Origin of the sequence: Pseudomonas sp. V88_4, from assembly GCF_029967985.1 — a bacterium.
In the GTDB taxonomy this organism is placed as follows: Bacteria; Pseudomonadota; Gammaproteobacteria; order Pseudomonadales; family Pseudomonadaceae; genus Aquipseudomonas; species Aquipseudomonas glycinae.
On the sequence record NZ_JASCAF010000042.1, the window covers coordinates 55,105 to 112,492 of the forward strand.

A 57,388-nucleotide genomic window follows, 5' to 3' on the forward strand; every position below is an offset into this window, starting at 1 on the left:
GTAAGTCCAACCAAGCATTCAACGCACCTCGATCTGGCGTCTAGGCGACACTTCTCCGAATTAGAATGCTCGGAGCATTTTTGTGCTGGGCTTGATGTCTCTTGCCAGTTAGCATTGGCCAGACTTGGCAAAAATTGACTGATGTTGGCTTACCTCAATGATGAGTTCAGAAAGTGAAATCCTTACGCTCGACGAGGTAGCTGACTACCTAAAAGCTGGGAAGCGTACGATCTATCGTCTTGCTCAAAAAGGCGAAATCCCTGCATTCAAATTTGGTGGGACATGGCGCTTCCGCCGACAGGAGCTGGATGTCTGGATCGCTGAGCGGATAAAGGACAACAAGGAAAAGAGTGAATGAATGCTTCTTCCCTGACGCATCAACAGAGCCAATACATTGCGTGGCAACTCTCCCGAAGAGCTGCCAGCGGAAGCGTTGAGTCACTGGCCGGCGCCTTGGTGGACTCACAGGTAGACCTAAATCCACATCAGGTGGAGGCGGCGCTCTTTGCCTGTCGGAATCCATTGTCGCGCGGAGTAATTTTGGCGGATGAGGTAGGTCTAGGCAAAACCATCGAAGCTGGGTTGGTGATTTCTCAGCACTGGGCCGAACGACGTCGACAAATGCTCATCATCACACCGGCCAACCTTCGCAAACAATGGCACCAGGAGCTGCAAGACAAGTTCAATCTCCAAGGTCTGATATTAGAAGCGAAGAGCTTCAATGCTTTGCGCAAACAAGGCGTATCGCAGCCTTTTCTATACGCGAATGGCCCGGTCATTTGTTCCTATCAGTTTGCAAAGAGCAAAGCTGATGAGCTTCGACGAATTCAGTGGGATCTGGTGGTGATGGATGAAGCTCACCGTCTGCGCAACGTGTACAAGCCTGACAATGTCATTGCTCGTACTATCCGCGACGCGCTTGAGCACGTTCATGCGAAGGTGCTGCTCACTGCTACGCCGTTGCAAAACTCATTGTTAGAACTATACGGCTTGGTAAGCATGATTGATGACCGCGTATTTGGCGATCTCGACAGCTTCCGGGCGCAGTTCTCTTCGGTTCGTACAGAGCAGGCAGCCCGGAGTTTGCGGGAGCGCCTAGCGCCAATCTGCAAGCGCACTCTACGTCGGCAGGTACAGCAATACGTACCATACACTGCACGCATTGCCATACTTGAGGAATTCACACCCAGCAAGGAAGAGAAAATGCTCTCCTCGCTGGTTGCCGACTACCTGCGCCGCCCCAACTTAAAAGCCTTACCGGAAGGTCAGCGCCAACTGATCTCCCTCGTTCTTTGGAAGCTTTTGGCTTCCTCAAGCCATGCCATCGCTGGGGCCTTGGAGACCATGGCCAATCGCCTTCAGGGAAAACTGGACGAGACGCCCGAGGCCACGGATCTGGTAGACACTTTGGATGAAGATTACGAGTCGTTGGATGAAACTGCCGAGGAATGGAGCAGCGACGGGTTACGTGATAACTCCGGAGGCGCTACTTCGAGTGAGCGAGCAGAACTTGTTGACGAAGTCGCTGAACTGCGGCGTTTTAAGGATTTGGCGACCAGCATTCGTCAGAACTCCAAGGGACAAGCATTACTGACCGCTTTGGATCGCGCCTTTGCTGAACTAGAGCGCCTGGGCGCTGCGAAGAAAGCTCTCATCTTTACCGAATCTAAGCGAACCCAGGACTACCTGCTTTCTTTGTTATCTGAGACACCCTATGGGGATGGCATTGTGCTATTTAACGGCACAAACAGCGACGCACCTGCCCAAGTCATCTATAAAGATTGGCTTAAGCGACATGCCGACACTGATCGCATCTCCGGCTCCAAGACTGCGGACATCCGTGCTGCTCTGGTGGAGCATTTTAAAGAGCGTGGCAAAGTCATGATTGCCACTGAAGCAGGTGCAGAAGGTATCAACCTTCAATTCTGCTCGTTAGTGATCAATTATGACTTGCCTTGGAATCCACAACGGATCGAACAGCGGATCGGTCGTTGTCACCGTTATGGGCAGAAGCATGACGTGGTCGTGGTCAACTTCGTTGATCGCAGCAACGAGGCAGATGCTAGGGTTTATGAGCTTTTGTCGCAGAAGTTTAAGCTGTTTGAAGGAGTCTTTGGGGCGAGTGATGAAGTACTGGGCGCTATCGGTTCTGGAGTAGATTTCGAACGACGCATCGCTGCGATTTACCAAAGCTGCCGCGAACCAGAGGAAATTCGTGCCAGCTTTAAGGCGCTTCAGAAAGAGCTAGCCAGTGAAATCGATGAGGCAATGGTCAAAACTCGCCAAATTCTTCTAGAAAACTTTGACGAGGAAGTGCAGGAAAAACTACGTGTTCGTAATAATGACAGCATAACTGTTCTGAACAAGTACGAGCGTCTGCTTATGGATCTAAGCAGGACGGAATTGCACGCCCACGCTCGCTTTGATAATGAGGCAGAGATCAACGAGTTTGTCCTACATAGCTTGCCTGAAGATCTGAACCCTACGGCTGTTGTCGAAGGGCACCCAGTATCGCTAGGTCGCTATGAGCTCCCTCGGCGTAGCGGCGATGCACATCTGTATCGTATAAGCCATCCATTAGCGGAATGGGCCATCGAGCGGGCTAAAGCTCGGAATCTACAAGCACCAACGCGCTTGATTTTTGATTACGCCGCGTACGGAAGCAGAATCAGTACTCTGGAAAAATGGCGAGGCCATAGTGGCTGGCTTTCTGTCACATTATTAAATGTCGATGCCTTGGGAGATCAAGAGCAGCACCTTGTGGTCTCAGCCTGCTCCAACTCCGGCGAGCCGTTACCTGAAGATGACCCCGAAAAATTGCTGCGACTACCTGCTCAAGTAACGGACGTCGAAAATCTACATATATCATCCGAGCTGTCTGAGGATTTTCTGACAAGAAAAAGTAATCTTTTGCGTGAGATTAAACAGCGCAATCTTGGTTACTTTGATCAGGAAGTGCAGAAGTTGGATGCATGGGCGGACGATCTCAAGCTTGGTTTGGAGCAGGACATTAAAGAGATTGATCGGGAGATCAAGGAAGTGCGTCGTACTGCTGCAACATCTCCAACGCTCGAAGAAAAGCTGTCGTGGCAGAAAAAACAGCGAGAGTTGGAGGGCAAGCGCAGTAAGCTTCGCAGGGATCTCTTCAATCGGCAGGATGAAGTCGAAGCCCAACGTAACGATCTTATTAGTCAGTTGGAGTTGCAACTCCAGCAGAAAGTAGAAGAGCGCACATTATTTACCATGGAATGGGAGTTGGTTTAATGGCAACGGTTCTCGCTCGACCACTCGAACTTGATCTGCTGTGTGAAAAACTGGATGAAGATTATTCGGCCAGAATCACTGGGACGGGGACATCTCCGGAATCTCTGCGCAGTAACTTTTTGTCAAAGGCCGTTCCGGCATTTGTCCTTCATGAGGGCGCGGGCGCTTCGCTTGATGATGCTGTGGCTGCCAGCATCGATGGCGGATTCGATCATGGTATTGATTCAGTTTTTGTTGCGTCAGATCAGACTATCTGGCTTGTTCAATCCAAGTACAAAGGCAGTGGGGTAGGGGAGCCAGAGCTTGGTGACGTTTCCAAGTTTCGGGATGGAGTCGCCGATTTGCTTCAAGGGCGCTGGACTCGTTTCAACAACGCCCTACGAAGCCGTCAGGCAGATATTACGAGGGCGTTAGACAGCGGCGTCTGCAGAGTAAAGGTTATTTTGGCCTACACTGGCACAGCTGTATCAGACGATCGGCGAGAAATTTTTTCAGATTTAGAACGTGCATTTAATGGAACAAATCCAGGCTTTCTCAAATGTCATGCCTATGGACTTATCACTCTGCATGATCTGCACTTGAATGGCGTTTCATCCCAGCCTATAGAGGCACAGGTTGAATTAAAGGATTATGGTCACTCAGATCGTCCCTATAAGGCCTTCTACGGTCGTATGGATGCAAAGCAACTTGCAGAGCTTTGGGCCTCACATAAAGAACAGCTTGTTGATCGGAATATTCGGCACTTTAAGGGCGCAACTTCTGTAAACGTAGGGTTAAGCGAGACGCTTCGACATGAGGCAGAACACTTCTTTTACTTCAATAATGGCGTTACCTTTCTCTGCCACACAATAAATGAAATACACCCGTTCGACCCAAATCGACACACTGGTAGCTTTCGTGTTCGAGGATTATCGATTATCAACGGCGCACAGACAGTTGGTGCGATAGCTAGAGAACCATTAGCTCATTACGATGTTCATCCCACGTCAGTTATGGCAACATTTATTTGTTTGGAAAACGCGCCTGATGGCTTCGGTGAGCGCGTCACTCAGTCACGTAACAGACAGAATGCCGTTGATTTAGAAGATTTCGCGGCACTCGATGATAGGCAGGCGATGTGGCAGCATACTTTGAAAATGGCTGAGATAACCTATTTGGTTAAGCAGGGTGTGGACGACCCGTCCCTTTCGGCAACATGCTTCAGCGTACGTGAGCTCGCACCATTCCTAGCGTGCACTGTAACTACAAGTGACTGGCAAGATTATGTGGTGGCTGCTAAGTCCGACAGAAAGAAGTTATTTGGACGGGAGGGTTTGGTTCCAGTTACAGATCCTCTGCGAAACGCCTACGAGAAATTATTTCCTGATTCGCTAACAGCACGAAAAATGTGGCGAATTGCTCAGATTGGTCGGTCGGTTATTGAGAAGGTGCGAGCTCGGGCCAGCGCTGAAAGTGATCCTAGGGATCTACCGGCTGGCACGCTTCGGGCGAAAGAAATTCTTACACACGGTAGCTGGATTATTTTGCATGTCATTTTTATCCGACATCAGTTACCGAATGGGCCGACTTTAGACTTGACTGATGTTGAACTAACAGAAGTTTCTCGTGATATCGATCTGATTTCAGAGCACCTGATTAATGTTGTTCAATCAGGTCAATGGAATAAGCAGGCGCGCAGCGTGTTCGAGAACAAAACTGATTGCATTGAGGTGAAGCGTCGATTGATGGCCTCCCTCGCACAGCAACGAAATTAGGAACAATGCAATGAGCAAGAACAAACTCGAACTTACATGGGTGGGTAAGGAGAAACGACCAAAACTGGAGCCGCGTATACTCTTGGCGGATACCGAAAAGTCGTATCACGCTGACTCGCGTGTGAGCGAACAAGATATATTTGATAATCGGTTGATTTTCGGGGACAACCTCTTGGCGCTGAAAGCGCTAGAGCAAGAATTTACCGGTAAAGTAAAGTGTATTTTTATTGACCCGCCATACAATACCGGTAGCGCGTTTGCTCAATATGACGATGGGCTTGAGCATTCGATCTGGTTAGGGTTGATGCGGGATCGCTTGGAAATCATCAAAAAATTGCTATCGGAAGATGGCTCGTTGTGGATCACAATCGACGATAACGAGGCTCATTACCTGAAAATTGTTTGTGATGAGATTTTTGGTCGTGCTAACTATTTAACTAGTATGGTATGGGAGAAAGACAAAGGGCGACGCAGCGACACTACATTTTCGGTGTCGCACGATTATGTGCTCGTATATGCGCGTGACAGTAACCGTTGGGCAAAGGTGCGAAATCTTCTTGAGAGAACATCTGATCAAGAAAAACGTTACAAGAACATTGATGATGATCCTAGAGGGCCTTGGTTGCAGGGGGACAACGGAACAGCAAAAAGTGCAAGTGAGGGATCTAGATTCGAAGTCACTCTTCCGTCGGGACGTATTGTAACGCCGCCTCCGGGGCGGGGCTGGGCTTTTTCACGTGAGACGCTGGCCATTGCTCGAAGTGAGGGGCGTGCTTACTTCGGCGCAAAAGGCGATGGCATGCCGATTATTAAGCGGTATCTCTCGGATGTTCAGGGTGGTGTGGTACCTAGAACCTGGTGGTCTGCCGATGATGTTGGCCACAATCAAGAGGCGAAGAGAGACCACTTGAATAAGTTGCTTTCGGGAGTGGAGCCCTTTGCGACTCCAAAACCGGAGAGGCTTCTGCAGCATATTTTACACATCGCAACTAACCCAGGTGACCTTGTACTCGACTCCTTCGCCGGCTCCGGTACTACCGGCGCAGTCGCACACAAGATGGGCAGACGCTGGATCATGGTTGAGCTAGGTGAACACTGCCATACGCATATCGTCCCGCGCCTGAAGAAGGTAATCGATGGTGAAGACATCGGTGGTATCACGGAGGCAGTTGATTGGAAGGGGGGGGGTGGGTTTCGCTATTACCGCCTTGCACCCAGCCTGATCGTAGAAGATCGCTGGGGTAACCCTGTAATCAACCCCGATTATGACGCGGCCCAACTTGCGGAGGCCTTGTGCAAGCTCGAGGGCTTCATATACGCCCCATCGGAAGCACATTGGTGGCAGCATGGCCGTTCCAGCGAGCGCGATTTCATATGCGTAACTACGCAGAGTCTTTCCGCTGATCAATTGCAGGTTCTGTCGGACGAGGTGGGCGCCGAGCAAAGTTTGTTGGTGTGCTGTTCAGCCTTTCACGGCATCACAGGAAGTGCAGCCGCTTCGCGCTGGCCGAATCTGACACTCAAAAGAATTCCAAAGATGGTTTTAGCTCGTTGTGAGTGGGGCCATGACGACTACAGCCTGAATGTTGCCAATTTGCCTTTGGCTGAGCCGGTTCCAGTTCAACCTTCGTCCCCTGCGCGAGGGCGCAAAGGGATGCTCGACACGGTTACCGACGATTTGTTCGGTAGTGCATCGATGGATGAAGTGCCATGATCCGGGGCTACTCCCTGTTCGAACTGAGCACGAACTTCCCGGCGCCCATCCATCTACGATTGCAAAATGAAATTATGAGGATGGCGCAGAGGCAACTCTGCGATTTTTTACGCATAAAGGATCGGGACTTCCTGGTGCATGCGGCAAGGGTTTCGGCCGAAGTTCAAGGAAGGGCACTCACATGCATTTTAACTTCGTAGCCAAGATCGCTCAGCCGGTGACGTGGATTGAAACTAGCAGGAAGCGGCCTGCACATTCGAAAAAAGGAAAAGACGTATGAATGCGCGCGTTCAGAATCATGTCACTGGCCGCCTTTCGTTGCGACCGCCGCAGGCAGAGTCCCTAGCGCGGTTGGTGACTGCGATTAATGCTGCTCCGGAAATACTGGATAAGGACAGCGCTCGCGAAGTGGGGGTCGCTGCCATTCTCTCGACGCTTAAGGCCGAGTTTGAAACGCTTGAAGATTTCGAGCGCGATTTCCCATCCCTATGCTTCGCACTCGCTACTGGCGTAGGTAAGACCAGGTTGATGGGTGCGTTCATTGCGTACTTACACTTGGCACATGGCATCAGCAATTTCTTCGTGCTGGCTCCGAACCTGACTATCTATAACAAGCTGATCACCGACTTTACGCCGAACACATCCAAGTACGTGTTCAAGGGAATTGGCGAATTTGCCATCAATGCACCAAGGGTCATCACCGGGGACAACTACGATCAGCAGAACGTCGCTGCTGGGGAACTGTTTGGTGAGGTGCGCATTAATATTTTCAACATTTCGAAGATCAATTCAGAGGTGCGTGGTGGTAAGGAACCACGTATCAAACGTATGCGTGAGGTACTAGGAGAGAGCTACTTCAACCACTTGGCTAACCTTCCCGATCTGGTACTGCTGATGGATGAATCGCACCGCTACCGAGCTCAGTCTGGCATGCGTGCTATCAATGAACTGAACCCATTGTTTGGTCTAGAGGTCACCGCGACACCATTCGTAGAAACTCCCAAGGGGCCGGTGCCCTTCAAAAATGTTGTGATGGACTACCCTTTGGCTCGTGCCATGGCCGATGGTTTCGTCAAAGAGCCGGCGGTGGTCACACAGCGTAACTTCAAAGCCAGCAACCACAGTGTTGAAGAGATCGAGAAGATTAAGCTGGAAGACGGGGTGCGTCTGCACGAGGCCACTAAGGTGGAATTGTTGACCTACGCCCGAGAAAGCGGCGCGAAAATGGTCAAGCCCTTTATCCTTGTGATCGCCCGCGACACCACGCATGCAGGGCAGTTGAAGATATTGATCGAATCGGCAGCGTTCTTTGAGGCCCGTTATCAGGGCAAGGTGATCCAAGTCGACTCCAGCCGTACCGGAGTTGAAGAGGAAAAGATGATCGAAGCGTTGCTGAATGTGGAAAGCCCGGATGAGCCAACCGAGATTGTCATCCACGTCAACATGCTCAAGGAAGGTTGGGACGTCACTAACCTTTATACCATCGTGCCCTTACGCGCGGCCAATGCACGTACGCTGATCGAACAGTCCATTGGACGTGGTTTGCGCCTACCCTATGGCAAGCGCACTGGAGTGGCAGCGGTTGATCGATTGAACATCGTAGCCCACGATAAATTCCAAGAAATTATCGACGACGCTAATCGCGGTGATTCGCCAATTCGGCTCAAGCAGTTAATTCTAGAGGCTCCGGGCAATGAAGAGCGACGAATAAGTGTTCAGGTAGTGCCCAATATCTTGGCGCGATTAGGCCTTCAAGATGAGCACGCACGGAACATACCGGCGGCGTTGGTTGATGTGGATGCTGGAGTTGAGGTCGGCGGCGCGCAGGCCGCAGAACAGATTGCCCCAGCCTTCAACACCGAGGCCGAGCTCAAGGCTGCACAGACCGTTCGCGAGGTTATCGCTACTTACGAGTTAAAGCGCGAGCTAGCACCAACGAGCGCAGCATTGCTAACACCAGAAATGCAGCAGACCATCCTGGCTGAAGTTGAGTACCGCCTGAAGCCGCTGCAAGGGCAATTGCTTCAAGGCATAGATGATCAGTCTCCAGAGCTCGATCTAACTGCGATAGTGGCAAAAACCACCGAAATATTGGTGCAGCAAAGTATCGATATTCCGCGTATTTCAGTCGTACCAACGGGTGAGGTCACTACAGGATTTAATCCGTTTCGTCTGGGTGAGCTGCCTAATTTCCAGCCGGGTCAACGCGAGATCGTAGGCCAGACACTACGCACTAACGAGCAGTTCACTCTGAGTCGCGAAAGTGGTCTGCGGGAGAAACGGTTCGAGGATTACATCGTCAAGCGGTTGATTGACTTCGATGATATCGATTATTTTACTCAGGCCGATTTGCTTTACGACCTTGCCGGCCAAGCAGTCGAGCACTATCGGCAGCAGAGCTATTCGGAAAGTGAGTTGCATGAGATCTTCGATACCTATGGCAAGGAGCTCGCGCGCCTGATCCGCGCCCAGATGATGGAGCACTTTTGGGAGCGGGCTGGGGGTTATGAAGTCCATGTTAGCCGTGGTTTTACCGAGCTAAAACCTTGTAACTACACCGCTGCAGTAGGTCAAACAGCTCATAATGTACGTGAGACGGTGACGGAGCTAAGTCGCATCAAGCAGATGTTGTTCGGCGGTTTCAGTCGCTGCCTCTACCCTTTACAGAAGTTTGATTCAGATACTGAAAGACGTTTTTCCTTACTACTAGAGCGAGATGCTCTGAAATGGTTCAAGCCAGCCAAAGGGCAGTTCCAGATTTACTACAAACTGGGCATAGAACAGCCGGAGTACATTCCTGACTTCGTGGCTGAACTGATAGACAAGATTCTAGTGGTCGAGACCAAAGCGCGTGTGGATCTGACGTCTGCAGAAGTCTTGGCAAAGAGTGCGGCTGCCTCTCGCTGGTGTCGACATGCCAGTGAGCATGCTGAGGGCATAGGGGGCAAGCCTTGGCATTACTTGCTGGTTCCGCACGACGATGTGAGCGAAGACAAGCGACTGTCCGATTATTTACAGTTTGAGGTCAAAGATAACGGGCAGAGCTTAAGTTAATAGTTACCCTTACTGCACCTATCGGAATCCGTAGCCTCCGAAGCAGCTTTGGCTACTTGCTCATAGGTGTGGATCACTGGAGCAGTTCCAGAACTGCGCGACGGCCTATGGGCGTATGCTGCATTAGAACGCTAAAAAACCACCTCGTTCGGTGGTTTTTTTAGCCCCTAGAAATCTGGAGGGCACCTGGCTTTCGCTCACTGTCGGGCAATCCAAGGGATTTTTGGGTGCAGAGGTGCTGTTTTGAAAAAATACGTCACCACAGCGATCAAGAGATGCGCGCAGGAGTTCATTCAGCAGAAAACTCTCGTAGCAGACCACCGAGTCCGCTGATATGGTGTACATGTATACAGCGAACTTACCGAATCGTGCTGCTTATCTCTGCTCCATGGGGCCGGCCAGAATGCGTGACTGCCCTTTGAGCGAAGGTATTCTATAAGACAGCGACCAATCTCGCCTGTTCGGATATCAAGTGCGCCAGCCAGGAACGCCAACGAGGAGGCTGTAGGAAAGGAAATGGCAGAAACACAGATCGAGTGGACTGACTCCACCTGGAATCCGGTGGCAGGCTGCTCAATCATCAGCGCGGGCTGCAAAAACTGCTACGCCATGGAAATGGCGAGACGTCTCGAATCGATGGGCATGGCCAAGTACACCGGTCTGACGCGTAAGAAAAATAAGCGCGTGGTTTGGAATGGGAAGATCATCGAAGATCGAGAATCGCTCTCCATTCCCTATCGGTGGAGAAAGCCACGTAAGGTGTTCGTTAACTCGATGAGCGACTTGTTCCATGAGCAGGTAAGTGACAGCTTCATCCAGGATGTCTGGAAGGTGATGCGTGATACGCCCCATCACAACTATCAGATTTTGACGAAGCGACCTGAGCGGATGAAGCAGATCCTGCAGGAGATCATTCGGGAAGTCCTACCAAACGTCTGGCTTGGTACATCCATAGAAAACAGCGATACAGCGGCCAGGGCGGAGTATCTCAAAGAAACGCCTGCTCATATCCGATTCATTTCATTCGAGCCTTTGATTGGCCCTGTTGGGGCTATCGACCTTTCCGGTATAGATTGGGCAATCGTGGGTGGCGAGAGTGGGAACAGGGCTCGTCCCGTAAAAGAGGGTTGGATAGACGAGATTTACACCCAGTGTCTTGAAAGTGGCACGGCGTTCTTTTTCAAACAATGGGGAACGTGGGGTGAGGATAATATTCGCCGATCCAAGAAGGCGAATGGCCGCGAGTATAGAGGCAAGACATGGGACGAAATGCCTATCAATATCATAGGCGCGTCACCTCAGTAGAAATACAGCGAACCGTGATAGGGATATTGGAATGGCAGTTAAGCAGTACGAGTGGGAGGACGGCGCTGTTCTGTCTGATCACTCCAGGAAGAAGCATCAAATCCTTCGAGAGTATTTCTTTCAGTACGTCATTACTCGCTGCCAGCTTCCTAAAAGGGAGCGTTTTCGCCTTGCTGTAGTCGACGGTTTTGCTGGCGGTGGACGATATAAATGCGGTTCGCCGGGCTCACCTATCATTTTTATCGAGGAGCTGAACCGCGCGACTAGGGCGATCAACGTACATCGTGCAATGCAAAACCTCGCGCCAATTCATATTGAATGCTTTCTGATCTTGAACGATTTCGAACAGCCGGTGCTCGATTTGCTCAAACAGCATGTGACACCTGTATTGATAGAGCAAGTTGAACCAAACGATTACCTAACCGTCCATATCGAGTACCTCAACACCACCTTCGAATATGCGTACCCGAAAATAAAAGAGCTATTGCAACGGGGTAAACTTAGAAACGTAATTTTCAATCTAGATCAGTATGGTCATAGCCACGTGACTAGGGACACGCTACTCGACATCATGAGCTCAAACACCTCGACCGAAGTGTTCTACACCTTCATGATTTCGTCCCTACTGACTTACCTACAGAAAGACAATGCGAAGGCTTTAGAAAGCCAACTGGCTTATTTGTCGTTGAGTAAGTTCGATCTGGATGCCCTGTCCGAACAGATGAACAAGCGGGTTTGGCTCGGAACCGCCGAGCACATCGTGTTCTCTGCCTTCCAAAAGTGCGCCCATTTTGTCAGCCCGTTTTCTATCAACAACCCAGGCGGTTGGCGCTATTGGCTCATTCACCTTTCAAACTCCTACCGAGCTCGCCAGGTGTATAACAATGTTCTGCATGAGAACAGCCAGTCGCAGGCGCACTACGGTCGCTCTGGCCTGAACATGCTTGCCCATGACCCTCAGGAGGAAGGCACGCTGTACCTCTTTGACACCTCGGCACGAGAGGAAGCTAAAGGCCAGCTGCATGACGATATCCCGCGTGTCGTTTCCGAGTTCGGCGACGCATTGAGCATGGGGGACTTCTACAGCCGGATCTACAACCATACGCCGGCACATAGCGACGACATCCACTTGGCAATGATCGAGAACCCGGACATTGAAGTAATCACCAAGGCGGGTTGGCCTCGCCGAAAAGCAACAAAGATCGATGTGTCTGACACGATAAAACTCAAAAGCCAAACGAGCTTTTTCTCCATATTTCAGGGGAAAAAATAGGATTGCTACGAAAGGGGTTGGCGCTCATCACTCGCAAGAGCAAGCAAAGGCCCTGCAGTTTGGGGCCGTAGGTGTCCGGTCGGCGTCGCAAAGGTTATTTACAGCTAAGCATCCGGCAAACACGCTTTCCTGAGCCACTGCTTATCCCTTCAAAGTTTAAAACCAGTGCACCCGCCGTCACCATAACTATGCTTGTGAGGTCGGTCAGTATCCTACCCCTAATGCCGACCTTTCTGGTGGAGGTCGCTATGACCCCTAAAGCCCAGCAGAAATCTAACGCTCGGCGAGGTCGTCCAAGGATCGAAACGCAGCGAACTATCTATCAAATCAAACTGTCGGGATGGGATTTCACCTGGTCGCTCAGCCTAGCTTTGCCCAACAATTTGAGGATTAACGAAGGTCATTATCACGAACATATGATTTTAACTTTGAGGGGCGACGTGCTTTACCCCGAGAGATTTAAATATCCACAGGTCGAGTGCCAGCTTTACGCAGATCCCCGATTAATGCAGGACATCGCTCCTCCAAAAGGGATAGGGTCTATGTCCGCTAGCGGGACGCGGTTGGTTGCGTATATAGCAGTGCCGCGCGAGCGGATTGACGCTTTGGTTGGTACAGCCAACCGACTACTTTCCTTAGAATTAAACGCCACCCCTTTGCATTACCGACGAGCGCTCGTTATGTCGATTCATTTGGGTACAGAGCCAGAGCCGGATTGGTGACCTGCTGCCTGTTTAACGAGGCTACCTCTATGCTGGGACGCAGTGGCGCAGAAACCTGCAGCGATACCAGATCCTTGCGACGGCTTGAGGCATACACTGCAGAAGAAAGCCCAAAGCACCTATTCCGGTGGTTTTTTCCCGCAAAATTTGGAAGGCGAAGGCTTGAGCTCTCAGCATTGAGGTCGCAGTGAGTGGACTCTGGTTTGTGGCTTTCAAGCGTCCGGCTCGAATTGAATTATTTGAAATTAGGGGTGGGGAATAATTATAGCTGTCCTATAATTTCGATAATTGTTCGTTTTTTGAGCGGGTGCTGCTAAGGCCCGATCCAATCCAGAGAAAAGCTGATTACTCATATTCGGCCCCTTAAGTGAACCCGAGGCATTGGGAGCCCACCGGTAGGCGCTGGCCGCTTTCTATAGATAGCTGTTTTGCATTCTGCGATGCAGTGGCGGCTACCGTTCGTCTGGATTTAGGCGCGGCTTCGACGATCCTGCTGAAAGGGTAGCGTAATTGATTTTTGTAAAGTTTAGAGGGCGGTTTGAGCCATAAATTAACAAAAATTCTTACGATAATGTTGCTTGTTTATGCGTGGTTACACATTTATTGTCAATAGAATAAAGGGGTTCACTCACTCACACGCTAGAACAATTGGCTTTCTGGTGTTCATAACCATTCTGATTCGCTGCTGTATCCGCGCTAAATAAAAAAGGCCCGTCGCTGAACACGACGGGCCTTTTTCATGTGCGCAGGTTGTCAGTCAAGAATCAGATGCGGCAGGAACCGGCTCGAATCCTTGGTGATCAGGCTGTTGTCTTCGCGCACACCAATCCCGGCCGCCTGATCACCGATTACCCATGAACCGATCAACGTGTAGCTGTCGTCGAACTTCGGCAAAGGGGCAAATTCCTGCAGGATGAAGGGCGCATCGGTGTAGGGCCCATCCTCTTTGACGATCATGCCTTCAGCGGTCTGCAACTCGACGTTCGCGCCTTCCCGTGAGAAGTACGGTTTGCGTACCCAACCCTTGGGCACCGCGCTGCCCGGATTCGGGTCAAGGTGCGCGGCCAGCAGATTCGGGTGGCCCTTGTGCAACTCCCATAGAAGGGGCAGGGCACCCTTGTTGGAAAGAATCGACTTCCACGCCGGTTCGAAAAACTGGGTATCGCACTCGGCAATTGCCGCGCCGAACGGCTCGTGGAAGATGAATTCCCAGGCGTGCAGTTTGAACAGGTGCGGGATCCAGCGATCCTCGAGATCCACGAAGCGACCGTCAGCGCTCAGGCCGATGTCTTCGATGTCGATGTGCCGCGATTCGATGCCGACCTTTTCTGCGATCAGCCGCAGGTAATCCGTGGTGCCCTTGTCTTCGACCGAGTCTTTCATCGAGGCGAAGTAAAACGGCCGCGTGAGTTTCAGTTGGGCGAAGGCTTCGTGCAGTCGGGTGTCGATGCTATTGAACTGGTCGGCATGGCGCGGCAGCATCCCGCGCTCGATGCACTGCTCCAGCCAGCCCCACTGAAACGCCGCCGCTTCGTAAAGACTGGTGGGCGTGTCGTAGTTGAGCTCGAGCAGCTTCGCCGGGCCATTGCCGCTGTAGGAGAAGTCCATGCGTCCGTACAGATGCGGATGACCTTCCAGCCAGGACGTTCGGATCATGTCGTAGTACGACGCCGGAATGCTCAGGCGATCCAGCAGTTCTTCGCTGTGCACGACGCGGTCGACCAGGTCCATGCACATCTCGTGCAGCTCGGTGGTCGGATCCTCCAGATCGTTTTCGATCTGCGCCAGCGTGAACTGGTAGTAGGCGCGCTCGTCCCAGTACGGTTCGTCGTCGATGGTGTGAAACAGAAAGCCGAGGCTTTCGGCGGTCTGCTTCCAGTCGTGGCGCTCGGCGCAGTGGATCTTCTTCATGGTCAGCTGCTCGAACGGCCCCAGCCGCCCCAACCACTGCGTGCGCTGGACTGGCTGCCGAAGCCGCCACGGGAGGTGGACGCAGCGACGTTGACCGGTTTGCGGTAATCGCTGTCGTAGTCCCGCTGGTTGCGGCTCGGTGCCGACTCGATCCGGCGGTTCAGCGTCGAAGTGTCGTAGGTCTGGCGGGTATTGCGCTCACGATAAACCGGCCGCGAATCACTCGCGCGGTTGTTGCTCATGGCATTGCCGATCAGCCATCCGGTGAGCCAGCCGTTGCCTGCACCGCTGGACGAGTGCGAAGTGCTGGTCTGATTGCTTTGTACGGCGGCCGCGTCGCCGGCGGGCATCTGGGCATTGGCGATTGCATCGAGGTTTTGCGCCGGCTCACCGTCCTGCGGCACCTTGAAGCCGCCAAGCTTCGGTACGAAACGGCCGGCGGAATTTTTCTGACACCAGTCAGCGGCAAAATCCGCGTCGCAGGCAGCCTTGTCGTCGTAGGCCGGGGAGATCCGGCGGTGTTCGGCCAAGGCCGCGACGTAGGCATTCGAGCAGACATCCGGCGCCACTTCGGCGTCGACGCATTGTTCGACGCTCTGGAAGTTGCGTTGCTGTTCCTGGGCGGCCACTTCACCAGAAATCGCCAGGGCCACCGAAGCGGCCAGCGACAGTTGAACGTACTTGCTTCGTTTCATCTCAGGCTTCCTGCCGATCAGTAGGACGGGGTCATGCACGCGGCGTTGAGCATGCCGACGCTGATCGCCACCGCCGCCACATAGATGCCCGCGGCGATTTCACCGTTGGCGATGCGCTGGGACGTGCCCTTGAGCACCAGCCCGGTCGCCAGGAATGCCAGCAATTGCACCGCGGCCGCGATCACCGCCCAGAGGACGAAGTCGAGGACGTTGATCGAATGAGCGATCACGTTGCTGGCCGGAATCGCAAAGCCGATGATTGCGCCGGACAGGGCAATGGCGGCGGCGACATTGCCGGAACGGATCAGCTCGAATTCCTTGTGCGGCGTGACGCGGGTGTAGACGAACTGAAACAGCATGAACAGCAGCACGGCGCCGATCAGGTAGGCGACGAAACCGACCAGCGCGGCTTTGTTCAGGGAAATGGACAACGCTTCCAGCATGGAAAACTTCCTTTTAGATGGTGCTCAAATCGGTGGTGTACAGCGAGATGCCCAGCGAGGTGCTCAGGCTGACGGTGCCTTCTTCGTCCTGTTCGACGGAGAACAGCAAGAGTTCGCGGCGATCGGTCAGGCCGGTGTCCCTGGCGTAGAGCATCGAGTGATGGTTGATGGTGTAAGACTCGTCCGGGTTGATCACCTGTTCGGTCAGCGGCACCAGTTCGGTCTGGCCGCGCTCGGTGCCCCACTCACGGGTGTATTCGACGCCTTCGTGGCGATAGGTCGGCAGGCCGATCAGGCTGTTCGGGCCGGCCAGACGCTGCAATTCGGCGTCACTGTTGACCGTCACATAGCTAACGTAGTTGAACAGCGTCACCGACTCGATCTGGTCATCACCGGTGACATGGATCTGTACCCAGAATTCTTCGTCGTTCAGATAGTAGCGATGCAGTTTGTTCGACTGGCCGAGATCGATCCAGCCAGCGCTCCAGATGGCCTGGGCGTCGGGAACCCGCACTGACGTGCTGCCGTCGAGCAACAGGCCGAGGGTCGTGTCGAAGCGGATCGCCTTGCCTTGCGCCAGTCCGAGCGGGCCGCCGGCAGACTCGGACGCCGGCGCGGCCGACTGCCAGTTGCTGGTGCCGAGCAAATCTTTGAACCATCCCATGGGTACATTCCTTGAAGCGGGTATCGATATTCGTTGGCAAAACGCCGCTAGTGTACCGGGCCGCGCGGCGAACGAGCAGGCAAAAAAGAAGGGCACCCGGTGCCCTTCTTTTTTCTCGCCGCCGTTACTGGGCGGACTTCTGCTTCAGACGCTCGAGGATGGCGTTGGCGCTGCCTTCGTTCGGCGTGATGCCGGCTTCGCGCAGCTTGCGATCCAGGTCGTTGCCGGTCGACGCATCGGCCAGCTCGTCGGCAGCGCTCAGCTCGGCAGCGCGTTGCTGCTGCTTGGCTTGCAGACGGTTCAGAGTACCGACAGCGGTTTCCAGCTTGCCGTTGGCGCCACCGCTGGCGATCGAGGCGCTGACCTGCGCTTTCTGCACGCTCTCACGGGCCTTGGCCATGTCCACTTGCTGGCGCAGGCTCTTGATCCGCGCTTCGGCCTTGTTGATGTCCTTGCGCATGTTGTCGGCGTAGGTGCCGAATTCGTCGCTCTGCTTTTTCTCGACGCCCAGGTCGTTGGTCAGGGTCGAAATCGCTTCGGCCACTTCCAGCGCCAGGTCTTCACGGCCGGCGTTCAGGGCGGAAACGGCCTTGGCTTCCAGGTCTCTGATCTTGGCTTCGTACTCGCTCACGCGGTCAGCGGAGAGTTTGTGCTTGGCCATGATGGTGACCAGTTCGCGACGGGCGTTGGACAGCGCGCTGTCGGCGTCACGGATTTCCTGATCGAGGATGCGCAGGGCCTGTTGATCGGCGATCGCTTCGCCGACTTCGTTGGCGCCGCCGCGCAGCGCGGTGAACAACTTGCTCCAGATGGACTGAGTCATTGGATATTCCCTGTTGATTACTTGAAGAAGTGTTCGAAGGCTTCGCTGGCGCGCTGCACGTTGTCGACCAGGGTTTTCACCTCGGTGACCACGTTGGTCAGGCTCGAGTCGGCACTCAGTGCACCGAACATGTTGTAGACGGTCTGGCCGTTGGGCATGGTCTCGATGCCGATCGACGACAGCGGGAACATTTCCCGGCTGCGCAGCACGGCGTCGTTGAAGGCGCGCACGTCGGTGATCGAATCGATGTCCACCAGCACGGTGTCGACGATGATCTGCTGACCGGCGAGGGCGATGTGAATCGGCAGACCGCCGAATTCGTTCATTTCCAGCTTGAGGCTGGGTTCGGAGCTCTGGATCAGAGACAGTGTGATCTCTTGCGAAGCCACCTCGTCCAGCGCCTTGAAAGCGTTGTAGAGGCTATCGATGTTCCAGTTGTTGCCTGCGCTCATGTAATTCTCCGACATGAAAGAGCCAGCCAGAATCGGTTGGCGTAGCTGTTGCTCCATTTGCTTGAGCAAGCTTCGGTTTTCCGGAAGCACCCAAGTTTCGTGTTTCACATAACCGGCGGCAGCCAGGCCCGCGCGCATCTGCTTCATGTAGAAGCTCGACGGTTTTTTCGCGGACGGTGTCGAGCGCACTCCCTTTGGGCTCTCTGACTTGGTGACAGGGGAGCGGCTTTTCATGGCGATGACTCCGTTATGAACATCTCACGCGTGAGCCACACTACAACCAAATCAAAGTGCCATCAATGGCTCACGCGTGAGATTTTCATGACCTACAAAAAAAGCGCCCGCAACGAGGCGGGCGCAGGTGTTTCCAGTTGTATCAGAGCAGGGCTCAGCGGCTGGCGTCGAGGAATTCGTCAGTTGATACCACGTTGGCGTAAGCAAAACCCAGCGAAGACATGAACGCGGCGTGCACGTGGGCGGCCGGAACGGTCAGGCCGTTGAATTCCAGATCGCGGGTGGCGCAGGCATCGTGGATGACCGTGACGGTATAACCCAGATCGGCCGCCGCGCGAGTAACGCCATCGATGCACATATGGCTCATGCTGCCCACCACCACCAGTTCCTTGATGCCCTGTTCGTCGAGGATCGATTGCAGCTCGGTTTCGCGGAACGAGTTGACGAAGTGCTTGAGCACCACCGGCTCGTCGGCGCGGTTGAGCACTTTCGGATGCAGTTTCGCGCCCTCGGAGCCCGGAGTGAAAAACGGCGCCTCGGGCGAGGTGAATTCGTGGCGGATGTGCACCACCGAATCGCCGGCCTCGCGGAAGGCCGCGATCAACCGGGCGGCGTTGTCGGCGGCGGCGTCGGCACCGACCAGCGGCCATTTGCCTTGGGGGAAGTAGTCGTTCTGGATATCGACTACGATGAGCGCTTGCTTGGCCATGGGTGTGTCCTCGAAGTGTGAGTGGGTGTGGGTTCAGTATTGGCGCCGGCCACGTCTTCGAGGATTGGCCGCACCGACAATACACAGGGGAAAACTGACAATGGGTGCAGAAAGGACCGTCGCGGAACTGGGCGTGCTGATGTATCCCGGCGCGCAACTGGCGGCGGTGCATGGCCTGACCGACCTGTTCGGGGTCGCCAACCGGATCGCCGCCGAACACCAGGCCACACAGCTGCCGCTGCTGCGGATCAGCCACTGGCAGGTCGATGACGACCACCCGCCCGTGCGGGTTTACGACAGTCATCCCGGTGCCGACAACGGTTTGCTGGCGGTGTTGATCCCGCCGTCCATTGCCGGTTTTTCCGCGGCACAGATGCCGGCCGGGCTGCTGCCCTGGCTGCGTGAACACCATGCGCGTGGCGCGACGCTTGGCGGTGTGTGTGTCGGCTCGTGGCTGCTGGCGGAGAGCGGGTTGCTCGATGGTCGCAGCGCTACCACGCACTGGACCTCGGCCAAGGCCTTCGCCGAGTGTTACCCGAAGATCAGGCTCAAGGCCGACACGCCGATTGTCGACGACGGTGACCTGATTACCACGGCGGGGCTGATGGCCTGGTCAGAGCTTGGTTTGCGACTGGTGGACCGCTTGCTCGGGCCGAGCATCGCCAGCAGCACGGCGCGGTTTCTGGTGGTGGAGCACAGCGACAGCGCCAGTGCGTGCGGGAGTAATTTTGCGCCGATCCTCAACCACGGAGACGGTGCGATTCTTCAGGTTCAGCATTGGTTGCAGGGCACCGGGGCGACTGACGTCTCGCTGACGGCGATGGCTGAACGCGCGGGCCTGGAGGAGCGCACATTTCTGCGCCGGTTCCGCGCGGCGACCGGCCTGAAACCCACTGAATACTGCCAGCACCTGCGGGTCGGCAAGGCGCGAGAGATGCTGGAATTCACCAATGGCACCATCGACCACATTGCGTGGACGGTGGGCTATCAGGACCCAGGCGCCTTTCGCGCGATATTCAAGAAAATCACCGGGTTGGCGCCGAGTGAATACCGGACGCGATTTGGGGTAAGTCCGCCTTCAGCTGCGGCGAAGTAATACGACTGCGTCGTGCAAAATGCCGGAGCCGGCGGGTCGGTCGTGCAGATTGAAACAGGCGCGGTGCCAGCACGGTTTTTTCAAGTGGCTGATTTTCAGCGTGTTTCACGCCAGCGCCGGTTGGCCTGATCTCTGCACCCTCTGACCTACATTCACCCAGCCGTTGGAAGGGGGACGCATGACCCCGACATCCCGCAGAAAACTGGTCGTCGCCCACTCGGTTCGACCCGGCGCGCCACAACATGAAGTGCAGACCAACAAAGCCCTCGCGCGATGGCTGGCGCAGATCCTCGGCCTCAAGTTCGGCGGCAGTTACGACGCCGAAAAGCATCGCGGCCGGGATATTTATCTGCTGCCGACCCAGACCCTCGTCGGCGCGACGGCCCGCGAACTGGGTGTGAGCGGCCCGAATGATCTGTGGGGCGGTTTCGTCGAGCACGATTTCATTTGTACCAAAGCTATCAGCCACGGTTTGCGCAGCCATCAGGCCCAAGCGCCGCAAGGCTGGTCGCCATTGTTTTCGGAGCGGGTGCGCACCGTGGTGCTGGATGGGCTCAGCGTCTTTGCGCTGGAGGATGCACGGCCCGCCGCCGAACATCTGTTGTTCAGCGGGCCGATCCGGATCAAGCCGATCCACGCTTGTGCCGGGCGTGGTCAAGAAGTGATCAAGAGCCTCGATGCATTCGACGAAATCCTCGCCCGACCCGAGGCCGGAGAACTGTTCAGCGATGGCGTGGTGCTGGAGCAGGACTTGAGTCAGGTAATCACCCACAGCGTGGGCCAGTCGTTCATCGGCGACCGGGTGCTGAGTTACTGCGGTGATCAATACTTGACCAAGGACGCCCACGGCGAAGAGGTGTACGGCGGTTCGAACCTGCTGGTGGTGCAGGGCAGTTACGAGGATCTGCTGGCGCTGGAGCTGCCCGACGACGTGCGTCTGGCGATCCAGCAGGCGCAGGTGTTCGACCGGGCGGCGGACGAAGCTTATCCGCGTTTCTATGCCTCGCGGCGCAATTACGACATCGCTCAGGGCCTGGACAGCGAAGGCCGGCCGCGCAGTGGCGTGCTCGAACAATCCTGGCGCATGGGCGGCGCCAGCAGCGCGGAAGTGGCGGCGCTGCAAAGTTTCGTCAACGACCCCTCGATGCGCGCGATCCGCGTGTCGTCGGTGGAAACCTATACCGATCAGGCCCTGCCGGCGGATGCCATCGAGGTGTATCGCGGGCCGGCCGAGAACAGCGACTTTCTCCTCAAATACGTAATGGTCAAATCCTATGACGGCTAGAAGCGAAAGCATTCAAATCGACATTGATGATGAACAGATGAGCGGGACGTTCCTCAGTCCCAAATCGAAAGTCCCCGGCGTGTTGTTCGTGCACGGCTGGGGCGGCAGTCAGGAGCGCGATCTGGAGCGGGCCAAAGGCATCGCCGGCCTGGGTTGCGTGTGCCTGACGTTCGACCTGCGCGGGCACACCGGCGGCACCGGCATTCCGCTGAGCCGGGTCACCCGCGAAGACAACCTGCGTGACTTGCTGGCGGCTTACGACCGGTTGCTCGCCCATCCGGCGCTGGACACCTCGGCCATTGCGGTAGTGGGCACCAGCTATGGCGGTTATCTCGCTTCGATTCTGACCTCGCTGCGCCCGGTGCGCTGGCTGGCGCTGCGGGTGCCGGCGCTGTACCGCGACGAGCAATGGCACACGCCAAAACGCGATCTGGACAAGGCCGACCTGCGCGATTATCGCGGCACGCTGGTGCGCGCCGACAGCAACCGCGCCTTGCACGCCTGCTCGCAATTTACTGGCGACGTGCTGCTGGTGCAGTCGGAAACCGATGACTACGTGCCCCACGCGACGATCATGAGTTACCGCGCCGCATGCCAGCAGACCCATTCGCTGACCCACCGCATCATCGACGGCGCCGACCATGCCCTGAGCGATCCGACCTCGCAGCAGGCCTACACCTCGATCCTGGTCGACTGGATCACCGAGATGGTGGTGGGCGAGCGGTTGAGCATCATTCAGTCGCGCTGATCAGATTTGGGTTTCTTCTCGATCCGCAACGCCTTGGCCTTGGCTTCCACCACCAGGTACATCAGCACGGTGATCAGCAGCGGCAGCAGGAAGTAAATTGCTCGATAGGCCAGCAATCCTGCCACCAGACTTCCGCGCGAAGCCTCGTGTTGCAGCAGCGCCACGAACACCGCTTCCAGCACGCCGAGCCCGGCGGGAATGTGGGTGATGACCCCGGCAATCGCGCTGATCAGCAAGACACCGAGCACCAGCGGGTAGTCGAGCTTGCTCGGCAGCAAGGTGAAAATCACCGCTGCCATGAGCGACCAGTTCAATGCCCCGAGCAGCAATTGCAGGACCGCCATGCGCAGCGACGGCAGGTTGATTTCTACCCCGCGAATCGACCACTCGCGCCGCCGGGAAAACTGGCAGGCGACCAGATAGCCGACACTGACCAACAGCAGCAACACGCCAATGCCCTGTAACGCACCGCTGCTGATTTTCCAGCCCGGTGGCATCCGCACCAGCCCGCTGGCGAACACCACGCCGGCGATGGTCATGTAGCCGAACCAGTTGGTCGCCAGGCTCAGGCCGAGGATTTTGGCGATGTTGCTTTTGCTCACCCCGAGCCGCGAATACAACCGATAACGCATGGCGATCCCGCCGACCCACGCGCTCAAATTGAGGTTGAACGCATAGCTGATGACGCCCACCGGCAGGATCTGTTTCCAAGTCAGATCCTGACGAATGTAGGTGCGGCCGATCAGGTCGAAACTGGCGTACACCAGAAAGCTCAGCAGGGTCAGGCTGGAGGCAATGATCAGCGTGCGCACCTTGAAGTCGGCGAGGGTTTGCAGCACCTCGGCCCATTCGATGCGGCTGGCGAACATCGTCAGCAGGACGATCAACGCGAGGAAAAACAGCAGGGTCAGCGGACGTTTCCAGCGGGACCAGCGGGACTGGATCGCGGGTGCCGGATGCACCGCCGCGTGGGCTTCGGACTGGCTCATGAAGGATCGCTCCCGGCGGCATGGGAAAAGGGTTTGAGCCGAGGCTTGTGCGCCGGCAGCCAGCCGGCCATGGCCGGGAAATGCCGCAGGAAGTGAAACACCAGAAAGCCCACGGTCATGTGCCAGATCCGCCCGCGCGGCGACTTCGCGGCGTCCATCGCCTTGCAGTGGTTGTGGCTGAGGTCTTCGAGGCGCTCGAACAAATGGCGATTGAAGGCGCGGTCGCGGATCAGCACGTTGGCTTCCAGGTTCAGCGACAGGCTCAGCGGGTCGAGATTGCTCGAGCCGACGGTGCTCCATTCCTCGTCCACCAGCGCAACCTTGCCGTGCAGCGGCCGTTCGCAATATTCGTGAATCTGCACCCCGGCCTTGAGCAGGTAGTCGTAGGTCATGCGCGCGGCGAGTTTGGCCACCAGCATGTCCGGCTGCCCCTGCAGAATCAGCCGCACCTCGACCCCGCGCCGGGCGGCGTTGCGGATCTCGCGCAGCAGGCGATAGCCGGGGAAAAAGTAAGCGTTGGCGATCACTACCCGCCGTTGGGCGCGACGCAGTACCTGCAAATAGATGTCTTCGATATCGGTGGGGTGCCGGTCGTTGTCGCGGAACACCAGGCGCACCTGACCGTCGTGATCATCGAACGCCATCTCGGCGCGACGCTGCCGGCGCCGTTGCCACCAGAACCTTGCGCGTCCCGGACGGCCGCTTTGCAGCAGGGCGAAATGATGGATGTCGGTCACCGCCGGGCCCTGAATCTCCACCGAGTAATCCTGCTTCGCTTCCGGGCCGAAATCGGCCAGGTGATCGCCGGAGAAATTGATCCCGCCGATGAACGCGATCAATCCGTCGACCACCACGATCTTGCGATGCAGACGGCGGAACCAGTTGGTGCGAATGCCCAGGCGTTTGGGGGCCGGATCGAAGATTTGCAAATGCACGCCCGCTTCACTTAGCGCGGCGAGATAGCCGGTGCTCAATTCGCCGCAACCGAAGCCGTCGAAGCTGACGGTGGTGCGCACCCCACGCCGTGCGGCGTCGATCAGAATCTCCTGTAATTCCTTGCCGACCTTGTCTTCGAAGACGATGAAGGTCTCCAGCAGGATTTCGCTTTTCGCCGCGCGCATCGCTTCGAACACCCGGGGGAAATATTCCTCGCCGTTTTCCAGCAGCTCGATCCGGTTGTTGCCCTGCCAGCGATACTCGACATCAACGGTGCCGGGCTCGCGCACGGGCGGGGTGATGCTGACGGGCTCCACGGCGGATTTCTCCAACGGTGCACTGCTCATAGTTCAATCTCCACCGATAGCGGTGCGTGGTCGGAAAGGTGTGACCAGGGACGGTTCGCCAGCACTTTTGGCTGACTGGCCTTGAGGTTGCGGACATAAATCCGGTCCAGGCGCAGCAGCGGCATGCGCGCCGGAAAGCTGCGCGCCGGTTTGCCGTGATGCGCCACAAACACTTCGCGCAAGCCACAGGGCTCAAGCAATGCATCGGCGCGCTGGCGCCAGTCGTTGAAATCGCCGGCGACGATCACCGGCGCATCCTCGGGCAGTTCGGCCAGGCGCTTTTTCAGCAGAGCCAACTGAGCGTTGCGATGGCTTTCGCGCAGGCCCAGATGGACGCAGATCGCATGCACTTCACGGTCGTCTCCCGGCAGGCGCAGCACGCAATGCAACAGGCCGCGGTTTTCATGGCCGCTGATCGAAACGTCGAGGTTGTCATGGCGCACGATCTGGAATTTCGACAACACCGCATTGCCGTGATCGCCGTCCGGATACACCGCGTTGCGCCCGTAGGCGAACTGCGGCCAGAGGCTGTCCGCGAGAAACTCGTACTGCGGCATCGTCGGCCAGTTTTCGTAGCGTTTGGGATGGTGCTCGTGGGTGCCGTGGACTTCCTGCAGGAACACCACATCGGCGGACACGCTGCGCACCGCTTCGCGCAGTTCCGGCAGGATGAAGCGCCGGTTCAGCGCGGTGAAACCCTTGTGGGTGTTGACCGTCAACACGGTGAAACGGCGCTCGGTGGTGATGACCGTGGACTGCTCGTCGGTGAAGCCGAGCGGCTCGGGAATGCTCATGCGAGTACCCCTTCGGCGGCCGGTTCGCCGGGTACGGTTTCGAGGTTTTTATCCAGATCGAAGCGCTGCAACAGGCTGCGGGCATCGAACGGCGCGCGAACCTTGATGTCGTTGTCGAAGTAGCAGTAAACCTCGCGGGATTTGCGGGCCCGAGGTTTCAGGCGCGGCGCGATCAAATGGGCATCGCGCGGTTGCCGGCCATGGTGCCAGGCGTCGATCCGTTCGGCCCAGCGTTGCAGCGCTGCACGGGTGTAACCGCTGGCGTAGAGCTCTTCGGCACCGTGCAGGCGCAGGTAGACGAAATCGCTGGTGAGGTCTTCGCGGTACGGCCATTTCCCGGCGGTGTCGGCGATCACCAGCGCAGTGTTGTAGCGTTTGAGCAAGCGCACAAAGTCGGGGTCGATGAAACTGTCGTTGCGGATTTCCACGGCATGGCGCAGCGTTTTTTTGCCGTAGGCCTTCAGGCTCGCGTGGCCGTGCAGGTGTGAGTCGTGTCGGCGGGCGAGGTCAGCTGCGGCCTGGGTGTCGTGGGGCAAATGGTCGAGAAAGGCTTCGAAACGTTCGGGGTCGAATGTGAAGTTGGGCGGGAACTGCCAGAGGATCGGGCCGAATTTTTCCTTCAATTCCAGCACCCCGGAGGCAAAGAAATTGGCCAGGGGTTTTTCGATATCGCGCAGGCGGCGGATGTGGGTGATGAAGCGGGGCGCCTTGATGCTGAACACGAAGTCATCCGGCGTTTCGGCGTACCACTGGACGTAGCGTTCGGGCCGTTGCAGGGCGTAGAACGATCCGTTGATTTCGATGCTGTTGACCGCCCGTGAGGCGAACTGCAATTCGCGTTTCTGCGCCAGCCCCTTGGGGTAAAAGTCCCCGCGCCACGGGGCGTAACGCCAGCCTGAAATACCGATGTGAATCGTAGCCATGCCGCCTCCCGTCGAAAGTCCCCATACGGCCTCTGTCAGTGGATGACTGCGGGCGGTCGGGGAAAGTTTCGACGGGATTACGGACGGTCGGGCTGGCTTGATCAGTGCCCGGTGATGATCCGGGCCGTGCCTTCGGCGGGTTCGGCGTACACCGGGCCCAGGCGATCAAGGCGACCGCTCCAGGCGGTCAGGGCCAGCGCCACCAGCACCACCAGACCGCCGATCCACGCGGTGTGAATCAGGCCGATGTGCGCGACGATCAAACCGCCACCCCACGCGCCGCCGGCAATCCCGAGGTTGAACGCGGCAATGTTCAGGCCCGAGGCCACGTCCACGGCGTGCGGTGTGTGATGTTCAGCCTGACGCACCACATACACCTGCAAGCCCGGCACGTTGCCGAAGGCGACAGCGCCCCAGACCAGCACGGTGGCCAGTGCCAGCCACGGGTTGCCGGCGGTGAAAGTGAGTACGAACAGCACGGCGGCGAGCAGGGCGAAGATGATTTTCAGCGCACTGATCGGCCCGCGCTTGTCCGCCAGTTTGCCGCCCCAGAGGTTGCCGACTGCGACCGACACGCCGTACACCAGCAACACCAGGCTGACGGTGCCGGCGCTGAAACCGGAGATGTCCTGAAGGATCGGCGCCAGGAACGTGAAGGCGATGAACGAGCCGCCGTAACCGATGGCCGTCATGGCATAGACCAGCAACAGACGCGGTTGCTTGAGCACCTGCAATTGCTGCAACAGCGACGCCGGTTTGCTGTGGGCAATGTTGTTCGGCACATACAGCAGGCTGCCGATGAACGCGATCACGCCGAGTGCCGACACCGCGAGGAAGGTTTCACGCCAGCCGAAATGCTGACCGATGAACGTGCCCAGCGGTACGCCGGTGACCAGCGCCACGGTCAGGCCGGTGAACATGATCGCAATCGCACTGGCGGCTTTTTCCTTGGGCACCAGGCTGGTGGCGATGGTCGAGCCGATGGAGAAGAACACGCCATGGGCCAGGCCGGTGACGATCCGCGCCACTACCAGCGATTCATAACCCGGCGCCAGCCAGGCCAGCAAGTTGCCGAGGGTGAACAGCACCATCAGCGACAGCAGCAACAGTTTGCGCGGTACTTTGCCGGTAAGGGCGGTCAACACCGGCGCACCGATGGCTACGCCGAGGGCGTAGAGACTGACCAGCAGACCGGCGGACGGCAGGCTGACGCCGAGATCGGCGCCGATGGTGGGAAGCAGGCCAACGATGACGAACTCGGTCGTCCCGATGGCGAAGGCGCTGAGGGTCAGCGCGAGCAGGGCAATGGGCATGACGGCACTCCGGTGGGGGATTGAATGGAGCGCAGTGTCGGGGTTTGGTGGGGGTGGAAAAATACAGGGATGGGCATTTGATATTTGATCTGGGCGCAAAGATCAAAGAGCGGCTCTCAAGGCGTTCTTGAACTTTGCCAAGCCAAAACCAATCAGTTCCTTACAGGTTCAACCAAGGGAGCTCTGCGTTTTGACCAGGTTCAGGATCGCGATTCTATTGGGGGCATTGCTGTTGTTCGGCGGCAATGCAGTGCAAGCCGCCAGCCTGCCGGGTGTTCCGGCAGTCAGTGAAGAGCCGGCCAAACCGGAACCGATCGTGCAGGGCGGGCTGCTCGGCGCCATCAGTTCCGGCATCGACGACGTGCAGGACAAACTCGATCTCAACGAGCACCTGGTCGACGCCTGGCGCCTGCGCGCCGACCGGGCGGCGGATGAAGTCGACAGGCTGGTCAACCAACCCTCGAACCGCTCGGGCTGGAGCGTGGCGGGGGATTTCCTGATGCTGTCCGGCGTGTGGCTGGGCACGTTTGCCGTGTTGACGGTACTCGGCAGCGTACTGGGCAAGCGACTGCGCGAAGGTCGCTGGTTGCGCACCCGCCAGCGCAGCCAGGATTTGCTCGGTTACCTGTTGCCCTACACGCTGCCCGCGTTGATCTGCCTGCCGCTAACCCTGTACGTCAGCCATTTTCTGTCGGCCTCGGTGGGTCGGGCGCTGGCGCTGTGTTTTGCCTACGCCACCAGCAGCGGGATATTTTCCACGTCGATGCTGTTGTGTGTGGTGGTGATGTTCAACGTCGGCCACAAGCGCCGCGCCGTGCAGATCATCCGCGACTACTGCCCGAAACCGCTGTTCCTGATCGGCTTTCTCGCCGCGTTGAGTGACGCCCTGACCAGCCCGCAGATCGCCCGGCAACTGGGCGGCAACATCACCAGCAGCATCGCGGTGTTCACCGGTCTGCTGGCCTCGATCATCTTCGGTCTGCTGGTGATTCGCCTGCGTCGGCCGGTGGCGCACCTGATCCGTAATCGCCCGCTGGCCCAGCGCTTGAAACAACCGTCGCTGCAAGAGTCGCTGCGGATTTTTTCCGGGCTCTGGTATTGGCCGATCGTGCTGATGGTGCTGGTCTCGGCGGTCAATCTGATCGGCATCGGCGAGGACAACCAGAAAGCCTTGCGCTGCGCGTTGCTCACCACGGTGCTGCTGATCGGCGCGGTGTTTCTCAGCACCGTGCTGCAACACCTGTTCAAGTCACGCAGGGCCGAGGCGATCCAGCGCACCAGTGCCTACAAGGAACGCTTTCTTAGCCTGTTGCACGCGTTGTTGCGGATCGTCATCGCGGTCGCGTTCATCGATATCCTCGGGCGGATCTGGGGCGTGTCGCTGCTCGACTTTGCCCAGAGCAGCACGGTCGGTCGGGCGATCAGCAATGCGCTGAGTAGCATCGGCCTGATCCTTCTCGTGACGTGGCTGCTGTGGGTGGTGCTCGACACGGCGATTCAGGAGGCGCTGAAACCGCCAGTCAGCAAACGCTCGGCGCGCCAGCCCAGCACCCGGGTGAAAACCATCCTGCCGCTGCTGCGCAACGCGATCAAAATCATCCTGGTGGTGATCTGTGCAATCACCACCATGGCCAATCTCGGGATCAACGTCGCGCCGCTGCTGGCCGGTGCCGGGGTGGTCGGCCTGGCCATCGGTTTCGGCTCGCAGCAACTGGTGCAGGACGTGATCACCGGGCTGTTCATCATCATCGAAGACACCCTGTCGATCGGTGATTGGGTGGTGCTCGATTCCGGGCACGCCGGCACGGTCGAAGGCCTGACCATTCGCACCCTGCGCCTGCGTGACGGCAAGGGCTTCGTGCACTCGGTGCCGTTCGGCCAGATCAAGGCCGTGACCAATCAATCGCGACAGTTTGCGTTCGCGTTTTTCTCGGTGCAGTTCACCTACGACACCGATGTCGACAAGGCCATCGAGCTGATCCGCGAGGCCGGGGATTCGATTCGCGAAGACCCGTTCCTCAAGTACAACCTGCAAGGGCCGCTGGATGTGTTCGGCGTGGACAGGATGGACCTGAACGGCGTGGTGCTGACCGCGCAATTCCGCACGGTTTCCGGTGGGCAATATGCGGTGAGCCGCGCGTTCAACCAGCGTCTGAAAAAGCTTGTGGATAACAGCCCGTGGGTGCATTTCGCGCAGACTTATCCACAGCAGGTTTTGTTGCCCAAGCGCCAGGAAGAAGAGGTGGCGCCGGTGCATTCGTCGGTGGTGTTGTCGGAGCAGGCGCGCACTCAGTGACGGGTCAGCCTGTTGCGGATTTCGCTCATGGCGGCGGAGTCCAGTTCCACCCAGAATTGCGCCTTGCCCGCGACCTCGGCAGCCACCGGCAAGCCGTCGCGATACACCAGCCGATTGCTCGCCAGCGCCGGCACTTTCGCCCCCGGCAACAAGGTGCCGGCGAGGTTCAGCGGATCGACGCCGCACACCGCGATCAGGCTGCCGTCGTGAGGGCGCCGGCGCACTTCGCGCAGCAGCGGAATTGCCTCGGGCAGGGCGAATTGCTCGCCGGCCAGACCGCTGACAAAGCGCCCGCCGCGAATCTCACCCCGAGCTTCCAGTCGATGGAACGTGCGCAACAACTCGCGCCAGCTCGGCAGCCAGTCAGCTTCGCGTTCCAACAGGCGCCAGAACACCACGCCATAGCGGCGCAACAAGGTCATGGCGACGTGTTCGAGGGTTTCGGGCGAAGCCGTTTGACGGTTTTCCACCACCGGCCCGCGACGCAAAAGCGCCCAGCGCCCGGCGTCGTCCATCCCACCGACAAACGCCCCGCGACCGCGTCGACTGCTGCGCTGCTGGCGCTTGCTCGCCGGGGTGATCAGCGCGCGCAATCCGGCAAAGCTGTCGGCATTCACCAGCCCGGCGCCGACCAGTTCCTGCAAGGCGATTTCCAACTCGGTGCGCAGCAGGTGCGCTTCATGAATCAGTTCATCGAAAAACAACGCACCGTGCTGGCTCAGCGCGTCGAAAACCTTGCGGGTCTTTGGCGACAGTTCGCTGACCGGCGTCTGCTCGGCCAGTGCACTCCACAAGCCGACCTGAGTGCGTGGGAGCAACACGATCGGCGTGCTGCGCAACGCCGTGCCGCTGATGTTTTGCCGGGCGCTGAGGCGCGTCCACACCAGTTTGCCGCTGCGGCACAGATCGTCCAGCCAGCTCGGTGAATAGTCCTTGAGCCGCGCGGGAAGGAGGTCGCTGTCCCAGGCTGAAGCAGCGGCCGGGTAGCCCTCGAACTGAGCGACAATCGCCGGCAATACGGCGTTGCCCTGACCACGGGTGGACGGAGCCACATGCTGCCAGTCGAACAGAAACCGCATGAAATCCTGCAACGCCACCGGCTCGATTTCCCGGCGCAGACGCTTGACCGTGTAGCGGTGAATGCGCGCCAGAAGGTGTCGTTCGCACCACTCTTCAACAGTCGATCCCGGCGTGAACTGGCCGCGCAGTACATAACCTTCGCGCTCGAGATGAGCGAGGGCTTGATGAACAGAGGCCGGCATCAAGGCCAGCGGTTCGGCAATCGCCGCGAGCGGTAGCGGGCCGAATGCGCCGAGCCGAGCGCGGATCACTTCGATCAATGCCTCATCGCCGTTCCATGCTTCGTCGAAACCGGGCAGCGCGGCCAATTCAGAATGCGCCTGTGGATAAAGCGCTTGCAGACAGGTCAGGCGTTCCCGCGCCAGCCACAGTGACTGCTCGGGGTCGATCTGCAATCGGCAGACTCGCCCGGTTTCGGCCAAAGCATGCAACCACTCGCGCCATTGCGGATTGACCTCGACTTCGCGGTCGCTGATGCAAGCCAGGCTCATCAGTGCTTCGTGCATTTCGTCGGCGCTGTTCGGCGTCGGCCAGGCTTCTTCGCGCACGGCGTTGATCGCGTCGGCGTCCAGCGCGCCGAGGTCATCGGTGGATTGCGGATCGCTCCAGCGGCGGTTGAGCACAGCCTGGGTGCGACGCTCTTCCAGCGGCGCGTCGTCGAGAAAGGTGTAGGGCCGGGCGCTGAGGATTTCCGCCGCCAACGGCGAGGGCGCCGGCAGGTCACGGGCGATCAGCCGCACTTCGCCGCGCTCCATGCGCCGCAGCAGTTCGAGCCAGCCTTCACTGTCCATCGCCTCGTGCAGGCAATCGTCGAGGGTCTGCTCCACCAGCGGATGCTGGGGAATTTCCCGTTCACCGGCGAGGTTTTCCAGGCAGGCGATCTGATCGGGAAACACACTGGCGATCAGGTCTTCGCTTTTCATCCGCTGCAATTGCGGCGCGACCTTGCGCCCGCCGGTGTAGCGCGGCAGGGCCAGCGCCACCCCGGCATTCCAGCGCCAGCGCACACCGAACAGCGGCGCATCCAGCACCGCTTGAATCAGGATGTGTTCGGCGCTGTTGCTGTGCAGGTAACGCCAGACTTCATCGAGTTCGAAACTGTGGCTGGTGGACAGCGACAGCACGATCGCGTCTTCGCTGGCGGCGGCCTGCAATTCGAAGTTGAAGGTGCGGCAGAAACGCTTGCGCAGGGCCAGGCCCCAGGCGCGGTTGATGCGGCTGCCGAACGGCGAATGGATGATCAGTTGGGTGCCGCCGGACTCGTCGAAGAAGCGCTCCATCAGCAGCGTGTCCCTCGACGGCAGGGCGCCGAGGGCGAGGCGGGCGCGGGCCAGGTAATCCACCAGTTGTTCGGCGCTGGCCAGGTTCAGGCCGAGGGTGGCGGTCAGCCAGTCGAGGGCCGGTTGCAGGTTGCCGGGGCTGGCGCTGAGCAATTGATCGAGCTGCGCGTGCAGGCGTGCCACGGCCGCCGACAATTCATCGCTGCGTCCCGGCGCCTCGCCGAGCCAGAACGGAATGGTCGGTGGCTGGCCTTGAGCGTCCTCGACCCGCACCTTGCCGGCCTCCACCCGCAGGATCCGATAAGAAGCGTTGCCGAGCTGGAACACATCGCCGGCGATGCTTTCCACGGCGAAGTCTTCGTTGACGCTGCCGATGTTCAGACTCTGGGGTTCGAGCAAGACGCTGTAGTCGGCGTTGTCGGGGATGGTGCCGCCGCTGGTGACAGCCGTCAGCCTTGCACCGCGTCGTCCGCGCAGGGTTCGACTCACGGCGTCGCGGTGCAGATAAGCGCTGCGGATGCCCTGACGGCCGTTGTAGCCCTCGGCGAGCATGCCCAGCAGCGCCTGATAATGTGTTTCGTCGAGGTGGGCGTAGGGCTCGGCCCGGTGGAACAGCGCGAGCAAATCGCCCTCGGCCCACTCCTGGCAACTGACCTCGGCAATGATCTGCTGCGCCAGCACATCCAGCGGCGCTTCGGGGATGTGCAGCGTATCGAGTTCACCCCGGCGCACGCAGTCGAGCAGGGCGGCGCACTCGATCAAATCGTCGCGGGTGGTGGCGAACAGGCGCCCCTTGGGCGTGCCGCCGACCTGGTGCCCGGAGCGGCCTACTCTTTGCAGAAAACCGGCAATCGAGCGCGGCGAAGCGATCTGGCACACGAGGTCGACTTCACCGATATCGATCCCCAGTTCCAGCGACGCGGTGGCGATCAGCACTTGCAGTTCGCCACGCTTGAGCCGCTGCTCGGCGTCGAGGCGAAACTCCTTGGCCAGACTGCCGTGGTGCGCGGCCACGGCGTCTTTTCCGAGGCGTTCGCTGAGGTGTCGACTCAGGCGCTCGGCCAGACGTCGGGTGTTGACGAAAATCAGCGTGGTGCGGTGTTCTCGGGCCAGGGTGGCGAGGCGGTCGTAGACCAGTTCCCAGACGTCATTGGCCATCACCGCCGACAACGGCACCGGCGGCACTTCGATGCCCAGATCCCGTGGGCGCGCGTGGCCGATGTCGATGATTTCGCACGGGCGCTCATGGCCGACCAGAAAACGCGCCACCGCATCGATCGGTTTTTGCGTGGCGGACAGGCCGATGCGGGTCAGTGGTTCGGCGCAAAGCGCCTGCAAGCGTTCGAGGCTCAGGGCCAGGTGACTGCCGCGTTTGCCGGCAGCGATGGCGTGGATCTCGTCGACGATTACTGTGCGGGTGGTGCCGAGCATTTTTCGCCCGGACTCGGAGCCGAGCAGCACGTAGAGCGATTCCGGAGTCGTCACCAGAATGTGTGGCGCGCTCTTGCGCATGGCGGCGCGGTCTTTCTGCGGGGTGTCGCCGGTGCGCACGGCGGTGGTGATTTCCAGCGCCGGCAGGTCCATTTGGCGTAACTGGTCGGTAATCCCGGCCAGCGGATTCTGCAGGTTGATGCGGATGTCGTTGGACAGCGCCTTGAGCGGCGAAACGTAGACCACCAGGGTTTCATCCGGCAGACCGTCCGGGGTTTCCAGGCCACGGTGGACCAGATCGTCGAGCACGGCGAGGAACGCGGTGAGGGTCTTGCCGGAACCGGTGGGCGCGGCGATCAGCGTCGAGCGGCGCTGGCGGATCAATGGCCATGCGCGGGCCTGGGCGGCCGTCACCGTCGGGAAGGTGCTGCTGAACCAGGCGCTGACGGCGGGGTGGAAGCCTGCCAGCGCCGCGTCCGTGGGAAGGGGCAGATTCATGGCTTCAGTTATGCGGGCGGGCGGACGAAGTTGCAAGTACCGCTCGGGATCTACACTTTACGGGTGACGGTTGCGCACTAAACCCGCAAAATGCAACGATTCCGGCAATTATCGACGACGGTGCCACAAGCATCGTCGCCAAAGCCATCGTTCCAATCAGACTGGGCCTGCTGACTCTATGCGAATGCGCCTTATGTTACTGGGCGGCGGAAATGCCCTTGGGCAGGCGCTGATTCGCCTCGGTGCAGAGGAAGACATCGGTTTCCTCGCCCCCCGCCCGCCCGAAGACGGCTGGGATGCCGCGAGCCTGACCCAATTGCTCGACGACACCCGTCCCGATGCATTGATCAACCTTGCCTACTATTTCGACTGGTTCCAGGCCGAGGCCGTCAGCGAAAGCCGTCTGGCCGGACAGGAACGCGCCATCGAACGCCTGGCCGAACTGTGCCAGCACCACAACATCGTGCTGGTGCAGCCATCCAGTTATCGGGTGTTCGACGGTTCCCGCGCCACTGCCTACAGCGAAAAGGACGAACCGGTGCCGCTGGGCCTGCGCGGTCAGGCGCTGTGGCGGATCGAGCAGAGCGTACGTGCCACCTGTCCGCAACATGTGCTGCTGCGTTTCGGCTGGCTGCTCGACGACAGCCCGGAAGGAATACTCGGACGCTTCCTGGCCCGTGCCGAACAACCCGAAGAATTGCTGCTGGCCGATGACCGCCGTGGCAATCCAACCCCGGTCGACGATGCGGCACGGGTGATCATTTCGGTGCTCAAGCAACTCGATTGCGCCGCGCCGTTGTGGGGCACATACCACTACGCTGGCCACGAGGCGACCACGCCGCTGGCGCTGGGCCAGGCGATTCTCTCCGAAGCGCGCAGCCTGCACCCGCTGGCCATCGAAGCCCCGACCGCCCAGGCCCACGCCGCGCGGCCGGATGCCGCCGAAGAACCGCAACACGCGGTGCTCGCCTGCAAGAAAATTCTGCACACCTTCGGGATCAAGCCGCGCGCCTGGCGTGCCGCGCTCCCGGGCTTACTGGATAGGTTTTATCGTCATGGCTGAAGGCCCTGTTCTCATCACCGGCGGCGCCGGTTTCATCGGCTCGCACCTGACTGACGCGCTGCTTGCCAAGGGCCATTCGGTGCGGATTCTCGATGATCTGTCGACCGGCAAGCGCAGCAACCTGCCGCTGGATAATCCCAGGGTCGAACTGATCGTTGGCGATGTGGCCGATGCTGCTCTGGTCGCACAGGCAATGCAGGGTTGCAGCGCGGTCGCCCATCTGGCCGCCGTGGCGTCGGTGCAGGCGTCGGTGGACGATCCGGTGAAAACCCACCAGAGCAATTTCATCGGCACGCTGAACGTCTGCGAAGCCATGCGCGAGGCCGGCGTCAAACGTGTTTTGTACGCCTCCAGCGCAGCCGTCTACGGCAACAATGGTGAAGGCGAATCGATTGACGAAGACACGCCCAAGGCACCGCTGACGCCTTACGCGTCGGACAAACTGGCCGGCGAGCAGTACTTCGATTTCTACCGCCGTCAGCACGGTCTGGAACCGGCTATCTTCCGCTTCTTCAACATCTTCGGCCCGCGTCAGGATCCGTCCTCGCCGTACTCCGGGGTGATCAGCATCTTCAGCGAACGCGCGCAGAAAGGCCTGCCGATCACCGTGTTCGGCGATGGCGAGCAGACTCGCGATTTCATGTACGTCGAAGACCTGGTCGACGTCCTGGTGCAGGCGATCGAAAAGCCGCAAGTGGATGTCGGTGCGGTGAACGTCGGCTGGAATCAGGCGACCAACCTCAAGCAGATGCTGGCCGCGCTCGAAGCGGTGGTCGGCAAGTTGCCGCCCGTCAGCTATGGCCCGGCGCGCTCCGGTGACATCCGTCATTCACGGGCGAACAACCGCCGGTTGCTGGAGCGATTCAAGTGCCCGACGCCAACGCCGATGAACGTCGGCCTGGCTCGTCTGCTCGGCCGCTGAGCTTCCCGCAGACATGAAAAAGGCGCCTTTTGACAGGCGCCTTTTTCACGGCCGGAAATCGGGTTTCAAAAACATTTCCTGTAGCGAGGGAGCTTGCTCCCCGGTCGATTGCGTAACATCGCCGTCAGTTCTGAGCTGCCCGCCACCAAGCCTCATTCACCACCACGTGAACGTTCTTTAGAACTTGTAGCCTAGACCAACCATGTAGATGAAGGGATCAACGTCCACATTCACCCGTGCACGGGTGCCCGGGGCTACGGCGTTGTTCTCGACGGTGGCGCGGGTGTCGATGTCGATGTAGCGCACCTGGGCGTTGAGCATGATGTTGTCGGTCAGCATGTAGTCGGCGCCGACCTGCCAGGCCAGGCCCCAGGAGTTTTTCGCCTTGAAGTTGCTGAAACCGTTGGACTGGGCTTCGCTGCCGACGTGCTCGTCGTAGATCCAGGTGTAGTTGATGCCGCCGCCGATGTACGGCTGGAACGGCGACTTCGCGTCCAGCGGGTAGTAGACGACGCTCAGGGTCGGCGGCAGGTGTTTGAGGGTGCCGAGTTTGCCGTTGGCGGCTGGCAGGGCGGTGCCCTTGATCTTCACGTCATGCTCGAACGGCGAGGCGGCCAACAGCTCGATACCGATGTTGTTGGTCAGCATGTAGGCGAAGTTCAGACCCAGTTGGGTGTCGCTGCTCATGGTCGCCTTGCCGCCCAGGTTGGTGCCGCTCAGCGGACCCTGATCGACCTTGACGCTGGAGCTGTCGGCCTTCGGGTTGACGGTGATCGCACCGGCACGAACGATGATGTCGCCGGCTTCGTGGGCGTGGGCGAGCGGGGCTGCGAGCGCGAGGGCAAACAGCGAGGCGCTGAGCAAGGACTTGTTCATGGAAGCTCCCAAAGGACGTTAAAAATGTTTGATGTCCTATGGTACGAATCCGTCTGATACGGTCTTTTGACTCAGCTCAATGAAACAGTGATGCCCCGGTTCTTTGTGGAACTTTCATGGCCTCATCGCTGGCAAGCCAGCTCCCACAGTGATTGGGTCGTTAACAAATTTTGTGATCGCCAACAAAACCTGTGGGAGCTGGCTTGCCAGCGATGGGGCCCTTACAAGCAGCTTGGAACCCCGCAGATTTACTCCGGCAGCTCGTACACATAAATCTTGTCCGCTTCCATCTGATACCCGGCATCGGCCAGTTCGCTGGTAGACGGCTTGACCTGCAACGGCCCCTCGACCCAGTACGGCTGATACAGCTCGTCGAGCTTCACGCCGAGTTCGCTTTTCACGTGCACGATCTGGTTCGAGGGTGGTGGCGGCACGTGGATGCAGGCGCCGAAATACGGCACCAGCAGGAAGTCAGTGGTGCGACCTTCTTCGCTGACTTCCAGCGGTACGATGTAGCCCGGCAGGCGGATGTTCTGGCCGTCGAGGCTTTGCACTACCGGGGCGTTGGGCATGTCCTGCCTGGCTGCCGGCGCGGACTCGGCGGACAGCGCATCGCTCATCTTCGACAGGTCATGCAGCGGCGTCATGTTCGGCACTTCCGGCGCCGCGTCCGGCGGGATCATCTCCGACCAAGTCAGGTCTTTCGGCGCCGCCCACACGGGCAGGGCGACCAGCAACAGCAGCGCAAGGGCAGCGCGGGGCATGGTGAACATCCTCATAAACGGATCGACAGGCCATCGGCCAGGGATTGGCGATACGCGCGCCAGGCCGGCACGCTGCCCATCAGCAGCGCGGCAGCCAGAATGCCACCGAGCAGCGTCCATTCATACTCGCTTGGCCAGGCCAGCGGCAGATACAGCCCGTAATTGGCCTGCACATAACCCTGAGCAGCGGCAATGCCGAGATACAGCAACGCCAGCCCGGCGATCACCCCGGTCAATGCCAGCGCAAAGGCTTCCAGCACCAGCAGGCTCGCGATATGCCACGGCCGCGCGCCCACCGAACGCAGGATCGCCATTTCGCGGCGGCGTTCGTTGAGGCTGGTGAGAATCGCCGTGAGCATGCCGATCAGCCCGGTCAGCACCACGAACAGCGAGACCACGAACAGTGCTTTTTCGGCAGTGCTCATCAGGCTCCACAACTCCTGCAAGGCCACGCCCGGCAGGATCGCCAGCATCGGCTCGCCACGGAACTCGTTGATCTCCCGTTGCAGGGCGAAGGTCGAGATCTTGCTGTTGAGGCCGAGCATGAACGCGGTGATCGCTTGCGGCGTCAGGTCCATGTTGCGTGCCTGATCGGCGCTGATCCGCCCGTTGCCACGGGCCGGTACGCCGTTGTGCCAGTCGATGTGGATCGCCTCCATGCCGCCGAGGCTGATGTGCAGCGTGCGGTCCACCGGGGTGCCGGTGCGCTTGAGAATCCCGACCACGGTGAATGGCTTGTCATCGTGCTTGACCAGACTGATCGCCGCCACGCCGTGGGCGAGCACCAGTTTGTCGCCGAGCTTGTAATGCAACGCCTCGGCCACTTCGGCACCGAGCACCACTTCGAACGGATCGGTGGCGAAGGCGCGACCGTGGGCCAGTTGCAGATGCTGCTGGCGACCGTATTGGTAATGCTCGAAATACGCTTCGGTGGTACCCATCACCCGGTAACCGCGATGGGAATCGCCGAGGGACATCGGGATCGCCCACTTCACTTTCGGGTTGCTGGCGAAGTGTTCGAAGCTGTCCCAGCGGATGTTGTTGGTGGCGTTGCCGATGCGAAATACCGAGTACAGCAACAGGTTCACCGAACCGGAACGGGCGCCGACGATCAGGTCGGTGCCGCTGATGGTGCTGGCGAAACTGGCCTTGGCTTCGGTGCGCACCCGCTCCACCGCCAGCAGCAGGCAGACGGAAAGCGCGATGGCGAAAGCGGTGAGCAGGGCGGTGAAACGCCGGTTGGCGAGGCTGGCCATGGCCAGACGGAACAGATACATCTCAGACCTCGGCAGACGTGGCGGCGCGATTGAGTTCGGCCAGGGACAGGTGACGGTCGAACAGCGGCGCCAGGCTCTGGTCGTGGCTGACGAACAACAGGCTCGAGCCGGCCTCACGGCACTCGGCGAACAGCAGACGAATGAAGTTTTCCCGGGCGTCGTAATCCAGCGCCGAGGTCGGTTCGTCGGCGATCACCAGTTCTGGCTGACCGATCAACGCACGGGCAGCGGCGACCCGCTGTTGCTGACCGATCGACAGCGAATCGGCGCGGCGACTCAGGATGCTTTCGTCCTTCAACCCCAGGTGCGCAAGCAGGGTGGCGGCGGCCTGATCGACACTGCCGTGGCGTTGTTTTGCGCGCTCGGCACGCAGCTTCGAAAAGTGGCACGGCAGCTCGACGTTCTCGCGCACCGAGAGAAACGGCAGCAGGTTGAACTGCTGGAAAATGTAGCCGGTGTGATCGACCCGAAAGCGATCACGGGCGCCGGCACCCAGGTCGGTCAGTTCCTGGCCGAGCAGGCGAATGCTGCCGCGACCGGGTTTCTGCACCCCGCCCAGCAGGCCGAGCAGGGTGGTCTTGCCGCTGCCGCTGGGGCCCTTGAGGAACAGGGTTTCGCCGGCTTCCAGACGAAACGCCGGGATGTCCAGCAGCGGCGGGTGACCGGGCCAGTTGAAGCCCAGGTCGGACAGTTCGATGAGTGCTTGGGTCATGGCGCCGTTCCGTGTCAGAACTTCAGGGCGGCGGCCTTGGCCGTCACTTCCGTGCCTTGCTGGCCGCTCGGGCCGATCAGTTGTACCTGAATTTTCTGGGTGGCCGGGAAGGTAGTGAACAGGTTCGCCAGATCCAGGGTTTTCAACGCACCCGGCGCCGCGCAGCTGAACTGGTAGTGGGCGTGGATTTCGCTATGGTCGTGATGATGCTCATGACCATCCTTGCCGGCTTCCTCTTCGTCGTGGTCGTCGGCCTCCGGCTTGTCGCCGAACAGCGGGCTTTCCAGCTCCTGGCTGGTGACTTTGCAACCGGCGGCGGCCGGCAGACTGAACAACGCCTGCGGTTTTTCCAGTTGCGCGCGGGCGGCTGCAACCTTGGCCTTGTCGGCATCACTGGTGGCGACGTGTTCGAAACCCACGAGGTTCATCGCCGGGCTTTCCAGTTCCAGCTCCAGGGTCTGGCCGTCGAGCGCGGCGTTCAGGCGACCGACGCCATGTTCGTGGGCACCGAGGCTGCCGTGCTCATGGTCGTGATCATGCTCATCGGCGGCATGGGCGATGGCCAGCGGCAACAGGGCAAACGGCAAAGCGAGGAGCAGACGACGCATGGCGGTCTCCGGGAAGTAAAGTGAAGAGTTTGTTATGTAATCTTATAACGAAAGTGCGCAGAGTTTGCCCGCCCGCTTGGCGTTACACAAGTCCCATGGGAGCATGCAGGTCAGAAAAGTGCGGGAGCAAAGTTATGTTGCGGATACGCGGAACCGTCGGCGAGTTGCCGGTGGATTTGACCCTGGAACTGGATGAAAGCGACTGGGCGCGGCTCGGTTCGCAGTTTGGCGTGCAGGTGCAAGCCGCCCAGCCGCAGACTGCAGCAACGGCGCCTGTGGCGAAACCGGTGAATCAGGATGACGCGTTGTGGCAGGTCGCCAGGGATTTACTGCGCAAGGCCGGGCAACTCAGCGGGCCGGAGTTGCTGGATCAGCTCGAAGGGCTGACCGGCAGCGCGGTAGCGGGCAAGCGCTTGCTGGTGCGCCTGCGTCATTCATCCGATGTGAAAGTGCTGAGCGGCGGGGATACGCCGCTCTACAGCTGGATCGAGTAAGCGCTTAGTACAGCGCGGCAAACACCTTGCGCCGGTAAGCGGTCACCAGCGGGTGATCGTTGCCCAGCAGTTCGAACACTTGCAGCAAGGTCTTGTGCGGCAGACCTTCGCCGTAGCTGCGGTTGCGGATGAACAGCTTGAGCAGGGCGTCCAGCGCCGCTTCGTATTGTTGACGGGCCAGTTGCTGGATCGCCAGTTGATACACCGCTTCATCGTCCTGCGGATTTTGCGCCAGACGGCTTTTCAGGTCCGCGGCATCCGGCAGGTCTCGGGCCAGGCCGAGGAACTTGATCTGCGCCTTGGCACCAGCCAGCGCGGCTTTGTGCTCGTCGCTCTTGACCGCGTCGAGCACTGTTTGCGCTTCGCCCAGCTCACCGCGTTCGGTCAGGCAGCGAGCGTAGAGAATCAACGCCTTGGCGTTGGTATTGTCTTCACCCAGCAGCGTGACCAATGTCGCTTCCGCGTCGGCGTAGCGACCCTCGTCAAACAGTGCCTGAGCCTGTTCGAACGGATCGGCAGCCGACGGCGCCGGCATCTGCACATGCGGTTCGAGCAGGGCGCGCACGGCCGATTCCGGTTGTGCACCGGCAAAGCCGTCCACCGGTTGACCGTCCTTGAACAGCACCACGGTCGGCAGGCTACGGATGCCGAAGCGGGCAACGATGTCCTGCTCGATATCGCAATTGACCTTGGCCAGCAGCAACTCGCCCTGATAGCTCTCGGCGATGCCTTGCAGCATCGGCATCAGCGCCTTGCACGGCGCACACCATTCGGCCCAGAAATCCACCAGCACCGGTTTTTGAAAGGAAGCCTCGATCACCGACTGGTCGAAGTCGGCCGTCGTGGCGTCGAAAATGTACGGCGTTTGCTGACTCATGGGGGATCTCGTAAAAGCGTGAATGGGGCAACTATACGGTCAGGCGCGGGCCGCATGGTAGAGGCTGACATGGCGAAACTCTTCGGGCTCGGCCAGATCCGGCAGGGTCATGGCTTCGAGCATTTCGATGCGCCGGTACAGTGGGTGACGGAAATCCCTGACCCGTGAATCCGCCACCAGCGCCTCGCGGCCACGGCTCAGGAAGGCGTCGAGCAGCGGCAGGTTTTCCCGGTCGTAGAGAACGTCGGCCACCAGGATCAGATCGAAGCGATCGGCCTCGGCGAAGAAGTCCGTGGAATAGCTCATCTGCACATCATTGAGTTCGGCATTCGCCCGACAGGCGGCAATCGCCAGCGGGTCAAGGTCGCAGGCCACGACCTCCAGCGCTCCGGCCTTCACCGCCGCGATGCCGGCGATCCCGGAACCGGCGCCGAAATCCAGCACCCGTTTGCCCCGGACCCACTCGGGGAATTGCGCGAGATAGCGCGCCACCGCCAGACCGCTGGCCCAGCAGAAACTCCAGTACGGCGGTTCATGGAGGATGCGTTGGGTTTCTTCCTGGCTGAATTCGCGGGCCATGTTGTCGCCATCGATCAGCCACAGCTGCAAATCGGTGTCCGGCAATGTGCAGGCTTTCAGTCGCGCGTCGCCGAGCAACTCGCCCAGCGACTGTTGCAGGTCTGACGGTGCATTCATGGGGCTTTGACAAATTGCAGCTGGCCCAGCGCCTGGGTGGTCGGCTCAGTGATGGTCTGCGACGGCAGGTGCAGGATCAACTGGCCGGACTGGCTGGCGCGACCGCGCAATTCAACGCGCGCGCCCACCGGAAAGGCTTCGGGGTTGAAACGCAGGTGAAACGGCAGAATCTGGTTGTTGCCGATCAGGCTGGAACTGGCGAGCAATTGTTGCGGGCGATCCTTTTCGTCGATCACCAGCAGCGCCAGTTCGACTTCGGCGCCGGCCGGCACGCCTTGCAGGGTGCCGCTCAGTTCGCGCTGATACGCCGGCAGCGGGCCGAGGTCGGCGGCTTCCCGGGCTTTTTTCTGCGCCTGTTGCGGCGCCGGGCCCGGCGTGGGCGGCTGAGGCTTGGGCGCATCGCTGCCACAGGCCACCAGCAGGCTGAAAACACTGAGCAAAACGAGCGGTCGTAGGGACATTGGCGGCTCCAGCAAAATGAAATCCATGGATCAAACGATCATGGCAGTCTGTATACCGCAAAGCCTATGGCTTGTCTTGCCACCGGGATGCGCTACCATGGCCCTCCCTTTTTTTGTTGCCAGCCACCATGCACTGTCCCTTCTGCGGTGCCAACGACACCAAGGTCATCGACTCGCGTCTGGTCGCCGAGGGCGAACAGGTGCGCCGCCGGCGTGAATGCCTGGCCTGCGGCGAACGTTTCACGACGTTCGAGACGGCCGAACTGGTGTTGCCGCGCCTGATCAAAACCGACGGCAGCCGCCAACCGTTCGACGAAGAAAAACTCCGCGCCGGCATGCAACGCGCCCTGGAGAAACGTCCGGTGAGCGTCGAGCGCCTCGAATCCTCGCTGGTCCATATCAAGCACAAGCTGCGCGCCACCGGCGAGCGTGAGGTCAAGTCCCTCGTGGTCGGCGAACTGGTGATGGCCGAGTTGCAAAAGCTCGATGAAGTCGCCTACATCCGTTTCGCTTCCGTGTACCGGCGCTTTCAGGACCTCAACGAGTTCCGCGAAGAGATCGACCGCCTCGCCCGTGAACCGGTGAAAGAATGACCGCCGCCGCCGAGCAGGCCATTCTCGACGCCCACTTCATGGCCCGGGCCCTGGAGCTGGCGCGCAAGGGGCACTACACGACTCATCCCAATCCGCGGGTCGGCTGCGTGATCGTTCGTGACGGGCAGATTGTCGGCGAAGGCTGGCACGAACGCGCCGGCGAACCCCATGCCGAAGTCCACGCCCTGCGCGCCGCCGGTGAGCTGGCCCGGGGCGCAACGGCTTACGTGACCCTCGAACCTTGCAGCCATCACGGCCGTACGCCGCCGTGCGCCGATGCGCTGGTGAATGCCGGTGTCGGCCGGGTGGTCGCGGCGATGCGTGATCCCAATCCTCAAGTCGCCGGACGCGGTCTGCAGCGCCTGGCCGATGCCGGCATCGCCAGCGAAAGCGGCGTGCTGGAAACTGAGGCGCGCAAGCTCAATCAAGGTTTTCTGAAGCGCATGGAACACGGCTTGCCGTTCGTGCGGGTGAAGTTGGCCATGAGCCTCGACGGCCGCACGGCGATGGAAAGCGGCGAGAGCCAATGGATCACCGGCCCTGCCGCGCGTTCGGCGGTGCAGCGTCTGCGCGCTCAGGCCAGCGTGGTGCTGACCGGCGCCGACACGGTGCTGGCCGATGGCGCACGCCTGACCGTTCGCGCCGAAGAGCTGGGGCTGGATGCCGAACAGACCGCACTGGCCCTGAGCCGTCCGCCGCTGCGGGTGTTGATCGACGGACGTCTGCGAGTGCCGCTGGATGCGCCGTTCTTCAAGGCCGGCCCGGCGCTGGTCGCCACTTGCGTGGCCATCGAAGAACAGTACGCCCACGGCCCGGAATGCCTGATCGTGCCGGGCGACGACGGACAGGTCGATCTGCACCGGTTGCTGATCGAACTGGCCAACCGTGGCGTCAACGAAGTGCTGGTCGAGGCTGGCCCGCGACTGGCCGGCGCATTTGCCCAACTCGGTCTGGTCGACGAGTTCGTGATCTTCATTGCCGGCAAGTTCCTCGGCTCCACGGCGCGTCCGCTTCTGGACTGGCCGCTGGCCTATATGAAGGATGCGCCCGAGCTGAAAATCACTGAAATTCGTGCGGTTGGCGATGACTGGCGAGTCACTGCCATCCCTGTCCCATCGGCGAGCGTATAATTCACGGCCATCGCGTTAGCGCTGGCTTCGTTCTCAAGGAGAACCCCATGTTTACCGGCATCATCGAATCCATCGGCAGTATCCGCGCACTGACCCCAAAGGGCGGTGATGTGCGGGTGCATGTCGAAACCGGCAAGCTCGACCTGAGCGACGTCAAGCTCGGCGACAGCATCGCGGTCAACGGCGTGTGCCTGACCGCCGTGGAACTGCCGGGCAACGGCTTCGCCGCCGACGTCAGTCGCGAAACCCTCGACTGCACCGCCATGAATGACCTGAAAAGCGGCAGCCCGGTCAACCTGGAAAAAGCCCTGACCCCGACTACCCGTCTCGGCGGGCATCTGGTCAGCGGTCACGTCGACGGTGTCGGCGAAGTGGTTTCGCGCAGCGACAATGCCCGCGCCGTGGAATTTCGCATCCGCGCACCGAAAGAGCTGGCCAAGTACATCGCCCATAAAGGCTCGATCACCGTCGACGGCACCAGCCTGACCGTGAACGCGGTCGATGGCGCCGAATTCCTGCTGACAATCATTCCGCACACCCTGAGCGAAACCATCATGGCGTCCTACAAGCCAGGTCGCCGGGTGAATCTGGAGGTCGACTTGCTGGCGCGTTATCTGGAGCGTCTGCTTCTGGGTGACAGGGCCGCTGAGCCTGACTCTTCACAAAAGCCTGGCGGTGGCATCACTGAAAGCTTTCTGGCCGCCAACGGCTACCTCAAATCCTGACTGAAGGGGGTGCCTTGTGGCGCTCAATAGCATCGAAGAACTGGTTGAAGACATCCGCCAAGGCAAGATGGTCATCCTCATGGATGACGAAGACCGCGAGAACGAAGGCGACCTGATCATGGCCGCCGAATGCTGCAAGGCCGAGCACATCAACTTCATGGCCAAGTACGCCCGTGGCCTGATCTGCATGCCGATGAGCCGCGAGCGTTGCGAAACCCTGAAGCTGCCGCTGATGGCCCCACGCAACGGTTCCGGTTTCGGCACCAAGTTCACCGTCTCGATCGAAGCCGCCGAAGGTGTGACCACCGGCATCTCCGCCGCTGACCGCGCACGTACCGTGCAAGCGGCTGCTGCAAAAGACGCGAAAGCCGAAGACATCGTCAGCCCGGGCCACATTTTCCCGCTGATGGCCCAGGCTGGTGGCACCCTGGCTCGCGCCGGTCACACCGAAGCCGCCTGCGACCTGGCGCGCATGGCCGGTTTCGAGCCAAGCGGCGTGATCTGCGAAGTGATGAACGACGACGGCACCATGTCCCGTCGCGCCGAACTGGAAGCGTTCGCCGCCGAACACAACATCAAGATCGGCACCATCGCCGACCTGATTCACTACCGGATGATCCACGAACGTACCGTTCAGCGGATTGCCGAGCAGCCGCTGGACAGCGAACTGGGCCAATTCAACCTGGTGACCTATCGTGATTCCGTGGAAGGCGACGTGCACATGGCACTGACCCTGGGCACCGTTTGCGCCGAAGAGCCGACCCTGGTTCGCGTGCACAACATGGACCCGCTGCGCGATCTGCTGATGGTCAAGCAACCGGGCCGCTGGAGCCTGCGCGCCGCCATGGCTGCGGTTGCCGAGGCCGGCAGCGGTGTGGTGCTGTTGCTCGGTCACCCGCTCGATGGCGACGTGTTGCTGGCGCACATCCGCGAAACCGGCGATCAGGCCGCACCGAAAAAGCCGACCACCTACAGCATTGTCGGTGCCGGCTCGCAGATCCTGCGTGACCTCGGCGTGCGCAAAATGCGTTTGATGAGCGCGCCGATGAAGTTCAATGCGATATCCGGTTTCGATCTGGAAGTTGTAGAATACGTGCCCTCCGAATAATGACCGGTTGTTTCCGGCCCTGTATTCGCGGCAAATAAATCACTGAGGGACGCGAAACAGACGCGTCCCGGCTCTTTAAGAGATCTGACGAATGACCCTGAAGACCATCGAAGGTACCTTCATCGCCCCTAAAGGCCGCTACGCTTTGGTAGTGGGCCGCTTCAACAGCTTCGTGGTTGAAAGCCTGGTCAGCGGTGCAGTTGATGCCCTGGTTCGCCACGGCGTGAGCGAAAGCGACATCACCATCATCCGCGCACCTGGCGCCTTCGAAATCCCGCTGGTTGCGCAAAAAGTCGCCCAGAAAGGCGAGTTCGCAGCAATCATCGCCCTGGGCGCGGTCATTCGTGGCGGCACTCCGCACTTCGAATACGTGGCTGGCGAGTGCACCAAGGGCCTGGCCCAGGTGTCCATGGAGTTCGGCGTACCGGTCGCTTTCGGCGTCCTGACCGTTGATTCCATCGAGCAAGCCATCGAACGTTCCGGCACCAAGGCCGGCAACAAAGGTGCTGAAGCTGCCCTGTCCGCTCTGGAAATGGTCAGCCTGCTGGCGCAGTTGGAGGCCAAGTGATTAGCGACGAAAGCGATCGTTTCAACCCGCGCGATCCGAAACCCGCGGATGCCGGCAAGCCATCTAAAAGCGCCAAGCGCCGCGAAGCCCGTCAGCTCGCGACTCAGGCCCTGTATCAATGGCACATGGCCAAGGCTTCGCTGAACGAGATCGAAGCGCAGTTCCGGGTCGATAACGATTTCACCGATGTCGATGGCGCGTACTTCCGCGAAATCCTCCACGGGGTTCCGGCCAATCGCACCGAAATCGACAACGCGCTCACGCCTTGCCTGGACTTGTCGATCGAAGAACTGGACCCGGTTGAACTGGCAGTTCTGCGCCTGTCCACCTGGGAGTTGCTCAAGCGCGTCGACGTCCCGTACCGCGTTGTGATCAACGAGGGTATCGAACTGGCCAAGGTGTTCGGTTCGACCGACGGCCACAAGTTCGTCAACGGCGTGCTCGACAAGCTGGCTCCGCGCCTGCGTGAAGCTGAAGTGAAGGCGTTCAAGCGCTGATCCGCGCTTGAATACTTTTTCTCGGCCATGGGCGAGTTTGAGCTGATCCGCAATTTCTTCGCCGCCGCGCCTTGTGCGCAGGGCGGCGAAGGCGTTGCACTGGGCATCGGCGATGACTGCGCCTTGCTGGCGGTTCCTTCCGGGGAACAGCTGGCGGTTTCCACCGATACGCTGGTGGCCGGCGTGCATTTCGCCGATCCCTGCGATCCGTTTCTGCTCGGTCAGCGCTCGCTGGCCGTGGCGGTCAGCGACCTCGCTGCCATGGGCGCCACACCCGTCGCCTTTACCCTTGCCCTGACTCTGCCGACGGTGACTGCCGATTGGCTGCAAGCCTATGCCCGCGGTTTGAACCGCATGGCGCAGGGCTGCGGCGTGGCACTGGTTGGCGGCGACACGACCCGCGGGCCGTTGAGCCTGACCGTCACCGTGTTCGGCCGTGTCCCTGCCGGCAAAGCGTTGACCCGCAGCGGCGCACAGCCGGGCGATCTGCTGTGTGTCGGCGGCGAACTGGGCAATGCCGCCGGGGCCTTGCCGCTGGTGCTGGGTCAGCGTGACGCCGAGCCGCACATCGCCCAGCCGCTGCTTGATCATTACTGGTCGCCGCAACCGCAACTCGCTCTCGGCCAGGCCCTGCGTGGCAAGGCCACTTCGGCGCTGGACATCTCCGATGGCCTGCTCGCCGACTGTGGCCACATCGCCCTGGCGTCGAAGGTTCGCCTTGAAATCGAGCGTGAGCGTGTCCCACTGTCGGATGCGCTGGTGGCGTTTCTCGGCCAGCGCGGCGCCGAGCGTGCGGCGTTGAGCGGCGGCGATGATTACGTGCTGGCCTTCACCTTGCCGTCCGTCGAGTTGCCGGCGTTGCTCGCCGATGGCTGGCCGATCCATGTGATCGGCCGCGTGACGCAGGACCAGGGCGTGGTGCTGCTGGATCGCGATGGACACGACATCACCCCGCAAATCCGGGGTTATCAACATTTTCAGGAGTCACCGTGACAGATCACCCGAAACAGGTTCCGGCCGAATTCGTTCCGCCGTCGGTCTGGCGCAACCCCTGGCATTTCCTGGCGTTCGGCTTCGGTTCGGGCACCTTGCCCAAGGCGCCGGGCACTTGGGGCTCGTTAGTTGCACTACCCTTTATTCCGTTGTGGCAGATGCTGCCGGACTGGGGGTACTGGCTGATGCTCGGGATCACCATGCTGTTCGGCTTCTGGCTGTGCGGCAAAGTGGCCGACGATCTGCGGGTGCACGACCACGAAGGCATCGTCTGGGACGAAATGGTCGGGATGTGGATCACCCTGTGGCTGGTGCCGGAAGGCTGGTACTGGTTGCTGGCCGGGTTCCTTGTGTTCCGCTTCTTCGACATTCTCAAGCCGTGGCCGATCCGCTGGATCGACCGGCATGTTCACGGCGGCGTCGGCATCATGCTCGACGACGTGCTGGCCGGCGTGTTCGCGTGGCTGGCGATGCAGGGCCTGGTGTGGGTTTTCGCCTGATTTCCAGGCGTGGATGAGGGGCACAGGGATGACTCGACGCTGGTTGGCGATAGTGGTTTTGACCTTGCTTGGCGCCGTGGCCCAGGCACAGGACGCACCGCCGTCGGTCATTCACCTGGCCAGTGAAGATTGGCAAGACTACACCGCCGCCGATGGTCATGGCCTGGGCTGGGACGTCTTGCGCAAAGTCTTCGAACCGGCCGGCGTGACCCTGGACATCCGCACCGTGCCCTACACTCGCTCGGTGGGTCTGGTGCAACTGAAGGAAGCTGACGCACTGGTCGGCTCCTATCGCGGTGAAGCCGAGCAGGTGCTGTATCCGAAATGGAATTTCGATTCCGACCACATCTACGCGCTGGGTCTTGCCAGCAACCCATCGCCGACCCAGGCGACGCTGGGCAAGTATCGATTGGCCTGGGTGCGCGGCTATCGCTACGAAACCTACCTGCCGAACGTCAAACGCTTCAATCAGATCGAGCGCCGCACCGGCATCCTGTCGATGCTCAAGCAGGGGCGGGCGGATTACTACATCGATGCGCTGACGGAAATCGAAGCGGTGGTAAGAAACGCCGCCGATCCGTCGCAGTACCGTTACTCGCATCTGGCGGAACTGCCGCTGTATCTCGGCTTCGCCGATACCCCGCAAGGCCGGGCGCTGATGTCTATCTACGACCAGCGCATGGGGCAACTGGTGAAGAGCGGTGAGTTGAAGCCGATCTTCGAGCGCTGGAAGCAGCCGTATCCGTTCGAGTAGGGGCAACGGGCCTGTCATCAAACTTTTTGATAGTTATCCCCGATAATTCAGCCTAAGCGCCTGCGGGTACCTGCTGTTACAATGCCGCCCAGCGAATCTCGGACTTTTCAGATCAGGAGCACACCGGTGCCTGTCGTTTTTGTCGCCGCTTCCAAGCTGCCAACGCCTTTTGCGCAATTCACCATGCACGGTTTTCTCGATGAAGCCACCGGCCGCGAGCACGTTGTGCTGAGCCTGGGTGAGATTGCCGACGGAGCCCCGGTACTCGGGCGTCTGCACTCCGAATGCCTGACCGGCGATGCCTTGTTCAGCCAGCGTTGCGACTGCGGTTCGCAACTCGAAGGCGCCCTCAAGGCGATCGCTCGCGAAGGCCGTGGCGTGTTGCTGTACCTGCGTCAGGAAGGGCGCGGCATCGGTCTTTTGAACAAGATTCGTGCCTATGAATTGCAGGACGGCGGCGCCGACACCGTTGAAGCCAACGAACGCCTGGGCTTTGCCGCCGACCAGCGTGACTACGCCATGTGCCTGCCGATGCTTGAGCATCTGGGCGTCAAATCCCTGCGCCTGATGACCAACAACCCGCGCAAGGTCAAAGCCTTGACCGACATGGGCATCGTCGTCGCCGAGCGCGTGCCGCTGCACACCGGTCACAACCCGCACAACAAGCTCTATCTGGCGACCAAGGCCAGCAAGCTCGACCACATGATGGGCAACGAGCATCAGGGCGAGGTAGACCGGGCGTGACTCGCGGCCAAGTGCGGCGCCGTCTGTCGATCGCCTGGTGGAAATACCTGGCGCTGGCACTGGTGCCGCTGTTCGTGATCAACGGTGTGTTCGGCCAGGGCGAGGCGATTCTGCCGGTCCTGGCGATGCCTTTGTTTATCGCTGGCGTAGCCTCGATGTTTGTCAGCCTGAAATTTTTCGGGCGCTACAAACATGCGCTGATCGCCACGCAAAAAGCCCTCGATACCCCTGAAGAACCCGCCGCCTGGATTGCCCTGGCGGCCTGCCTTCGCAGTGCATTCGTGGTCGCGGCGCTGCCGGCATGGATTGGCGCGCTGGCAGTGTTCGTCGGTCTTGAAGCGGTGCCGCTCATGTTGCTGGCGCTGTCCACGGCGGTGCTGTTCTACCTCTACCGTATCCCGCGTCAACTCGGCTGATGCGGCGTCTCTGGCTGGCGGTTCTGCTGCTGGCCGTCAGCGGTGAAGCGCTGGCCGCCCTGCGTGTAGTCAGCCTTGCACCATCCCTGTCTGAAATCGTTGTCGAACTGGATTCGGCCGACCTGTTGGTCGGGGTGCTGGATGGCGGTGAGCGGCCATCCACGATCAGGGACGTGCCTTCAGTGGGCCGTTACGGCCAGCTGGACATGGAACGGCTGCTCAGCCTCAAGCCTGACTTGTTGCTGCTATGGCCCGGCAGTGTCGGCCCGGCTCAGCGCGATCAGCTCAAGCGCTTGAATATCCCGACTTTCGTTGCCGAGCCCCATAGTCTCGAACAGTTGATTGCGCAGATTGAAGCCATCGCGACACAGCTCGGTCGTTCTGAGCGTGGAATCAAGCGGGCCACCGAGCTGCGGCGCAACCTCAACGAGCTGCGCCAGCGCTACCGCCGAGAAGTGCCGCTGCGGGTGTTCTATCAAATCTGGGACAAGCCGCTGTACACCGTCGGTGGCGGGCAGATCATCAGCGATGCGCTTGAAGTGTGCGGCGCGCGCAATGCGTTCGCCGACCTCAGCCTGCCAGCGCCGCAGGTGAGCATCGAGGCGGTTTTACAGCGTGACCCCGAAGTGATTCTCGCCGGCGATCAGCCGCAACTGGATGCTTGGAACGCCTGGCCGCAGGTGACAGCGGTCAAGCACGGGCAATTACTGCTGGTCACCGACAAAGGCCTGGAGCGGCCGAGCGGGCAGATGATCGAGGCGACCGCCAAACTCTGCCACCTGATCGCGCCAGATCGTTAGAGCTGCGGTGTCCAGGTCACGCCGAACATGAACGCCCGACCTTCTTCGCGATAGCCATATTGACTGCCGTCATGGCTGTACAGCGCCCGGCTGTAACCCTTGTCCAGCAGGTTGTCGACCTTGAAATCCAGCTTGATCTCGCGGTTCAGCGCCCAGCTGCTGCGCAGTCCGAGCAGTGCATAACCGCCAAGCGGCTGCTGATTGTTCAGGTTGTCATAGCTGCTGCTCACGGCCTGCCAACTAGCGCCGAGGCCAAGGCGATCGAACTGTCGATCCAGATCCCAGCTCAAGGTGCGCCGTGCACGCCGCGCCAACGTGTGGCCGGTGTCTCGGTCGCGGGGATCGATGATCGCCACGCCGAGGTTGCTCTGCCAGCCGAACAACTCCTGTTTTAGCGTTGCTTCGAAGCCGTTGATCCGCGCCGAAGCGACGTTTTCCGGGCGTGAGTTGCTGCCGAAGATGATCGCGTCTTCCAGATTGGTCCGATACAGCGAGGCTTCGAGGCGAGTGCTGTCGCTCAACTGGCTGCGCCATTGCAGCTCGTAGCTTTTCGAGGTTTCCGGTTTCAGGTCGGGGTTGCTGAAGTCCGGGTAGTACAGGTCGTTGAAGGTCGGCGCACGGAAGCCTTCGCTGTAGCTGAGCAGCAGATCGTTGTCCGGATTGACCGGCAACGTCAGCGTGCCGCTCCAGCTGTTCTGGCTGCCGAACTGCTGGTTGTCGTCGCGACGCAGGCCCAGTTCGGTGGAGAAGCTGTCGGCCTGGAAGCGATGCTGGATGAAGGCTGCGCGGTTCCAGCGGCTGTCTTCGTAAAATGCGGTGCTGCTGTTGACCCGGTCTTCATACCAGTCGCCGCCGAGGATCAGGCTGTTGCGTGCATCAAGGGTCAGGTCGTTCTGCCAGGTCACCGAGTCGCGGTAGGTGTTGAACACCGAGCGTTCGTCGCTGAGCTTGTCGAGAGTTTTCTCGCGGTTTTCGCTATGGCCCAGCTCAACACGGGTTTTCCAGCGTTCGTTTACTCTGGCATCCGCATAGCTGCTGAAGCTGCTGATCGCGAAATCACTGTAAGGCTGCTGCTCAAAGGATTGCCTGGTAGCTTCCTCGTAGCGACCCAATGGACTGTCGAACTCGCTTTTGCCCCGGTTATCCAGCAGGTTGGCGCCGACTTCGATGTCGTCGGTCAGCGTATGGCTGAGGCTCAGGCTGATGGATTTGTTGCGATAGGCGTCGTGATCGCCGTCGCTGGGATACGACTCGTGGGTGCGGTTGATCCCGGCGGTTTCATCGAGGCTGGCGCCTAGGTTGAAACGGGTTTTCTCATCACCTCCGGACAGACCGACACTGCGTTCCCAGGTCTGATTGCTGCCGAAACCCACATGCATACGCGGCTGCAAGCCTTGTTCACCACCGCGCCGGGTGAAGATCTGGATCACCCCGCCAATTGCATCGCTGCCGTAGATCACCGAACGCGAACCGCGCAGCACTTCCACGCGTTCGATCTGCTCGATGTTCAGGTGTTGCAGGTTGCTGTCGCCGGACGTCGAGTTGCCGATGCGCTGGCCGTCGACCAGCACCAGGCTTTGCGCCGATTGCGTGCCACGAATGTAGATCCCCGGCAGGCTGCCGCGTCCGCCGGTTTGCGCCACTTGCACGCCCGGTACCCGTTGCAGCAGATCGGTGACGCTGCGGGGTTGCAGGCGTTCGATGTCTTCACGGGTGAACACGGTGTTGGCGGCGCTGCTGTCGTTGCGCGCTTCGACCTGGCGGTTGGCGCTGATCAGCATGTCCGGCAGCTTCAGGGCCTGATCGCGTTCGAAGGTGTCGGCGAGGGCGCTCGCGGTTGGCAGCAGCAGGAGGGGCAGGGCGAGACGCGAGAGGTTCATCGGTATTCCGTTGGTATTTCTGGTGTGCACTGGATTTCCAGCGACACAAAACACTGTGGGAGCGGGCTTGCCCGCGATGGCGTCGGTACATCCAACATCAATGTTGACTGTGCCGACCTCATCGCGGGCAAGCCCGCTCCCACAGGGATGGTGATTACTTGTTGAGCAGCTCCAGGCGCTCCCGCACCGCCGCTTCGATGCCCACGTCATCCAGCCCGCACTCGGCCAGCATCTGCGCGGGCTTGGCGTGCTCGACGTAAACGTCCGGCAAGCCCAGGTGCAGCACCGACTTGAGGATGTTCTCGCGGGCGAGGAATTCGCTGACTGCGCCACCGGCGCCGCCCATGATCGCGTTCTCTTCGACGGTCACCAGCAGGTCGTGGCTGTTGGCGATTTCGCGCACCAGCGCTTCGTCCATCGGTTTGACGAAACGCATGTCGACCACGGTCGCGTCCAGCATCTCGGCAACTTTCAGGGCTTCGGCCATTTGCACGCCGAACACCAGCAGGGCGACCTTGCTGCCCTGACGACGGACCACACCCTTGCCGATCTCGATCGGTTCGAGGTCTTTCTCGATGGTCGCGTTCGGACCGGTGCCGCGCGGGTAACGCACCGCCGCCGGGCCGTTGTACAGGTGACCCGTGGTGAGCATCTTGCGTAGTTCGTTTTCATCGCTCGGGGTCATGATGACCATGCCCGGGATGCAGCGCAGGAACGACAGGTCGAAGCTGCCAGCGTGGGTCGGGCCGTCTTCGCCCACCAGACCGGCGCGGTCGATGGCGAACAGCACATCGAGGTTTTGCACCGCGACGTCATGCACCAACTGGTCGTAACCGCGTTGCAGGAACGTCGAATAGATCGCTACCACCGGTTTCGCGCCTTCGCAGGCCATGCCGGCGGCGAGGGTCACGGCGTGTTGTTCGGCAATCGCTACGTCGAAGTAGCGCAGCGGGAAACGCTCGCTGAACGCCACCAGATCCGAGCCTTCCTTCATCGCCGGGGTGATGCCCACCAGGCGCGGGTCGGCAGCGGCCATGTCGCACAGCCACTCACCGAACACGCCGGAATACTTCGGCCCGCCGGCCTTTTTCGGCGCAGCGGCCGGGGCGTCCAGCGGTTCGAGTTTGGTGATGGCGTGGTAACCGATCGGGTCGACTTCCGCCGGGGCGAAGCCTTTGCCCTTCTTGGTGACGATGTGCAGGAACTGCGGGCCTTTCAGATCGCGCATGTTGCGCAGGGTGGCGATCAGGGTCGGCAGGTCGTGACCGTCGATCGGGCCGATGTAGTTCCAGCCCAGTTCTTCGAACAGGGTGCCGGGGACCAGCATGCCCTTGGCATATTCTTCGGTACGACGGGCGATTTCCCAGGCGCCGGGCAGGCGCGACAGCACTTTCTTGCTGCCTTCACGCATGCTCGCGTAAGTGCGGCTGGAAAGGATCTTCGCCAGATAGTTCGACAGACCGCCGACGTTGCGCGAGATCGACATGTCGTTGTCGTTGAGGATCACCAGCATGTTGGCGTCGACTTCCGGCGCGTGGTTCAGCGCCTCGAACGCCATGCCGGCGGTCAGCGCGCCGTCGCCGATCACCGCAATCGCCTTGCGATCGCTGTTCTGCAGGCGGGCGGCGATGGCCATGCCCAACGCGGCACTGATCGAGGTGCTGGAGTGGCCGACGCCGAACGTGTCGTACTCGCTCTCGGAACGGCGCGGGAAGGCAGCGATACCGTCCTTCTGGCGCAGGGTTTCCATGCGCTCGCGACGACCGGTGAGGATTTTGTGCGGATAGGCCTGATGACCGACGTCCCACACCAACCGGTCGTCCGGGGTGTCGAAGACGTAATGCAACGCGATGGTCAGCTCGATGACGCCCAGGCCGGCACCGAAGTGCCCACCGGTCTGGCCGACCGTGTAGAGCAATTCCAGGCGCAACTCATCAGCCAGGGTTTCCAGCTCGGCTTCGCCTAACCGGCGCAGGCCGTCCGGCGTGTTAGCGCGGTCGAGCAGGGGCGTGGTCGGGCGCTTGCGGGGAATCTCATGAAACGTCGTGGGCATCAGGCGAATCGTTATAGGTATAAAAGATGCGGCAGTTTACCTGATGCATCGCCCCCTGCCCACGCGTTGGTCTTTTTTGGCTGATTAGCCGTCAGTTACGCCGGTCGACGATATACCGGGCCAGATCGCGCAACGGCTCGGCAGCCGCGTCAAACGGTCGCAGCGCGTGCAGGGCCTGATCGCGCAGTTCCAGCGCATAGGCCTTGGCGGCGTCCAGACCGAGCAGTGCCGGGTAGGTCGGCTTGTCGCGGGCGATGTCGGCGCCCTGGCGTTTGCCGAGGGTTTCGGTATCGCTTTCGACGTCGAGAATGTCGTCCTGGACCTGGAATGCCAGGCCGATGGCCTGTGCATAAGTCTGCAGAGACTTGAGTTCATCCTTCTCGGCACAGCCGCTGGCCAGGGCGCCGAGCTTGACGCTGACTTCGATCAGCGCGCCGGTCTTGTGCCGGTGCATCTGTTCCAGTGCTTTTTGATCAAGCTTGAGGCCGACCGAACCGAGGTCGATGGCCTGACCGCCGACCATGCCGGCCGGGCCCGCCGCGTGCGCCAGCGCCGTAACCTGTTGCAGGCGGATGTCCGCGCTCAGGTCGCTCAGACGCGGGTCGAGCAGGGCGCTGAACGCCAGACTCTGCAAACCATCGCCGGCAAGGATCGCGCAGGCTTCGTCGAATTTCTTGTGGGTGGTTGGCTGGCCGCGACGCAGATCGTCATCGTCCATCGCCGGCAAATCGTCGTGCACCAGCGAATACGCGTGGATCAGCTCAACCGCACACGCCGCGCCGTTGGCCTGTTCGGCCTTGCCGCCAAGGGCTTCGCAGGCGGCGTAGGCCAGCAGCGGGCGCACGCGTTTGCCGCCGTTCATCACGCTGTAGCGCATGGCTTCATAAAGGCGCGCCAGTTCTGGCAGCGGGGCATTGAACAGGTTTTCCAGTGCCGCATTGACCCGTGCCTGGCTGGTGGCCGAATACGCTGCAATCATTCTGGCTGATCCGCGTCGAAGGGTTCCTCGGCGAGTTCGCCATCGCGCTCCAGCAACACCTGGACCTTCTGCTCGGCCTGGGCCAGCGCCGCCTGGCAGTCACGGGTCAGGCCGATGCCCTGCTCGAAAGCGGTCAGCGAGTCTTCCAGCGACAATTCACCGTTCTCCAGACGCTCCACCAGCGTTTGCAGGTCGGCGAGGGACTGTTCGAAATCCAGTGCAGCTTTTTTGCGGGCCATGGCGGCTAATTCCGGTTGACGTTAAACCGGCGCGACACTAGCAGATAGGGGGGGTATGGGCAAATGAGCGGGGGTTGCATCAGCCTGCGGATTTGCCTGGAAAACTGATCTGATAGCGCGTGCTGCGCCCACCGCCGGGCAGGCGTTCGAGACAACCCTTTTCCAGCAGCTCCGCCAGATGTCGGGTCGCCGTCGCCTTGGAGACTTTCGCCACGGCCTGATATTGCGCTGCACTGATACCGCGCTCACCACCGTCGAGCAAACGATTGAGCACTTTGATCTGCTCCGCCGACAGCCCGGATTCCCGGTGCGCCTGCCAGAAGCGTGATTTTCCCAACACACTTTCAATCCGCGCGATGGCCTGTTGCAGACTGCGCAGCAGGGTTTGCAGGAACCATGCGAGCCAGTCTGTGATGTCCAGCGTGGCTTTCTGGCTCGATTCGAGAATCCGGTAATAGCCCGCGCGGTCGTCGAGAATGCTGGCGGACATCGCATAAAAACGAATGGCCTGCGCTTCGCCTTGAGCCAATGCCAGATCGGTGAGGGTGCGAGTCAGGCGCCCGTTGCCGTCATCGAACGGGTGCAAGGTGACGAACCAGAAATGCGCGATGCCTGCTCTCAGCAAA

The 57,388-nt window shown here is 59.9% G+C and carries 52 protein-coding genes (1 of these 52 cut by a window edge); 26 read left to right on the forward strand and 26 right to left on the reverse strand.

Features of this window, described 5'->3' with window-relative positions:
- The first annotated feature begins 157 nt into the window (after positions 1-157).
- From QLG12_RS18710 to QLG12_RS18740, 7 genes are all read left to right on the forward strand, one after another.
- Positions 158-358 carry a helix-turn-helix domain-containing protein gene (locus QLG12_RS18710; protein ID WP_282475044.1) on the forward strand — a complete coding sequence of 67 codons (201 nt, stop codon included), beginning with the start codon at positions 158-160 and terminating at the stop codon, positions 356-358.
- Positions 355-3,264 (forward strand): SNF2-related protein, encoded by a 2,910-nt coding sequence (locus QLG12_RS18715; protein ID WP_282475045.1) that lies wholly within the window; start codon positions 355-357, stop codon positions 3,262-3,264. Before QLG12_RS18710 ends, QLG12_RS18715 begins: the two co-directional genes overlap by 4 nt.
- Positions 3,264-5,018 (forward strand): AIPR family protein, encoded by a 1,755-nt coding sequence (locus QLG12_RS18720; protein ID WP_282475046.1) that lies wholly within the window; start codon positions 3,264-3,266, stop codon positions 5,016-5,018. Before QLG12_RS18715 ends, QLG12_RS18720 begins: the two co-directional genes overlap by 1 nt.
- A gap of 10 nt (positions 5,019-5,028) precedes the next feature.
- A complete protein-coding gene (locus tag QLG12_RS18725) occupies positions 5,029-6,732 on the forward strand; it encodes a site-specific DNA-methyltransferase (protein ID WP_282475047.1) in 1,704 nt (567 codons plus the stop codon).
- 276 nt (positions 6,733-7,008) lie between these two features.
- Positions 7,009-9,786, forward strand: coding sequence for a DEAD/DEAH box helicase family protein (locus tag QLG12_RS18730; protein ID WP_282475048.1), 2,778 nt, complete (start codon positions 7,009-7,011; stop codon positions 9,784-9,786).
- A 516-nt stretch (positions 9,787-10,302) separates the two neighbouring features.
- Entirely contained in the window at positions 10,303-11,091 is a 789-nt protein-coding gene (locus tag QLG12_RS18735; RefSeq protein WP_282475049.1) for a phage Gp37/Gp68 family protein, read from the forward strand.
- Positions 11,092-11,122: 31 nt separating this feature from the next.
- Positions 11,123-12,364 carry a three-Cys-motif partner protein TcmP gene (locus QLG12_RS18740; protein ID WP_282475050.1) on the forward strand — a complete coding sequence of 414 codons (1,242 nt, stop codon included), beginning with the start codon at positions 11,123-11,125 and terminating at the stop codon, positions 12,362-12,364.
- 1,475 nt (positions 12,365-13,839) lie between these two features.
- Here the strand turns inward: QLG12_RS18740 and QLG12_RS18745 are convergent.
- From QLG12_RS18745 to QLG12_RS18775, 7 genes are all read right to left on the reverse strand, one after another.
- On the reverse strand, positions 13,840-14,997 hold the full coding sequence (locus QLG12_RS18745) for a glutathionylspermidine synthase family protein (RefSeq protein ID WP_197870114.1): 1,158 nt from the start codon (positions 14,995-14,997) through the stop codon (positions 13,840-13,842).
- 2 nt (positions 14,998-14,999) lie between these two features.
- Positions 15,000-15,692 (reverse strand): DUF1190 domain-containing protein, encoded by a 693-nt coding sequence (locus tag QLG12_RS18750; protein ID WP_108563377.1) that lies wholly within the window; start codon positions 15,690-15,692, stop codon positions 15,000-15,002.
- A gap of 17 nt (positions 15,693-15,709) precedes the next feature.
- Entirely contained in the window at positions 15,710-16,135 is a 426-nt protein-coding gene (locus tag QLG12_RS18755; protein ID WP_074691674.1) for a DUF350 domain-containing protein, read from the reverse strand.
- Positions 16,136-16,148: 13 nt separating this feature from the next.
- Complete coding sequence (locus tag QLG12_RS18760; RefSeq protein WP_039771970.1) at positions 16,149-16,799, reverse strand: DUF2491 family protein; 651 nt, start codon at positions 16,797-16,799, stop codon at positions 16,149-16,151.
- A 124-nt stretch (positions 16,800-16,923) separates the two neighbouring features.
- Positions 16,924-17,622 (reverse strand): PspA/IM30 family protein, encoded by a 699-nt coding sequence (locus QLG12_RS18765; RefSeq protein WP_103385518.1) that lies wholly within the window; start codon positions 17,620-17,622, stop codon positions 16,924-16,926.
- Positions 17,623-17,639: 17 nt separating this feature from the next.
- Positions 17,640-18,221, reverse strand: a complete 582-nt coding sequence (locus QLG12_RS18770) for a YjfI family protein (RefSeq protein ID WP_199912991.1) — start codon at positions 18,219-18,221, stop codon at positions 17,640-17,642.
- Between the two features lie 241 nt (positions 18,222-18,462).
- Entirely contained in the window at positions 18,463-19,017 is a 555-nt protein-coding gene (locus QLG12_RS18775) for a cysteine hydrolase family protein (protein ID WP_197870112.1), read from the reverse strand.
- Positions 19,018-19,117: 100 nt separating this feature from the next.
- Here QLG12_RS18775 and QLG12_RS18780 point away from each other — a divergent pair, with 100 nt between their 5' ends.
- From QLG12_RS18780 to QLG12_RS18790, 3 genes are all read left to right on the forward strand, one after another.
- Positions 19,118-20,113, forward strand: coding sequence for a GlxA family transcriptional regulator (locus tag QLG12_RS18780; protein ID WP_282475051.1), 996 nt, complete (start codon positions 19,118-19,120; stop codon positions 20,111-20,113).
- 178 nt (positions 20,114-20,291) lie between these two features.
- Positions 20,292-21,398 (forward strand): DUF3182 family protein, encoded by a 1,107-nt coding sequence (locus QLG12_RS18785; RefSeq protein WP_282475052.1) that lies wholly within the window; start codon positions 20,292-20,294, stop codon positions 21,396-21,398.
- Complete coding sequence (locus QLG12_RS18790; RefSeq protein ID WP_007955615.1) at positions 21,388-22,146, forward strand: alpha/beta fold hydrolase; 759 nt, start codon at positions 21,388-21,390, stop codon at positions 22,144-22,146. The genes QLG12_RS18785 and QLG12_RS18790 overlap by 11 nt, the downstream gene beginning before the upstream one ends.
- Here the strand turns inward: QLG12_RS18790 and QLG12_RS18795 are convergent.
- From QLG12_RS18795 to QLG12_RS18815, 5 genes are all read right to left on the reverse strand, one after another.
- A complete protein-coding gene (locus QLG12_RS18795; RefSeq protein WP_197870109.1) occupies positions 22,134-23,135 on the reverse strand; it encodes a lysylphosphatidylglycerol synthase domain-containing protein in 1,002 nt (333 codons plus the stop codon). The two genes, QLG12_RS18790 and QLG12_RS18795, sit on opposite strands and share 13 nt — an antisense overlap.
- Entirely contained in the window at positions 23,132-24,418 is a 1,287-nt protein-coding gene (clsB, locus tag QLG12_RS18800; protein WP_197870108.1) for a cardiolipin synthase ClsB, read from the reverse strand. Before clsB ends, QLG12_RS18795 begins: the two co-directional genes overlap by 4 nt.
- Positions 24,415-25,212 carry an endonuclease/exonuclease/phosphatase family protein gene (locus tag QLG12_RS18805; RefSeq protein WP_108563370.1) on the reverse strand — a complete coding sequence of 266 codons (798 nt, stop codon included), beginning with the start codon at positions 25,210-25,212 and terminating at the stop codon, positions 24,415-24,417. Before QLG12_RS18805 ends, clsB begins: the two co-directional genes overlap by 4 nt.
- Positions 25,209-26,135 carry a DUF72 domain-containing protein gene (locus QLG12_RS18810; protein WP_282475053.1) on the reverse strand — a complete coding sequence of 309 codons (927 nt, stop codon included), beginning with the start codon at positions 26,133-26,135 and terminating at the stop codon, positions 25,209-25,211. The genes QLG12_RS18805 and QLG12_RS18810 overlap by 4 nt, the downstream gene beginning before the upstream one ends.
- 101 nt (positions 26,136-26,236) lie before the next feature.
- Positions 26,237-27,448, reverse strand: a complete 1,212-nt coding sequence (locus tag QLG12_RS18815) for an MFS transporter (protein WP_282475054.1) — start codon at positions 27,446-27,448, stop codon at positions 26,237-26,239.
- Positions 27,449-27,638: 190 nt separating this feature from the next.
- Here QLG12_RS18815 and QLG12_RS18820 point away from each other — a divergent pair, with 190 nt between their 5' ends.
- Positions 27,639-29,744 carry a mechanosensitive ion channel family protein gene (locus tag QLG12_RS18820; RefSeq protein WP_282475055.1) on the forward strand — a complete coding sequence of 702 codons (2,106 nt, stop codon included), beginning with the start codon at positions 27,639-27,641 and terminating at the stop codon, positions 29,742-29,744.
- Here the strand turns inward: QLG12_RS18820 and QLG12_RS18825 are convergent.
- Positions 29,738-34,033, reverse strand: a complete 4,296-nt coding sequence (locus tag QLG12_RS18825; RefSeq protein WP_282475056.1) for a DEAD/DEAH box helicase — start codon at positions 34,031-34,033, stop codon at positions 29,738-29,740. The genes QLG12_RS18820 and QLG12_RS18825 overlap by 7 nt on opposite strands.
- 178 nt (positions 34,034-34,211) lie before the next feature.
- On the opposite strand from QLG12_RS18825, the gene QLG12_RS18830 reads away from it, so the two are divergent.
- Positions 34,212-35,096, forward strand: coding sequence for a sugar nucleotide-binding protein (locus tag QLG12_RS18830; RefSeq protein WP_011336149.1), 885 nt, complete (start codon positions 34,212-34,214; stop codon positions 35,094-35,096).
- Positions 35,089-36,018, forward strand: a complete 930-nt coding sequence (locus QLG12_RS18835; protein ID WP_236194187.1) for an NAD-dependent epimerase/dehydratase family protein — start codon at positions 35,089-35,091, stop codon at positions 36,016-36,018. Before QLG12_RS18830 ends, QLG12_RS18835 begins: the two co-directional genes overlap by 8 nt.
- A 177-nt stretch (positions 36,019-36,195) precedes the next feature.
- On the opposite strand, the gene QLG12_RS18840 is transcribed toward QLG12_RS18835, so the two are convergent.
- The 5 genes from QLG12_RS18840 to QLG12_RS18860 all read right to left on the reverse strand — a co-directional run bounded on the left by QLG12_RS18840 (position 36,196) and on the right by QLG12_RS18860 (position 40,255).
- The gene (locus tag QLG12_RS18840) at positions 36,196-36,894 is read right to left on the reverse strand and encodes an OmpW family outer membrane protein (RefSeq protein ID WP_201819873.1); all 699 of its coding nucleotides are present in this window, start codon (positions 36,892-36,894) and stop codon (positions 36,196-36,198) included.
- 248 nt (positions 36,895-37,142) lie between these two features.
- A complete protein-coding gene (locus QLG12_RS18845) occupies positions 37,143-37,658 on the reverse strand; it encodes a DUF3299 domain-containing protein (RefSeq protein ID WP_282475057.1) in 516 nt (171 codons plus the stop codon).
- Between the two features lie 11 nt (positions 37,659-37,669).
- Entirely contained in the window at positions 37,670-38,935 is a 1,266-nt protein-coding gene (locus tag QLG12_RS18850) for an ABC transporter permease (RefSeq protein ID WP_282475058.1), read from the reverse strand.
- Position 38,936: 1 nt separating this feature from the next.
- Positions 38,937-39,647, reverse strand: coding sequence for an ABC transporter ATP-binding protein (locus QLG12_RS18855; protein WP_011336144.1), 711 nt, complete (start codon positions 39,645-39,647; stop codon positions 38,937-38,939).
- A gap of 14 nt (positions 39,648-39,661) precedes the next feature.
- On the reverse strand, positions 39,662-40,255 hold the full coding sequence (locus QLG12_RS18860) for a DUF2796 domain-containing protein (RefSeq protein WP_282475059.1): 594 nt from the start codon (positions 40,253-40,255) through the stop codon (positions 39,662-39,664).
- Positions 40,256-40,389: 134 nt separating this feature from the next.
- Between QLG12_RS18860 and QLG12_RS18865 the strand changes: the two genes are divergently transcribed.
- Complete coding sequence (locus tag QLG12_RS18865; protein WP_197870099.1) at positions 40,390-40,749, forward strand: hypothetical protein; 360 nt, start codon at positions 40,390-40,392, stop codon at positions 40,747-40,749.
- 4 nt (positions 40,750-40,753) lie between these two features.
- On the opposite strand, the gene trxA is transcribed toward QLG12_RS18865, so the two are convergent.
- From trxA to QLG12_RS18880, 3 genes are read right to left on the reverse strand one after another with little or no spacing between them, the layout of a single operon-like run.
- Positions 40,754-41,626, reverse strand: a complete 873-nt coding sequence (trxA, locus tag QLG12_RS18870; RefSeq protein ID WP_007955581.1) for a thioredoxin — start codon at positions 41,624-41,626, stop codon at positions 40,754-40,756.
- Between the two features lie 39 nt (positions 41,627-41,665).
- A complete protein-coding gene (locus QLG12_RS18875; RefSeq protein WP_039771928.1) occupies positions 41,666-42,322 on the reverse strand; it encodes a 50S ribosomal protein L11 methyltransferase in 657 nt (218 codons plus the stop codon).
- Positions 42,319-42,783, reverse strand: coding sequence for a YbaY family lipoprotein (locus tag QLG12_RS18880; protein WP_236194182.1), 465 nt, complete (start codon positions 42,781-42,783; stop codon positions 42,319-42,321). Before QLG12_RS18880 ends, QLG12_RS18875 begins: the two co-directional genes overlap by 4 nt.
- Positions 42,784-42,911: 128 nt before the next feature.
- Between QLG12_RS18880 and nrdR the strand changes: the two genes are divergently transcribed.
- The 12 genes from nrdR (at position 42,912) to QLG12_RS18940 (ending at position 51,611) form a co-directional block, all read left to right on the forward strand.
- A complete protein-coding gene (gene nrdR, locus QLG12_RS18885) occupies positions 42,912-43,376 on the forward strand; it encodes a transcriptional regulator NrdR (RefSeq protein ID WP_003228656.1) in 465 nt (154 codons plus the stop codon).
- On the forward strand, positions 43,373-44,506 hold the full coding sequence (ribD, locus tag QLG12_RS18890) for a bifunctional diaminohydroxyphosphoribosylaminopyrimidine deaminase/5-amino-6-(5-phosphoribosylamino)uracil reductase RibD (RefSeq protein WP_236194181.1): 1,134 nt from the start codon (positions 43,373-43,375) through the stop codon (positions 44,504-44,506). The genes nrdR and ribD overlap by 4 nt, the downstream gene beginning before the upstream one ends.
- Before the next feature lie 47 nt (positions 44,507-44,553).
- Complete coding sequence (locus tag QLG12_RS18895) at positions 44,554-45,231, forward strand: riboflavin synthase (RefSeq protein WP_085609113.1); 678 nt, start codon at positions 44,554-44,556, stop codon at positions 45,229-45,231.
- A 16-nt stretch (positions 45,232-45,247) separates the two neighbouring features.
- Positions 45,248-46,339, forward strand: a complete 1,092-nt coding sequence (gene ribBA, locus QLG12_RS18900; protein ID WP_039771922.1) for a bifunctional 3,4-dihydroxy-2-butanone-4-phosphate synthase/GTP cyclohydrolase II — start codon at positions 45,248-45,250, stop codon at positions 46,337-46,339.
- Positions 46,340-46,430: 91 nt separating this feature from the next.
- Positions 46,431-46,907: a 6,7-dimethyl-8-ribityllumazine synthase gene (ribE, locus tag QLG12_RS18905; protein WP_003228649.1), complete on the forward strand. Its 477-nt coding sequence runs from the start codon at positions 46,431-46,433 to the stop codon at positions 46,905-46,907.
- Entirely contained in the window at positions 46,904-47,404 is a 501-nt protein-coding gene (gene nusB, locus QLG12_RS18910) for a transcription antitermination factor NusB (RefSeq protein WP_197870095.1), read from the forward strand. Before ribE ends, nusB begins: the two co-directional genes overlap by 4 nt.
- A gap of 27 nt (positions 47,405-47,431) precedes the next feature.
- Positions 47,432-48,397, forward strand: a complete 966-nt coding sequence (gene thiL / locus QLG12_RS18915; protein ID WP_282475060.1) for a thiamine-phosphate kinase — start codon at positions 47,432-47,434, stop codon at positions 48,395-48,397.
- On the forward strand, positions 48,394-48,897 hold the full coding sequence (locus QLG12_RS18920) for a phosphatidylglycerophosphatase A (protein WP_011336134.1): 504 nt from the start codon (positions 48,394-48,396) through the stop codon (positions 48,895-48,897). The genes thiL and QLG12_RS18920 overlap by 4 nt, the downstream gene beginning before the upstream one ends.
- Positions 48,898-48,925: 28 nt before the next feature.
- A complete protein-coding gene (locus QLG12_RS18925; RefSeq protein WP_197870093.1) occupies positions 48,926-49,651 on the forward strand; it encodes a transporter substrate-binding domain-containing protein in 726 nt (241 codons plus the stop codon).
- A 126-nt stretch (positions 49,652-49,777) separates the two neighbouring features.
- Positions 49,778-50,395, forward strand: a complete 618-nt coding sequence (gene ribA / locus QLG12_RS18930; protein WP_007955551.1) for a GTP cyclohydrolase II — start codon at positions 49,778-49,780, stop codon at positions 50,393-50,395.
- A complete protein-coding gene (locus QLG12_RS18935; protein WP_197870092.1) occupies positions 50,392-50,811 on the forward strand; it encodes an MFS transporter in 420 nt (139 codons plus the stop codon). The genes ribA and QLG12_RS18935 overlap by 4 nt, the downstream gene beginning before the upstream one ends.
- Positions 50,811-51,611: a cobalamin-binding protein gene (locus tag QLG12_RS18940; protein WP_282475061.1), complete on the forward strand. Its 801-nt coding sequence runs from the start codon at positions 50,811-50,813 to the stop codon at positions 51,609-51,611. Before QLG12_RS18935 ends, QLG12_RS18940 begins: the two co-directional genes overlap by 1 nt.
- Here the strand turns inward: QLG12_RS18940 and QLG12_RS18945 are convergent.
- The 5 genes from QLG12_RS18945 to QLG12_RS18965 all read right to left on the reverse strand — a co-directional run.
- Positions 51,608-53,491: a TonB-dependent receptor gene (locus QLG12_RS18945; RefSeq protein WP_282475062.1), complete on the reverse strand. Its 1,884-nt coding sequence runs from the start codon at positions 53,489-53,491 to the stop codon at positions 51,608-51,610. The genes QLG12_RS18940 and QLG12_RS18945 overlap by 4 nt on opposite strands.
- 154 nt (positions 53,492-53,645) lie before the next feature.
- Entirely contained in the window at positions 53,646-55,544 is a 1,899-nt protein-coding gene (dxs, locus tag QLG12_RS18950; protein ID WP_282475063.1) for a 1-deoxy-D-xylulose-5-phosphate synthase, read from the reverse strand.
- Between the two features lie 91 nt (positions 55,545-55,635).
- Positions 55,636-56,523, reverse strand: a complete 888-nt coding sequence (gene ispA / locus QLG12_RS18955; protein ID WP_236194174.1) for a (2E,6E)-farnesyl diphosphate synthase — start codon at positions 56,521-56,523, stop codon at positions 55,636-55,638.
- Entirely contained in the window at positions 56,520-56,762 is a 243-nt protein-coding gene (locus QLG12_RS18960; protein WP_007894317.1) for an exodeoxyribonuclease VII small subunit, read from the reverse strand. Before QLG12_RS18960 ends, ispA begins: the two co-directional genes overlap by 4 nt.
- 79 nt (positions 56,763-56,841) lie before the next feature.
- Positions 56,842-57,388, reverse strand: partial view of a Fic family protein gene (locus QLG12_RS18965; RefSeq protein WP_282475064.1) — the final stretch only. Its footprint extends 587 nt past the window's final position; only the last 547 of its 1,134 coding nucleotides appear in the window; its start codon lies off the right edge, out of view — the gene reads right to left on this strand; the stop codon is at positions 56,842-56,844.

What these genes read in the sequence shown, in the direction of transcription:
- QLG12_RS18710 (WP_282475044.1), top strand. Translation starts at nt 158, where the DNA reads ATGATGAGTTCAGAAAGTGAAATCCTTACGCTCGACGAGGTAGCTGAC.
- QLG12_RS18715 (WP_282475045.1), top strand. Translation starts at nt 355, where the DNA reads ATGAATGCTTCTTCCCTGACGCATCAACAGAGCCAATACATTGCGTGG.
- QLG12_RS18720 (WP_282475046.1), top strand. Translation starts at nt 3,264, where the DNA reads ATGGCAACGGTTCTCGCTCGACCACTCGAACTTGATCTGCTGTGTGAA.
- QLG12_RS18725 (WP_282475047.1), top strand. Translation starts at nt 5,029, where the DNA reads ATGAGCAAGAACAAACTCGAACTTACATGGGTGGGTAAGGAGAAACGA.
- QLG12_RS18730 (WP_282475048.1), top strand. Translation starts at nt 7,009, where the DNA reads ATGAATGCGCGCGTTCAGAATCATGTCACTGGCCGCCTTTCGTTGCGA.
- QLG12_RS18735 (WP_282475049.1), top strand. Translation starts at nt 10,303, where the DNA reads ATGGCAGAAACACAGATCGAGTGGACTGACTCCACCTGGAATCCGGTG.
- QLG12_RS18740 (WP_282475050.1), top strand. Translation starts at nt 11,123, where the DNA reads ATGGCAGTTAAGCAGTACGAGTGGGAGGACGGCGCTGTTCTGTCTGAT.
- QLG12_RS18745 (WP_197870114.1), bottom strand. Translation starts at nt 14,997, where the DNA reads ATGAAGAAGATCCACTGCGCCGAGCGCCACGACTGGAAGCAGACCGCC.
- QLG12_RS18750 (WP_108563377.1), bottom strand. Translation starts at nt 15,692, where the DNA reads ATGAAACGAAGCAAGTACGTTCAACTGTCGCTGGCCGCTTCGGTGGCC.
- QLG12_RS18755 (WP_074691674.1), bottom strand. Translation starts at nt 16,135, where the DNA reads ATGCTGGAAGCGTTGTCCATTTCCCTGAACAAAGCCGCGCTGGTCGGT.
- QLG12_RS18760 (WP_039771970.1), bottom strand. Translation starts at nt 16,799, where the DNA reads ATGGGATGGTTCAAAGATTTGCTCGGCACCAGCAACTGGCAGTCGGCC.
- QLG12_RS18765 (WP_103385518.1), bottom strand. Translation starts at nt 17,622, where the DNA reads ATGACTCAGTCCATCTGGAGCAAGTTGTTCACCGCGCTGCGCGGCGGC.
- QLG12_RS18770 (WP_199912991.1), bottom strand. Translation starts at nt 18,221, where the DNA reads ATGAAGCAGATGCGCGCGGGCCTGGCTGCCGCCGGTTATGTGAAACAC.
- QLG12_RS18775 (WP_197870112.1), bottom strand. Translation starts at nt 19,017, where the DNA reads ATGGCCAAGCAAGCGCTCATCGTAGTCGATATCCAGAACGACTACTTC.
- QLG12_RS18780 (WP_282475051.1), top strand. Translation starts at nt 19,118, where the DNA reads ATGGGTGCAGAAAGGACCGTCGCGGAACTGGGCGTGCTGATGTATCCC.
- QLG12_RS18785 (WP_282475052.1), top strand. Translation starts at nt 20,292, where the DNA reads ATGACCCCGACATCCCGCAGAAAACTGGTCGTCGCCCACTCGGTTCGA.
- QLG12_RS18790 (WP_007955615.1), top strand. Translation starts at nt 21,388, where the DNA reads ATGACGGCTAGAAGCGAAAGCATTCAAATCGACATTGATGATGAACAG.
- QLG12_RS18795 (WP_197870109.1), bottom strand. Translation starts at nt 23,135, where the DNA reads ATGAGCCAGTCCGAAGCCCACGCGGCGGTGCATCCGGCACCCGCGATC.
- clsB (WP_197870108.1), bottom strand. Translation starts at nt 24,418, where the DNA reads ATGAGCAGTGCACCGTTGGAGAAATCCGCCGTGGAGCCCGTCAGCATC.
- QLG12_RS18805 (WP_108563370.1), bottom strand. Translation starts at nt 25,212, where the DNA reads ATGAGCATTCCCGAGCCGCTCGGCTTCACCGACGAGCAGTCCACGGTC.
- QLG12_RS18810 (WP_282475053.1), bottom strand. Translation starts at nt 26,135, where the DNA reads ATGGCTACGATTCACATCGGTATTTCAGGCTGGCGTTACGCCCCGTGG.
- QLG12_RS18815 (WP_282475054.1), bottom strand. Translation starts at nt 27,448, where the DNA reads ATGCCCATTGCCCTGCTCGCGCTGACCCTCAGCGCCTTCGCCATCGGG.
- QLG12_RS18825 (WP_282475056.1), bottom strand. Translation starts at nt 34,033, where the DNA reads ATGAATCTGCCCCTTCCCACGGACGCGGCGCTGGCAGGCTTCCACCCC.
- QLG12_RS18830 (WP_011336149.1), top strand. Translation starts at nt 34,212, where the DNA reads ATGCGAATGCGCCTTATGTTACTGGGCGGCGGAAATGCCCTTGGGCAG.
- QLG12_RS18835 (WP_236194187.1), top strand. Translation starts at nt 35,089, where the DNA reads ATGGCTGAAGGCCCTGTTCTCATCACCGGCGGCGCCGGTTTCATCGGC.
- QLG12_RS18840 (WP_201819873.1), bottom strand. Translation starts at nt 36,894, where the DNA reads ATGAACAAGTCCTTGCTCAGCGCCTCGCTGTTTGCCCTCGCGCTCGCA.
- QLG12_RS18845 (WP_282475057.1), bottom strand. Translation starts at nt 37,658, where the DNA reads ATGCCCCGCGCTGCCCTTGCGCTGCTGTTGCTGGTCGCCCTGCCCGTG.
- QLG12_RS18850 (WP_282475058.1), bottom strand. Translation starts at nt 38,935, where the DNA reads ATGTATCTGTTCCGTCTGGCCATGGCCAGCCTCGCCAACCGGCGTTTC.
- QLG12_RS18855 (WP_011336144.1), bottom strand. Translation starts at nt 39,647, where the DNA reads ATGACCCAAGCACTCATCGAACTGTCCGACCTGGGCTTCAACTGGCCC.
- QLG12_RS18860 (WP_282475059.1), bottom strand. Translation starts at nt 40,255, where the DNA reads ATGCGTCGTCTGCTCCTCGCTTTGCCGTTTGCCCTGTTGCCGCTGGCC.
- QLG12_RS18865 (WP_197870099.1), top strand. Translation starts at nt 40,390, where the DNA reads ATGTTGCGGATACGCGGAACCGTCGGCGAGTTGCCGGTGGATTTGACC.
- trxA (WP_007955581.1), bottom strand. Translation starts at nt 41,626, where the DNA reads ATGAGTCAGCAAACGCCGTACATTTTCGACGCCACGACGGCCGACTTC.
- QLG12_RS18875 (WP_039771928.1), bottom strand. Translation starts at nt 42,322, where the DNA reads ATGAATGCACCGTCAGACCTGCAACAGTCGCTGGGCGAGTTGCTCGGC.
- QLG12_RS18880 (WP_236194182.1), bottom strand. Translation starts at nt 42,783, where the DNA reads ATGTCCCTACGACCGCTCGTTTTGCTCAGTGTTTTCAGCCTGCTGGTG.
- nrdR (WP_003228656.1), top strand. Translation starts at nt 42,912, where the DNA reads ATGCACTGTCCCTTCTGCGGTGCCAACGACACCAAGGTCATCGACTCG.
- ribD (WP_236194181.1), top strand. Translation starts at nt 43,373, where the DNA reads ATGACCGCCGCCGCCGAGCAGGCCATTCTCGACGCCCACTTCATGGCC.
- QLG12_RS18895 (WP_085609113.1), top strand. Translation starts at nt 44,554, where the DNA reads ATGTTTACCGGCATCATCGAATCCATCGGCAGTATCCGCGCACTGACC.
- ribE (WP_003228649.1), top strand. Translation starts at nt 46,431, where the DNA reads ATGACCCTGAAGACCATCGAAGGTACCTTCATCGCCCCTAAAGGCCGC.
- thiL (WP_282475060.1), top strand. Translation starts at nt 47,432, where the DNA reads ATGGGCGAGTTTGAGCTGATCCGCAATTTCTTCGCCGCCGCGCCTTGT.
- QLG12_RS18925 (WP_197870093.1), top strand. Translation starts at nt 48,926, where the DNA reads ATGACTCGACGCTGGTTGGCGATAGTGGTTTTGACCTTGCTTGGCGCC.
- QLG12_RS18940 (WP_282475061.1), top strand. Translation starts at nt 50,811, where the DNA reads ATGCGGCGTCTCTGGCTGGCGGTTCTGCTGCTGGCCGTCAGCGGTGAA.
- QLG12_RS18945 (WP_282475062.1), bottom strand. Translation starts at nt 53,491, where the DNA reads ATGAACCTCTCGCGTCTCGCCCTGCCCCTCCTGCTGCTGCCAACCGCG.
- dxs (WP_282475063.1), bottom strand. Translation starts at nt 55,544, where the DNA reads ATGCCCACGACGTTTCATGAGATTCCCCGCAAGCGCCCGACCACGCCC.
- ispA (WP_236194174.1), bottom strand. Translation starts at nt 56,523, where the DNA reads ATGATTGCAGCGTATTCGGCCACCAGCCAGGCACGGGTCAATGCGGCA.
- QLG12_RS18960 (WP_007894317.1), bottom strand. Translation starts at nt 56,762, where the DNA reads ATGGCCCGCAAAAAAGCTGCACTGGATTTCGAACAGTCCCTCGCCGAC.